Below are 57,671 nucleotides of genomic sequence, written 5' to 3' on the forward strand. Positions count from 1 at the left end.
GAGTGGGAGGACTACTACAACTACCATCGCCCCCACGGCGGCCTCGGCGGCCAGACACCCTACGAACGACTACGCCAGAAAACCCAGACCCGGCCGTAATCGATGACCGTCAGTCGCACACCCATCAGCCGAAGACGAACTGTCGCGCATCAACCGACGTCATACAAACAGTTGGTGCCCCCGGCACGACTCGAACGTGCGACCTAGGGATTAGAAGGCCCTTGCTCTATCCACCTGAGCTACGGAGGCAATGCGCAGGTCAGTCTATCCAACTATGGGCGTCATCCCGACTCGCCGACGCGACACGCGCGAAATGTCTTGCACCGCTATAGAAATCAGTTATCGTATTGAACCTCGACACACGTACAACATCAGCTGGTCAACAGCTGTTAACCGCAACGAGGCGTGTGTATAACGTCGAGGAGTGTCGTTTCAATGGGCGTGGCCACGAGTAGGACTGCGCGGTACGCGAGGGCGGGTTCTCAAGCGTTTCGCCTGGTAGCTGATGCCAAGGGAGCTTCTCGGGCGGCCGCCCTGCTGCTGCGCGGCTCACCGTTTGCCCTGGGCTGGTTCGCCGGCTGGCTTTCCACGGAATTCCCCCCGCACGTGGTGACCGGACACGCGTTGTCCCGGGTCTCGGCACCGTCCATCGGGCGTGTCGGCGCCACCTGGGCCGGTCAGCGTGCCGAGCAAACGCTCACCGCGGCTCTCGAGGAGTCTTTCGGGTCGGGCTACGTCGACGAGGTTTCCCATCCGGCGTGCGAGGAATCCGAGTGTGCACCGCGCAGCGGGCTGCTGAGCCGGCCCGGCCCACACCGCCGGTATGCCGCTGAAACCTCGGACATTTCCTACGGTCCGCGTGGTCGCGACAATCTGCTCGACATTTGGCGACGTCATGACATGGCCCCGGGCCGCCGTGCCCCGGTGCTGATCCAGGTCCCGGGAGGGGCGTGGGCCGTCAACGGCAAGCGCGGCCAGGCCTACACGCTGATGAGCCGGATGGTGGAACTCGGCTGGATCTGCGTGTCGATCGACTACAGCAAGAGCCCGCGCTCCACGTTTCCGGCGCACCTGGTCGACGTGAAGCGGGCGATCGCCTGGGTCCGCGAGAACATCGCCGACTACGGTGGCGACCCCGGCTTCATCGCGATCACCGGCGGCTCGGCGGGCGGGCACCTGGCTTCGCTGGCCGCACTGACCCCCAATGACCCGCGGTTTCAGCCCGGATTCGAAAGCGCCGACACCACGGTCCAGGCGGCCGTGCCCTACTACGGGGTCTACGACTTCACCAACGCCGACGTCATGCACGAACTGATGCTGCCGTTCCTCGAGCAGTTCGTGATGCGGGCTCGGTACGCCGACGCACCCGAGCGGTTCGAGGCGGCGTCACCGATTTCCTATGTGCACGACGAGGCGCCCCCGTTCTTCGTGCTGCACGGTGCGAAAGACGAGTTGGTTCCCTGCACCCAGGCTCGGACGTTCTGCGCGGCGATGCGCGGCGCCGGAGCTGCGACCGTGACGTACGCCGAACTCGCCAACGCCCACCACGCTTTCGACATCCTGTCCACGGCCCGGTCGCGGCTGGCCGCCAACGCCGTCGCCGACTTCCTGGGCATCGTGTATGGACGGCACCAGAGCTCGGCGCTCGATGCGTGGCCGCTCTCGGCGTCGTCGGCCAGCTGAGTTGCGCGGATCAACTGCCTGCGACAACCTTTCGTCCGGCGCGCCGATGTGCTCGCGGTAGCGACCGAATCGTGCCTTTCACCAGCGCGTCAACCCGACTAGCGTTGGTGTGTCTTTCCGGTTGGCGGAGCTGAGGCAGGAGGCTTGATCGGCGGTGACGAGGTTGACGCGTCGGGTGAATGATCATGGCTGACTCTGTTGAGGGCGTTGGGGCGTCCGACGAGCTCGGCCCGGTCGACTATCTGCTGCATCGGGGCGAGGCGAATCCGCGGACCCGCTCGGGCATCATGGCGCTGGAACTGCTCGACACCACCCCGGACTGGGACCGGTTTCGCACCCGATTCGAAAACGCGTCGCGAAAGGTGCTGCGGCTGCGGCAGAAGGTGGTGGTGCCGACGCTGCCGACGGCCAATCCGCGCTGGGTGGTGGACCCCGACTTCAACCTGGACTTCCACGTCCGGCGGATGCGCGTGTCCCAACCCCGCACCCTGCGCGAAGTATTCGATCTCGCTGAGCTGATCCTGCAGTCACCGCTGGACATCTCGCGGCCACTGTGGACGGCCACCCTGGTTGAGGGTCTGCCCGACGGCCAGGCCGCGACACTGCTGCACATCAGCCACGCGGTCACCGACGGCGTCGGCGGGGTGGAGATGTTCGCCGAGATCTACGATCTCGAGCGCGATCCGCCCGCCAGGCCGATACCGCCGCTGCCCATCCCGCAGGATCTGTCACCCAACGATCTGATGCGGCAAGGCCTCAACCGCTTGCCGTTCGCCATCGTCGGCAGCGTGGCGGGCGCGGTGGCCGGGGCGGTGTCCGCGGCCGGGCGAGCGCTACTGGAACCCGTCTCAACGGTGTCGGGGATCGTGGATTACGCCGTCTCGGGTGTGCGGGTCGTCAACCGCGCTGCGGACCCCTCGCCGGTGCTGCGCCGGCGCAGCCTCGCCTCGCGCACCGAGGCGATCGACATCCGGCTCTCGGATCTGCACCGGGCCGCGAAAGCCGGCGGCGGGTCGATCAACGACGCGTGTCTGGCGGGTTTGTCCGGCGCCTTACGCCGCTACCACCAGGCATTGGGAGTGCCGATCAGCACGTTGCCGATGGCGGTGCCGGTCAGCTTGCGGGCCGACGCCGACACCGCCGGCGGCAATCGATTCACGGGAGTCAATTTGGCGGCTCCGCTGGGCACCGCCGATCCGGTGTCGCGGATGAAGAAGATCCGTTCCCAGATGACCCAGCGCCGCGACGAGCCCGCGATGAACATCATCGGTTCGATGGCGCCGGTGCTCAGTGTTTTGCCGTCGGCGGTGCTGGAGGGGATCACCGGGTCGGTGGTCGGCTCCGATGTGCAGGCGAGCAACGTTCCGGTGTACCCGGGCGATACTTACATTGCTGGCGCAAAGGTCTTGCGGCAGTACGGTATTGGTCCACTGCCTGGTGTAGCGATGATGGTGGTCCTGATTTCACGAGGGGGGTGGTGCACCATCACCGTGCGCTATGACCGGGCAGCCGTGCAGAAGGAGGCGTTGTTCGCCCAATGTCTGCTGGAAGGTTTCGACGAGATACTCGCGCTGGCCGGTGATCCGCCGCCGCGTGCGGTGCCGGCTTCGTTCACCGAACAAGCCGATGCGCCATCTCAATCGGTGGCGGGCTCATGAGCCGCGCCGAAGAAGACCAGAAGGCAGCGCCCGCAAAGGATTTGCGCCTGCCCGGTTCGGTCGCCGAGATCCTCGCCAGTCCCGAAGGGCCCAAGATCGGCGCCTTCTTCGACTTGGACGGGACTTTGGTCGCGGGCTTCACCGCGGTGATCCTCACCCAAGAGCGGTTGCGTCGACGCGATATGGGCGTGGGCGAGCTGCTCAGCATGGTGCAGGCCGGGCTCAACCATACGCTCGGACGCATCGAGTTCGAGGACCTGATCGGTAAGGCCTCCGCTGCGCTGGCCGGTCGGCTGCTGACCGATCTCGACGAGATCGGCGAGCGGCTCTTCGCCCAGCGGATCGAGTCGCGGATCTACCCGGAGATGCGGGAGCTGGTGCGCGCACACGTGGCTCGCGGACACACCGTGGTGCTCAGTTCGTCGGCGCTGACCATTCAGGTCAATCCGGTGGCCCGCTTCCTCGGGATCGTCAACACTTTGACCAACAGATTCGAGACCAACGAAGACGGCTTGCTCACCGGCAGTGTGGTGGAGCCGATCTTGTGGGGTCCGGGCAAAGCCGCTGCGGTGCAACGGTTTGCGGCCGAAAACAGCATCGATCTCAAGGACAGCTACTTCTATGCCGACGGCGACGAGGACGTCGCGCTGATGTATTTGGTCGGCAATCCGCGGCCGACCAACCCCGAAGGCAAGATGGCCGCCGTAGCCAAGCGACGTGGCTGGCCGATCCTGCGGTTCAGCAGCCGCGGACCGGTGGGCCTGCGGCGACAGTTGCGGACTCTCGCGGGCTTCGGGTCGATGTTCCCGGTCGGGGCCGGTGCGGTGGCGGTGGGCGTGCTGACGGGCAGCCGGCGGCGTGGCGTGAACTTCTTCACCGCCAACTTTTCCCAGGCCGTCTTGGCGGCTACCGGAGTGCATTTGAATGTCATCGGAAAAGACAATCTGACCGCGCAGCGGCCGGCCGTCTTCATCTTCAACCATCGCAACCAAGTCGACCCGATAATCTCCGGTGCGCTGATACGTGACAACTGGGTTGCCGTGGGTAAAAAGGAACTTGAGCGTGATCCGATCATGGGCACGCTCGGGAAGCTGCTGGACGGTGTATTCATCGACCGCGACGATCATGGCGCCGCTCTGGAGACCATGCAGACGGTCGAAGACCGAGCCAAAAATGGACTCTCCATTCTGATGGCACCGGAAGGCACCCGACTGGACACCACCGAGGTCGGGCCGTTCAAAAAGGGACCCTTCCGTCTCGCGATGGCGGCGGGTATCCCCGTGGTGCCGATCGTGATTCGCAATGCGGAGATCGTCGCGGCCCGAAACTCCACCACGATCAATCCCGGCACGGTTGACGTCGCGGTGTTCCCGCCGATTCCGGTGCAGGACTGGACAGTTGAGACGCTGCCGGATCGCATCGCCGAGGTACGTCAGCTGTATCTGGACACTTTGGCCAACTGGCCCGTCGATGAACTACCCCAGGCCGACCTGTACGCCGAGAAGAAAGCGGCGAAGAAGGCCCGAACCAGGTCCGCTGCCAAAGCCGCCGGGACCAAGGCCCCGGCTAAGAAGGCCAGGCCCAAAAAGGCGACGGCCAAACCTGTAGCCAAATCGCAACCGGCCCAGCCGAATCCGAATGAGTCCGAGGTCGCTCTCAAAGACGGTGAAGCGCCGCAGCTCGACGCGGACCAGCTCGGCGGCGCCGGGTCGACGTCTCGGCCCAGAGGGCGCACGTGACACAGCCGGTCGCAAATACCAGCGCAGTCCTGACCGCGCAAGATTCGCTGGTGTTGGCGTCCATGGATTCGGGCGTCGAAACGCAGCTGGTGATGGATTGGCTGAGCCAGCAGCGCGCCCAGAATCCGGATGTGAAGTTCGACGTGCTCAAACTGCCGCCGGGTGATGCGCCGCAGACAGCGCTGAATCTGCTTGTGGATCAGCTTGAGTCCGGAGAAGACAGATCGATTGTGCCGGTGCGGGTGTTCTGGCTACCGGCACCGGATCGCGGCAGGGCCGCGAAGCTGGCCGGGCTGCTTCCCGGCTGGGATCCCTACCACCCCAACCAACGTCGGCAGCGTTACATCCTGCGCAAGGATCGGCACCGGGCGCGGGTGGTGGCCGGCGAGGCGGCCAAGGTGTCCGAACTCCGCCAGCAATGGCGCGACACTACCGTCGGTCAGGACGAGCGAGATTTCGCTCAGTTCATCGCGCGCCGTGCCCTTTTGGCATTGGAACGTGCCGAGTATCGAATCCTGGGACCGCAGTACAAATCCCCGCGACTGCTGAAGCCAGAGATCTTGGCATCCACCCGATTTCGCGCGGGCTTGAAGAAGATTCCGGACGCAAAGGTCGACGAAGCGGGCAAGATGCTCGACGAATTGGCCACCGGATGGAGCCGGGTGTCCGTCGACCTGGTTTCCGTTCTGGCCAAGCTGATCTGCCGCGGATTCGAACCGGAGATCGACTACGACACATTTCAGATCGCGGCGATGCGCAACGGGCTGGAAGTTCATCCGGCGGTGCTGCTGTTCTCGCACCGGTCCTACATCGACGGTGCGGTGGTGCCGGTCGCGATGCAGGAAAACCGGTTGCCGCCGGTGCATGTGTTCGCCGGTATCAACCTGTCTTTCGGATTGATGGGCCCGTTACTGCGCCGCTCTGGCGTCATCTTCATCCGCCGCGACATCGCCAACAACCCGCTCTACAAGTACGTGCTGCGCGAATACGTCGGCTACATCGTCGAGAAGCGATTCAATCTGAGCTGGTCCATCGAAGGCACTCGGTCGCGCACCGGCAAGATGCTGCCGCCCAAGCTCGGACTGATGTCGTATGTGGCCGATGCCTATCTTGACGGCCGCAGCGAAGACATTCTGCTGCAACCGGTCTCGATCGGTTTCGACCAGTTGCACGAGACGGCCGAATACGCCGCCTACGCGCGCGGCGGAGAAAAGACACCCGAAGGCGTGCTGTGGCTGTACAACTTCATCAAGGCTCAGGGCGAACGCAACTACGGCAAGATCTATGTCCGTTTCCCCGAAGCCGTCTCGATGCGGCAGCACCTCGGCCCGCCGCATGGCGCGCTGGCCCAAGACAACGACGCTAAACGGCTTGCACTGCAGAAGATGTCGTTCGAAGTCGCGTGGCGGATCCTGCGGGCGACGCCGGTGACGGCGACGGGTTTGGTGTGCGGATTGCTGCTCACCACCCGCGGCGCCGCGCTCACGCTGGACCAACTGCACCACACGTTGCAAGATGCACTGGACTATCTCGACCGCAAGAACACCCCGGTGTCGACGAGTGCGTTGCGGCTGCGCACGAGCGAAGGGGTGGGCGCGGCCGTCGACGCACTGTCCAACGGACATCCGATCACCCGCGTCGACAGTGGCCGCGAGCCGGTGTGGCTCATCGAGCCCGACCAGGAGCACGCCGCGGCGTTCTACCGCAACTCGGTCATCCACGCCTTCCTGGAGACCTCGATCGTCGAACTGGCTCTGGCGCACACCAGACACGCCGAAGGCGATCGCATCGGGGCGTTCTGGGCTCAGGCGATGCGGCTGCGCGATCTGCTGAAGTTCGACTTCTACTTCGCCGATTCGGCGGCGTTCCGCGACAACATCGCCGAAGAGATGGCATGGCATGACGATTGGGAGGCACACGTCGCCGCCGGCGGCGAGGAGATCGACGCGATGCTGTTTGCCAAGCGGCCGTTGATGTCCGACGCGATGCTGCGGGTGTTCTTCGAGGCCTACGAGATCGTCGCCGACGTGTTGCGGGATGCGCCCGCGGATATCGGACAAAACGAACTCACGGAGTTGGCGCTCGGGGTCGGTCGGCAATACGTGGCACAGACCCGGGTGCGCAGCAGCGAATCGGTGTCCACGTTGCTCTTCGCCACCGCGCGCCAGGTCGTTGCCGACCAGGATCTGATCGCACCGGCCGCGGATCTGACCGAGCGCCGGGCCGCCTTCCGGCGCGAATTGCGGGCGATTCTGCGGGATTTCGGGTATGTCGAGCAAATCGCGCGCAACCAGTTCGCCGCCCGCGAGTACCAAGCGCGTCAGGAGCGCATCGCCCGCCAGGCCGGGTAGCGCGGTCTTTGCGGGCGCCCGCCCATACCCTGAATGCATGACGGTTGGCCAGTCCGCAGCCAAGGCCCGAGACCTGGTGTGGCCGCTGCTTACCGGCGTTGCGGTGCTGGCAGGCTGCACGGCCGCGGGCATCGGGGCGTTATCGCTGGCCGACGCGCTGACCGCCACCGGTCTGCCCGATCCTGGCTCGGCGACCACGCTGGGTCTGCCGTTCGTTCGGGCGGCGGGCGAGATCGCCGCGGTGCTTGCGGTGGGTTCGTTCCTCTTCGCCGCGTTCCTGGTGCCGCCGCAGAAGTCGGGCGTGCTCGACGCCGGCGGCTACCGCGCCCTGCGGGTGGGGACGGTCGCGTCGGGCGGGTGGGCGGTGTGCGCGTTCCTGCTGATCCCGCTGACCATTTCCGACGTCTCCGGTCATCGACTGTCCGAGCACCTCAATCCGCTGCGGCTGTGGTCTTTGGCCAGCCTGATCGGCACCGCTTCCGCCTGGCGCTGGACGGCGATCCTGGCCGCGGTGGTGACGCTGGCCAGTTTGGCGGTGCTGCGCTGGTCGTGGACCCCACTGCTGGTCGCCGGGTCGGTGGCCACCCTGATCCCGTTGGGGCTGACGGGCCACTCGTCGGCCGGTGGCTCGCATGACCTGGCTACCAACAGCCTCCTGATTCACCTCATCGCCGCCAGTTTGTGGGCCGGTGGCTTGCTGGCTCTGCTCGCCCACGCACTGCGCGGCGCTGACCACCTTGCGCTTGCGGCCCGGCGTTTCTCGGCCATCGCCCTGTGGTGCTGGGTCGCGATGGCGCTCAGCGGTGTGATGAACGCCCTGGTGCGGGTGTTGCCGTCGGACCTGCTGACCACCACGTACGGACGGTTGGTGCTGGCCAAGTTCGTCGCGTTGTGTGCGCTGGGCGTGCTGGGCTGGCGTCAGCGACGCGCCGGAGTTGTTGCGCTGCAAGATGATCCGCAAAAGCGCAGCGTGCTGGTCCGGCTGGCGCTGGTCGAGGCGGCCCTGTTCGGCATGACGTTCGGTATCGCCGTCGGGCTGGGCCGCACCCCACCGCCGCCGCCACCGCTGCGGCTGCCGTCGATTCCGGAGGCCGAGATCGGCTACGACTTCGACGGTCCGCCGACCGTGGCGCGCATCCTGATCGATTGGCGCTTCGATCTGGTCTTCGGCACGGCGGCAATCGTTTTGGCGGCGCTGTACGTAGCGGCCGTGGTGCGGCTGCGCCGCCGCGGCGATCACTGGCCGCCCGGCCGCATCGCGGCCTGGCTGCTGGGCTGCCTGACACTGCTGTTCGTGACGTCCTCGGGAGTCGGCCGCTACATGCCGGCGATGTTCAGCATGCACATGGCCGCTCACATGGGCTTGTCGATGCTGGTGCCGATCCTGCTGGTGCTGGGTGCGCCGGTCAGCCTGGCGTTGCGGGCGCTGCCCGCCGCCGGTCGCGATGATCCGCCGGCCATGCGGGAATGGCTGTTGGCCGCCCTGCACAGCCGGGTGTCACGCATCCTGACCAATCCGATCGTGGCCACGGTGCTGTTCGTCGCGGGTTTCTACGGCCTGTACTTCAGCAGCATCTTCGACGACGCGGTGGCCAGTCATGCCGGGCATCTGGCGATGAACCTGCATTTCCTGGTCAGCGGTTACCTGTTCTATTGGGTGGTGATCGGCGTGGACCCCACACCGCGGCCGATCCCGCCGCTGGCCAAGGTGGGTGTGGTGTTCGCCTCGCTGCCCATGCACGCGTTCTTCGGTGTGGAACTGATGGGCACCCCGACCGTGCTCGGCGAGGCTTACTACCGGTCACTGGGTTTGAGTTGGCATACCGACCTGCTGGGCGATCAGCGCTTGGGTGGCGGAATCGCTTGGGCCGCAGGGGAAGTGCCACTCGTGATCGTGATGCTCGCGTTGCTGGTGCAGTGGGCGCGCAGCGACGCCCGCACCGCGCGGCGTCTTGACCGGGCGGCCGACCGCGACGACGACGCCGACCTCACCGCCTACAACGCGATGCTGGCCGAGCTGGCCCGCGGCGGACCCAAGCCGGCATCGCAGGGGCCTGCGGCCGGGGAGTAATTCGCGTCCCGCGGCTTATCCCCAGTCGCGTCTTTGCACACAAGCTCGCCGCGATACCGCCGAGAACGGACCGGATTGCCGGCGACTCGTCGGTGCCTCGGCGCTCAATGAGCACCAAGCAAGACCGCTACCTGAGAAAAGTGCGAAAGGAAATTGAGCCCATGTTCGAAACCTCGCTGACCGTCGTCGGTCACATCGTCAACGACCTGCAGCGCCGCAAGGTCGGAAATCAGGAACTCATCAAGTTCCGGGTGGCCAGCAATTCACGTCGCCGCACCGGTGACGGCAGTTGGGAGCCGGGAAACTCGCTGTTCATCACCGTTAACTGCTGGGGAAAGCTGGTCACCGGCGTCGGTGCCGCGCTGGGCAAGGGTGCACCCGTGATCGCGGTGGGCCACGTCTACACCAGCGAATACGAGGACCGCGACGGCAATCACCGTTCGTCGCTGGAGATGCGGGCGACCTCGGTCGGCCCGGATCTGTCGCGCACGATCGTGCGCATCGAGAAGCCCGGCTACGCCGGTCCCGACGCCCAACCTCCGGCTGCTGTCGAGGGCACCGGGGACGAGCCGGCCGTCGACGACGACTCGGCGGAATCCAGCGACGGCGCCGAGGAGCCCACCCCGCTATCCCTGTCGGCTTAGCTGATGGTCGGGCGTCCGGTTCCACCTGTTGGGTGATGCCTAGGATGGTCCGCGAGATCAATCTCGAAGACCAGAAAGGCAAAACCGCGGCATGGCTGAGTTCATCTACACGATGAAAAAGGTCCGCAAGGCGCACGGCGACAAAGTGATCCTGGACGACGTCACATTGAGCTTCTTCCCGGGCGCCAAGATCGGTGTCGTCGGCCCTAACGGTGCCGGTAAGTCGAGCGTCTTGCGGATCATGGCCGATCTGGACAAGCCGAACAACGGCGAGGCGTTCCTGGCCAACGACGCCACTGTCGGCATCCTGCAACAGGAGCCGGCGCTCAACGAAGAGAAGACCGTTCGCGGCAACGTGGAGGAGGGCTTGGGCGAGATCAAGGTCAAGCTCGACCGTTTCAACGAGGTTGCCGAGTTGATGGCCACCGACTACTCCGACGAATTGATGGAGGAGATGGGCCGGCTGCAAGAGGACCTGGACCATGCCGACGCGTGGGACCTCGACTCGCAGCTGGAGCAGGCAATGGACGCGCTGCGCTGCCCGCCGCCCGACGAGCCGGTGACCAACCTGTCCGGTGGTGAGCGCCGGCGGGTAGCGCTGTGCAAGCTGCTGCTGTCCAAACCCGACCTGCTACTGCTCGACGAGCCGACCAACCACCTGGACGCCGAAAGCGTGCAGTGGCTCGAACAGCATCTCGCCAGCTACGCAGGTGCGATCCTGGCCGTCACCCACGACCGCTATTTCCTGGACAACGTCGCCGAATGGATCCTGGAACTCGACCGGGGCCGCGCCTATCCCTACGAAGGCAACTACTCGACCTACCTCGAGAAAAAGGCAGAGCGGATCGCGGTTCAGGGCCGCAAGGACGCCAAGCTGCAGAAGCGGCTGCAAGAGGAACTGGCCTGGGTGCGGTCCGGGGCCAAGGCGCGCCAAGCCAAGAGCAAGGCCCGCCTGCAGCGCTACGAAGAGATGGCCACCGAGGCGGAGAAAACCAGGAAGCTCGATTTCGAGGAAATCCAGATCCCGGTCGGGCCGCGGCTGGGCAACGTGGTGGTCGAGGTCGAACACCTGGACAAGGGCTTCGAAGGGCGCACCCTGATCAAGGACCTGTCCTTCACCCTGCCCCGCAACGGCATCGTCGGCGTCATCGGTCCCAACGGCGTCGGCAAGACCACGCTGTTCAAGACCATCGTGGGGCTCGAGGAGCCGGACAGCGGCATCGTCAAGGTCGGCGAGACCGTCAAACTGAGCTACGTCGACCAGAGTCGCGCGGGCATCGACCCGAAGAAGACCGTGTGGCAGGTCGTCTCCGACGGGCTGGATCACATCGTGGTCGGCCAGACCGAGGTGCCGTCGCGGGCTTACGTGTCGGCGTTCGGGTTCAAGGGCCCGGATCAGCAAAAGCCGGCCGGTGTGCTGTCCGGTGGTGAGCGCAACCGGCTGAACCTCGCGCTGACACTCAAGCAGGGCGGCAACCTGATCCTGCTCGACGAGCCCACCAACGACCTCGACGTCGAAACCCTGAGTTCGCTGGAGAACGCGCTCGAACAATTCCCCGGCTGCGCGGTGGTGATTTCGCACGACCGCTGGTTCCTCGACCGCACCTGCACGCACATCCTGGCGTGGGAGGGCGACGACGACAACGAGGCCAAGTGGTACTGGTTCGAAGGCAACTTCGGTGCATATGAGGAAAACAAAGTGGAACGACTTGGAGTCGATGCCGCCAGGCCGCACCGAGTGACCCACCGCAAGCTGACTCGGGACTAGTGTCAGGTTTGCCAGCTGCCCCGCGAGGACGCGCCCGATTCGGTCGCCGAGAAGTGGGGCGACTGCGCGTAGTGCTATCCGACTTGAGTTGGGGGCTAGCGGCATGACGATCGGTTCCGGACCGAAGCAGGCGACTACGCCGTGGACCGCGTTCACCAAGATGTCGGACATCCCCGAGTGGATCTCGAAGGCGTACATCGAGACCTATCGCGGCCCGCACGATAAGGAACCCGGCACCCTCGAAACCGGCATCATCGACCTGACGATCCCCGCCGCCATCGTCAGCCCGGCGTTGCTAAGCGCGCACTACCGGCTCGGCCAGCACCGCGCGCACGGCGAAAACTGCGTCGCCGTCTACCCACCCGAGGATCCGGCGGGCTTCGGGCCCGCGCTACAAGTCGTCACCGACCACGGCGGCATGCTGATGGATTCCATCACGGTGCTGCTGCACCGGCTCGGCGTCTCCTACACAGCTTTGATGACACCGGTGTTCGACGTGCAGCGCAACCCATCGGGGGACCTGCTCAGCATCGAGCCGAAAGCACCCGGCACGCCGCAATACGTCGGCGAGGCCTGGATCCACATCCAGTTTGTGCCGTCCGTCGACACCAAGGCGCTCGCCGAGGTCGAAACTGTGCTGCCCAAAGTCCTCAGCGACGTCCAGCAGGTTGCTGCCGACGCAGCAGCGATCATCGCCGCACTGAGCAACCTGGCCGCAGACGTCGAAACCAACCTCGGCGGCCACTTCTCAGCGCCCGACCGCGAGGATGTCGCGGCGCTGCTGCGCTGGCTGGGCAACGGGAATTTCCTGCTGCTGGGCTACCAGCGTTGCCGGGTACACGACGGTCTGGTCTCCGGCGACGGGTCAAGCGATCTCGGCGTGATGCGCAGCCGCACCGGTTCGCGCCCGCGGCTGACCGACGACGACAAGTTGCTGGTGCTGGCTCAGGCCACCGTCGGCAGCTATCTGCGCTATGGGGCATATCCCTATGCCATCGGGGTTCGCGAATACCTCGACGGCGGCGTGATCGAGCACCGCTTCGTCGGGCTGTTCACCGTCTCCGCTATGAACGCTGACGTTCTAGAGATTCCGTCGATCTCGCGCCGGGTCCGCGAAGCGCTGGCGATGGCCGACAACGACCCCGCCCACCCCGCCCAGCTGATCCTCGACGTGATCCAGACCGTCCCGCGCTCGGAGCTGTTCACCCTCAGCGGTGAACGGCTTTTCACGATGGCCAAAGCCGTGGTGGATCTTGGATCGCAACGGCGAGCGTTATTGTTCGTGCGCGACGACCGGTTGCGCTACTTCGTGTCCTGCCTGGTGTATGTGCCCCGCGATCGCTATACCACGGCGGTGCGGCTGCAGATCGAGGACATCCTGGTTCGCGAATTCGGCGGGACGCGACTGGAATTCACCGCGCGGGTCAGTGAATCACCTTGGGCACTCATGCATTTCATGGTGAGACTGCCCGAAGATGCCGGGCCGGTCGACGTTTCCGAGAACAACCGGATCCGAATCCAGGCGCTGGTCAGCGAGGCCGCTCGTACCTGGTCCGACCGGCTCATCGCCGCCGCGCCCACCGGCACGGTCACCCACGCCGACGCCGAGCACTACGCCGGCGCGTTCTCCGAGGCTTACAAGTCGGCCATCACTCCCGACGATGCCATCGACCAGATCGCCATCATCAAAGAGCTGACCGATGATTCGGTCAAGTTGGTGTTCTCCGACCACGGGGATGGCCTGGCTCACCTGAACTGGTTCCTGGGCGGACGCAGCGCCTCGCTGAGCCAGCTGCTGCCGATGCTGCAGAGCATGGGTGTCGTGGTGCTCGAGGAGCGCCCGTTCACGGTCACCCGGCCGGACGAATTGCCGGTATGGATCTACCAATTCCGGATCTCACCGCATCCGACCATCCGCCTGGCCGAGACGCAAGCCGAGCGCGACGCGATGGCGGAACGATTCGCCGAGGCGGTCACCGCGATTTGGCATGGCCGCGTCGAAATCGACCGCTTCAACGAGCTGGTGATGCGCGCGGGGCTGACCTGGCAGCAGGTCGTGCTGTTGCGTGCCTACGCAAAGTACCTGCGGCAGGCCAACTTCCCCTACAGCCAGTCCTATATCGAATCGGTGCTCAATGAGCACCCCTCGACCTCGCGATCACTCGTCACGCTGTTTGAGGCACTCTTCGATCCCGCGACGTCGGGATCGCCCGGCAATGATGCGCAAACGGCCGCCGCCGCGGTCGCCGCGGACATCGACGCCCTGGTAAGCCTGGACACCGACCGCATCCTGCGTGCCTTCGCGTCACTGGTGCAAGCCACCTTGCGCACCAATTACTTTGTGACACGCGAGGGTTCGGCCCGCGCGCAATGTGCTGGCGATCAAGCTGGACGCCCAGCTGGTCGACGAGCTTCCGCTGCCGCGCCCACAGTACGAGATCTTCGTGTATTCACCTCGCATCGAGGGCGTGCACTTGCGGTTCGGCCCGGTGGCTCGCGGCGGGCTGCGCTGGTCGGACCGGCGGGACGACTTCCGCACCGAGATCCTGGGTCTGGTCAAGGCGCAGGCGGTGAAGAACGCCGTCATCGTGCCGGTCGGGGCCAAGGGTGGGTTCGTCCTCAAGCGGCCGCCACTGCCCACCGGCGACGCCGCGGCCGACCGCGACGCGACCCGCACCGAAGGAGTCGCCTGCTATCAGCTGTTCATCTCCGGGTTGCTCGACGTCACCGACAACGTCGACCACTCCACCGGAAACGTCAGCCCGCCACCCCAGGTGATACGTCGCGACGGCGACGACGCCTACCTGGTGGTGGCCGCGGACAAGGGCACCGCCACCTTCTCCGACATCGCCAACGACGTCGCCAAGTCCTACGGCTTCTGGCTGGGCGATGCCTTCGCGTCCGGCGGGTCGGTCGGCTACGACCACAAGGCCATGGGCATCACCGCAAAGGGAGCCTGGGAAGCCGTCAAACGGCACTTCCGCGAAATGGGCGTCGACACCCAGACCGAGGACTTCACGGTCGTCGGCGTCGGCGACATGAGCGGCGACGTGTTCGGCAACGGCATGCTGCTAAGCAAGCACATCCGCTTGATCGCCGCCTTTGATCACCGGCATATCTTCCTGGACCCCAACCCCGACGCCTCGACGTCGTGGCCGGAACGCCAGCGGATGTTCGACCTGCCGCGCTCCTGCTGGGAGGACTATGACAAGTCGCTGATCAGCGAGGGTGGCGGCGTGTACAGCCGCGAGCAGAAGTCCATCCCGGTCAGCCCGCAGGTTCGCCAGGCCCTCGGCATCGACGACGAAGTCAGCGAGATGGCCCCGCCCAACCTGATGAAGGCGATCCTGCTCGCGCCGGTGGACCTGCTGTTCAACGGCGGCATCGGCACCTACATCAAAGCCGAGTCTGAATCCGACGCCGACGTGGGCGACCGCGCCAACGATGCGCTGCGGGTCGACGGAAACCAGTTGCGCGCCAAGGTGATTGGCGAAGGCGGTAACCTTGGCGTGACGGCCCTGGGCCGCGTCGAATTCGACCTGTCGGGCGGACGGATCAATACCGACGCGATGGACAACTCCGCCGGCGTGGACTGCTCGGACCACGAGGTCAACATCAAGATCCTGATCGATTCGCTGGTCACCGCCGGCAAGGTCAACGCCGACGAGCGCAGCCAGCTGCTGGAATCGATGACCGACGAGGTCGCCCAACTGGTGCTCACCGACAACGAGGACCAAAACGATCTGATCGGCACCAGCCGCGCCAACGCCGCCAGCCTGCTGCCGGTGCACTCGATGCAGATCAAGTACCTGGAAGAACACGGTATCGACCGCGAACTGGAAGCGCTGCCGTCGGAGAAGGAGATCCTGCGGCGCACCGAAGCCGGCATCGGTCTCACCTCACCCGAACTCTGCACGCTGATGGCCCACGTCAAGCTGCTCCTCAAAGAGGAGATGCTGACCACGGAACTGCCCGAGCAGGACGTCTTCAGGTCCCGGTTGCCCCGTTACTTCCCGACGCCGTTGCAGGAACGGTTTACTCCGGAGATCCGCACCCACCAGCTGCGCCGCGAGATCGTCACGACGATGTTGATCAACGACTTGGTGGACACCGCCGGCATCAGCTACGCCTACCGGATCGCCCAGGACGTTGGCGTCGGGCCGATCGACGCGGTACGCACCTGGGTCGCCACCGACGCCATCTTCGGCATTGACCACATCTGGCGGGGCATCCGTGCGGCGGACATCTCCGTCGCGCTGTCGGACCGAATGACCCTGGATACCCGACGGCTGATCGACCGTGCCGGACGCTGGCTGCTCAACTACCGTCCGCAACCCTTGGCCGTGGGCGCCGAGATCAACCGGTTCGCCGCCGAGGTCAAAGCGCTGACGCCGCGGATGTCGGAGTGGCTGCGCGGTGACGACAAGGCCATCGTCGAACAGGAAGCCGCGGCGTTCGCCGCCGAGGGCGCGCCCGTTGACCTGGCTTATCAGGTGGCCGCCGGCCTGTACCGCTTCAGCCTGCTCGACGTTATCGACATCGCCGACATCACCGAGACGGACACCGCAGAGGTCGCCGACACGTATTTCGCGCTGATGGACCGGCTGGGCACCGACGGCCTGCTCACCGCGATATCCGCGCTGCCGCGATACGACCGTTGGCATTCGTTGGCGCGCCTGGCAATTCGTGACGACATCTACGCCTCGCTGCGGTCGCTATGTCTGGACGTGCTGGCCGCGGGGGAGCCGGACGAAAGTGGCCAAGAGAAGATCGCCGAGTGGGAACACATCAGCGCCTCTCGGGTGGAACGGGCGCAGCGCACGCTCACCGAAATTTATGAAAGCGGCGCAAAGGATCTCGCGACGCTGTCGGTGGCCGCGCGTCAGATTCGCCGCATGACCCAAACCAGCGGACGGGGGCCCTCGGGGTGAGCATCGGGTACGTCGCACCAGTGCCGGTGCGCTGGTCGGACATCGACATGTACCAGCACGTCAACCACGCCACCATGGTCACGCTTCTAGAAGAGGCGCGGGTGCCTTTCCTCAAACCGGTTTTCGAGACCGACATCTTGGAGATCGGGCTGCTGATCGCCGATGTGCGCGTGACCTACAAGGATCAGCTGCGGTTAGTGGATTCGCCTCTGCAGGTGACTATTTGGACCAAGCGCCTGCGGGCGGTCGACTTCACGCTGGGCTACGAAGTGCGTTCGGTCAACGCCGATCCGGAGTCCAAACCTGCCGTCATCGCCGAGTCGCAGTTGGCCGCGGTTCATATCGAGGAGCAGCGGCTGGTGCGACTCTCGCCAGATCATCGGGGGTATTTGCAACGGTGGCTGCGTTAGCAGATCGCGGACTATGGCTGGGCCCCGAATCGATGGAGGCCCACCGCACGGATCTGGCTGCGTTCGTCGATCATGCGACGCGCCTCGACGACGCCGCGGTCATCCGTCTGCGCACCCGAACCTCCGAGTTGCTAACGGCTTGGAGCGCAACCGGTTTCGACGTGCTGGCCAGCCGGGTAGTGGTGGGCACTGTGCGCCCCGTTGACATGACGGTCGCTGCGGATGGATTGGCGCGCGGGCTGTCTGCGATGGACGACACGGGTTACGTCGATCCGGGCTTCGCCATGGACTCGTCGTGGCGCAGCGCGTTGCCCCCCGATTCCGGCTTCACCCACCTCGACGACGTGCCGGCCCAGGTGATGCTGGACCTCGCCTCGCGCGGGGCGCAGCTCGCCAAGGAGCACAGCAGCTCGCATGGTCCGCCGGCATCGCTGCTGGATCAGGAGCTGATCCGGGTCAGTTCGGCCGACACCAGCGTGGGGCTGCCGATGCGTTGCGTGTTCGCCTTGACCGCAATGGGTTTCCTGCCGCAGTCAAGGGATGCAATCGACGCGAGCGAAATTATCCGGGTTCGGACACTTCCCGCGTGGTTGCGGCTGGATGCCAGGTTCGGTTCGGTCTATCGCCGTCGCGGCGAGGCGGCAATGGTGCTGCGCTAAGCGCTGCGTCAGGCGCCGTACTGCAACCACAACGGCAACACCGAATTCAGGTAGTCCATGAATTTCTTGAGTCCCACCCGGTATTGGCCGAATCCGTATGGATCTTCGGCATATTCCGGAAACGCGACGCCCAGCCCGAACAGCCCGGGCGCAAGAATTCCGTTCCTTCGGTTGTAGTCCAGCTGGCCCCACTGCGGCGTCTCGGGCAGCTTTCTGCGCTCGAAGCCGACGGTGTAGACCACGCGATCGCACAGCGCGAGTTTGTCGTCGAATTCCGGGCTTGATACCCAGCACCTGTCCAGTCGATCCGGATACTTGCCGTCGATGTTCTCCCGAGCCCACGTCGCCGCCCGCCCTTTGAGGCCCGTATCGTCGAACAGAATCCAATCATCCAGATACACAGCGTATTTCAGCGGGCTTTGATAGAAATTGATCACCCGTTTGACGGGATGGCTCAGCAGATTGGGCAATACGATCATCGATGAGTGTGATGAGCCGAACACGGCCACTGTCGCACCGTCGAGCGACTGCTCGGCGAGCCGGTCCGGGTCCAGCGCGACCTCTACGGGGATCTCGTCCAGGCCGGGGTAAGTAAGCTTCTTGGGCACCGCGCCAACGGCGAGAATCACATTGTCGGAGACGACTTCTTGTTGCCCGGCGTGAATTCGCCATTGCCTGTTTTCCATATGCAGCGATGTTGCCGTCGTTTGAAAGACGTCTACCCGCTCACGCAGGTGCTGGGTAATCCACACCAAAGGATCCGCGACCAGGTCAAGGGCGCACGTGTCGTTCGGGTCGGCTTTGTGCAGCGGCAATGCCGGTGCCTGCGAGAATCGGAACGCCGAGGAGCCATTCAGGAAGCTCAGGAAGGTTTCGGCGATGGTGTTGCTCGACACCGCCCGCCACTTCTGGCCGAGATCGCCTGCCGCAAAAGCCGGATCAATCCAGGCGATTTTGCCTGCCTCGATGCCCTGATCTAAAAGCCTTCCCACCGCAGCAATTCCGGCGGGGCCAGCTCCGACGACTGCCCACGCATACGATGTCATGTAACACATATAGGCCAGCGCGGCCCGCGACGCGAATCGGTCGTCGGTGGGAGGCTAGACCAACCAGGCCACCGTGTCGGTCGGCAGCTGCCCGTCGACCAGCGGCGCACTGGCGAAAATGAGTTCGCCGGCCGGTAGTGCCATCGGGCGCTTTCCGGTGTTCAGCGCGCACACCAGACCGCCGGTGCTGCGCCGGAATACCAGGGTTTCGGGCGTTGCCGCCAGCCACTGAAGCTCGACGCCGTCGAATTCTGCACGGTCCCTGCGTAATTCGAGCGCTGTGCGGAAAAATGACAACGTCGAGTTGGGATCGGCGTCCTGCTTTTCCACCGTCAGCGGCGCCCAATCCGCGGGCATCGGCAACCAGGTGTCGGGAGAGCTGGAGAACCCGAACGGGGGAGCGTCGCCCGACCACGGCAGCGGAACCCGGCATTTGTCGCGGCCCCGTTCGGTGTGGCCCGAGCGTTCCCACGTCGGGTCCTGCAACACCTCCTCGGGCAGGTCCAACACGTCGGGCAGGCCCAGCTCCTCGCCGTTGTAGATGAACACCGTGCCCGGCAGGGCCAGCATCACCATGGCCATGGCACGCGCACGGCGTAACCCGATTTCGCCGCCGCCGTAGCGGGTGACATCGCGGTCCACGTCGTGGTTGGACAGCGTCCAGGTCGGGACGGCGTCGTAGATCGCGATCGCCTTCAGCGAATTCTCGATCGCGTCGTGCATTTCGCCCGCGTCGAAGGCGATCTTGGTCAGCCGGAAATTGAAGCCGAGATGCAGTTCGTCGGGCCGTAGATACTCGGCCCACAACAGGTTGTCCATCACCCACACCTCGCCGATGGTGACCGCGTCGGGATAGTCGTCGACGATCTTGCGGATCCCGCGGTGAATCTCGTGCACGCTCGGGTTGTTGAAGCGCGGGTCGTCGTCGCTGTGCGACAACACCTTGACGCCTTCCTTCGCGTCGGGCAGGCCGGGCGGCTTGGCCATGCCATGTGCCACGTCGATGCGGAAGCCGTCCACCCCGCGGTCCAGCCAGAAGCGCAGCGACGTCGCGAAGTCGTCGAAAACCTCGGGGTTCTCCCAGTTGAGGTCCGGTTGTTCGGTGTCGAAAAGGTGCAGGTAGTACTGGCCGGGATTGCCGTCAGGTTCCACCACCCGAGTCCACGCCGAGCCGCCGAACACCGAAGTCCAATTGTTCGGCGGCAGTACCCCGTCGGGCCCCTTGCCGTCGCGAAACCAGTAGCGCTCCCGCGCATCGGTGCCCGGGCCGGCGGCCAGCGCCGCCTGGAACCACGGGTGCTGCGAGCTGGTGTGGTTGGGGACCACGTCCATCGTGATCTTGATGTCCAGCTCGTGCGCAGCCGCAATCAGCCGTTCGATCGCGGGCATCCCGCCGAACAGCGGATCGATGTCGCGGGGATCGGCCACGTCGTAGCCGTGGTCGGCCATCGGCGAGACAGTGACCGGGCTGAGCCAAATCGCGTCGATTCCCAGCGCTACCAGGTGATCCAGATGAGCTACCAGCCCGTCGATGTCGCCGACGCCGTCGCCGTTGCTGTCGGCGAACGATCGGGGATACACCTGGTAAAAAACCGCGTTCGACCACCATGCTCCGGGGCTCATGCTGCTCCGTTCAGTTCGCTGGGCGTTTAAGGCTAGAGATCAGAAAGGGGAATTGACGAGTGAGTTTGCCGCCATTTCCAAATAGTTGAGCAGCTCGCGACGGTGTTCGTCGTCGAGAGTCTGCGAGTCGACCGAGGCGACCGCGGTGTGCATGCACCGCAGCCACGCGTCGCGCTCGATGGGGGTGATCCGGAACGGCACGTGACGCATCCGCAGCCGGGGGTGACCACGCTGGTCGGAGTAGGTACGTGGGCCGCCCCAGTACTGCTCGAGAAACATGCGCAACCGCTCTTCGGCACCCTCTAGGTCGTCCAAGGGATACAGCTCACGCAGGATCTCGTCTTCGGGGACCTGCGCATAGAAGCGCGCCACGATCGTCTTGAAGGTCTCGGCACCGCCGACAGCGTCGTAGAAGGACTGTTGCACCTGATCCATCACGTCCCATTGTGGTGCATTGGTCGTCTGGCGAAGTAAAACGGGCCGGACTCCCCTTGCTGTTCACCGGCTCGACACGGCGTGCACCTGCAATTAGGCGTGCGATTGGCGCCGAATCATGGTGGACTATCGGCGGAGGATCTATGGCGCAGGGCAAGAGACGCCGCAGTCACCGAAGTTCTGGGGCCGCGGCAGGGTTAACCGGGCCCCCATCCGTGTCATCCCTGCATAGCGTTTCCCACCGCCCCGCCCCCGGCACCGATACCCATCCGCCCACCCGGCACGAAACGGTTTCGATCTGGAGTCGCCGACGGGTGCTGCTGCTGAATTCCACCTACGAACCCCTGACCGCGCTGCCGATGCGGCGAGCGATCGTGATGGTGATCTGCGGCAAGGCTGACGTGGTGCACGCCGATCCCACCGGGCCGATCATCCACTCGGCGAGCGAGTCGATCGTGGTGCCGTCGGTGATCCAACTGCGGACCTACGTCCGGGTTCCGTACCGGGCCCGGGTACCGATGACCCGCGCCGCGCTGATGCACCGCGACCGGTTCTGCTGTGCCTACTGCGGCGCGAAAGCCGACACCGTCGACCACGTCGTGCCACGCAGCCGCGGCGGCGAGCACTCGTGGGAGAACTGCGTCGCCTGCTGCTCAACCTGCAACCATCGCAAGGGCGACAAGCTGCTCGTCGAACTCGGCTGGGCACTTCGCCGGACGCCGCTGCCGCCGACGGGACAGCACTGGCGACTGCTGTCCACGGTCAAGGAGATGGATCCCACCTGGGTCCGGTACCTCGGTGAGGGCGCGGCCTGACCGCCAATCTGGTGTCCAAGCGCGCCGCTGGATCGCCGTGTGGGATACGGTTTGCGTCGTGAGCGCTATGGAGATTCACCTGTACTTGCTTGGAATACCGGCGTTGCTGGTGATCGTGCTGGCGGCGCTGATCTGGTCGCGCAAGGGGCCGCACCCCGCGACCTACAAGATGTCCGAGCCGTGGACGCATCCGCCGGTACTGTGGGCAGCCACCGACGAATTCGTCGGGCACTCACACGGACATCACGCATCGGAGTTCTCAGTCGGAGGTGGCGCCAGTGGCACATGGTGAGGTAGCGACGAAAGCACCCGCGGCACTGCCCATGGGTTTTGCGATGACCACCAGCGGTCGGGTGTCCGGCGTCACCGAGCCCGGTGAGCTGTCGGTGCACTACCCGTTCCCCACCAAGGACCTGGTCGCCATCGACGACGCCCTGAAATACGGTTCGCGGCAGTCGATGACGCGGTTCGCCGTCTACATCGGCGACTTGGGCAGCGACACCGCTGCGCGGGCCCGCGAGATCCTGGCTGATGTGCAGACCCCGAACAACGCGGTGCTGCTTGCCGTCTCGCCCGACCAAGCCATCATCGAGGTGGTCTACGGCGCGGAGGTTCGCGGCCGCGGGGCCGAGACGGCCGCCCCGCTGGGCGTGGCCGCCGCATCGTCGGCGTTCGAGCAGGGTCACCTGGTCGACGGCCTCGTCAGCGCGATCCGCGTGCTCAGCGCGGGGATCTCCCCAGCCTGACGGCGCTAGCTAAGCACCGTCGAACGTGCGGGCCCGCAACGCCCGCTTCACCCCGGCCTGCCCCTCGAGCACCAGGCGGCGCAAGGCCGGTGGTACCTCGGACTCCGGCCCGGTCAGGAATTTTTCGGCGGCGGCGACGCCGTCCTCGCTGATGTCGTAGGACGGGTACAGCCCGATCACCACCGTCTGGGCGACCTCGCTGGAGCGTCGCGCCCAGACGCCCGGGATGGCCTGGAAATAGCGTGCGGCGAACGGTTTGAGCAACTCACCCTGGCCGGGCGCCGCGAAGCCCGCGATGATCGCCCGGGCCGAGGTGTTGGCCACGGTGTCGTCCTCGACCACCGTGATGAACGCCTTCTCCTTGACGTCGAGCTGCGGGCGGGCCGCGGCCGCCGAGGCACCGTGGCGCTTGCCGGTGGCCGTCGGGTCGCGCCGCACCTCGGCATCGATGAACGGAGTCTCGAGCCCGTCGGCATCGACATCGCCGGCGGCGGACAGGGCGGTCACGATGCGCCAGCGCAGGTCGGTGTCGATCTCGAGGCCCGCCAGGCCCAACTCCGCGGGGTCGTTGTCGAGCAGGTCGGCCAGTGTCGCGATGTGCCGGCTGGACAGCACCGACGAGCACAGCGTATTGACGAAGGCGAGTTGGTGATCCGACCCCGGCTGCGCCGCGCGGGCCAGTTGCAGCACCCGGTCGGCGAACTGCGGCCAGCCATGCTCACGGGCCCAGCCGGGTTCGGCGTAGGAGCCCAGCGCCGTCTGCGCCTGCATCAGCAGCCGTTGCGCGACCCCGACTTCCGTCTCGGCCTGTACACCGCCGGACACCAGTGCCACGAAATCGCGGGCTCGCAGTTCGGCCTCGCGGGTCATCTCCCACGCCGCCGACCACACCAGCGAGCGGGGCAGCGGCTCGGCGATGTCGGCGATGCGCTCCAGTGCGGCTCGCAACGACTGGGTGTCCAGGCGCAGTGAGCAATACGTCAGGTCGTCATCGTTGACCAGGATCAGCTTGCCGGACGAAACACCAACCAGCGCAGGTACTTCCGTCTCCGGTCCGTCGACGTCGAGTTCCTCCCGGTGCACCCGCACCAGCTTGCCCGCGTCGTCTTCGTCGTAGATCCCGACGGCCAGCCGGTGCACCCGGGTCTCGCCGGCCCCCGGCGCGGCGCCGCTTTGTGTCACCACGAACCGGGTGAACTTCCCGTCGGCGTCGGTGTCGAATTCCGGGCGCAGTGTGTTCAGGCCGGTGGTCTTCAACCACTGCTGACCCCAGTTCGACAGGTCACGACCCGACGCCTGCTCCAGCGCGGACAGCAGATCGTCGAAGGTGGCGTTGCCGAATGCATGCGTGCGGAAGTAGTCGCGCAGCCCGGCCAGGAAGTGCTCCAGCCCGACGTAGGCGACCAGCTGCTTGAGCACCGAAGCGCCCTTGGCGTAGGTGATGCCGTCGAAGTTCACCTCGACAGCGGCCAGGTCGGGGATGTCGGCGGCGATGGGGTGCGTCGACGGCAACTGGTCCTGGCGGTACGCCCACGACTTCTCGACGGTGGCGAACGTCGTCCAGGCCTCGGTGAATTCCGTTGCCTCGCTTTGGCACAGCACCGACGCGAACGTCGCGAACGACTCGTTCAGCCACAGGTCGTCCCACCAGGTCATGGTCACCAGGTCGCCGAACCACATGTGTGCCATCTCGTGCAGCACCGTCTCGGCGCGCCGCTCGTAGGAGGCGCGGGTGACCTTGCTACGGAAGACATAGTCCTCCAGGAACGTCACCGCCCCGGCGTTTTCCATTGCGCCGGCGTTGAATTCGGGGACGAACAGCTGGTCGTACTTGCCGAACGCGTAGGGCAAGCCAAAGTTGCTGTGGTAGAAGCCAAATCCCTGCTTGGTCTGGGTGAACAGTCGGTCGGCGTCCATGTGCTGCGCCAGTGAGGCCCGGCAGTAGATGCCCAGCGGTATCTCACCGTGCTCGTCGCTGTAGGAGTCCTTCCACTCCGAGTATGGGCCCGCGATCAACGCCACCAGATAGGTGCTCATTCGCGGCGTGATCGCAAAACTGTGCACCCCGTTCTCGATCGAGACGGTTGCGCCGTTGGAGATCACCTTCCAGTGCGCCGGCGCGGCCACCCGCAAATCGAAGGTCGCCTTGAGGTCGGGTTGGTCGAAGCAGGCGAACATGCGCTTGGCGTCGGCGGTTTCGAACTGCGAGTACAGGTAGGTCTCGTCGTCCACCGGGTCGACGAAGCGATGCAGTCCCTCGCCGGTGTTGGAGTACTGGCAGTCGGCGTCGATGACGACGACGTTGCGATCGGCCAGGCCGCGCAACGGGATGCCGGTCGATTCGTCGTATCCCGAGACGTCCAAGTCGCGCCCGTTGAGGGTGGCGCTGCGAACGGTCTCGGCGGCGAGGTCGATAACCGTGTCTGCGCCGGCGAGTGCGTCGAACACCACGGTGGTGGTGGAGCGGAAAGTGCCTTCGCCGGGCCCGCCAGCAACGCCGGAGCCGTCGGTGACGTCAAGGCTGATCTGGTAGCTGTCGACGGTGATCAGTGCCGCGCGCTCGACGGCTTGGTCTCGGGTGAGGTTAGGAAGGGCCACGCGTCCAACTTAGTGGCGCCGCGGGCCGGCAGTGCGGAACGGGAACATGCGCGCGGCGACTACGGTTGAGCAAAGCGGTGCTCTGACCGCCCCCAAACTGTTTCCGAGAGGACTGCACAATGTCCGAGAAAGCCCCTGCTAAGGACGAAGCCGGCTTCTGGTTCGACCCGCTGTGCCCGTGGGCATGGATCACGTCGCGTTGGATCCTCGAAGTCGAAAAGGTTCGCGACATCGACGTGAACTTCCACGTGATGAGTTTGGCGATACTCAACGAGAACCGGGAAGACCTGCCCGAGGAATACCGGGATCGGATGAAGCTGGCCTGGGGCCCGGTCCGGGTGGCCATCGCCGCCGAACAGGCCCACGGCGCTGAGGTTTTGGCCCCGCTGTACACCGCGATGGGCACCCAGATTCACAACAAGGGCAACAAGGAACTCGAAGACGTCGTCAAGCTAGCGCTGGACGAGGTCGGTCTGCCCGCCGAGTTGGCCGCGGCCGCAACCAGCGAGGAATACGACGAGGCGCTGCGCAAGAGCCACCACGCCGGCATGGACGCAGTCGGCGAGGACGTCGGCACACCGACCATCCACGTCAACGGCGTGGCGTTCTTCGGCCCGGTGCTGTCGCGCATTCCGCGCGGTGAAGAGGCCGGCAAGCTCTGGGACGCCTCGGTCACCTTCGCCGCGTATCCGCACTTCTTCGAGCTCAAGCGCTCGCGTCACGAGCGCCCCGAGTTCGACTGACCTCGCCGCGCACCGCGACGCGACACCCCGCGAGTTGCGTCGCGCAGGCGTGCGGGTAAACATTGCGGTCATGCGCGTCTACCTGGGTTCTGACCACGCTGGATTCGAGCTCAAGCAAGCGATCATTGAGCACCTGAAAAAGACCGGGCACGAGCCGATCGATTGCGGCGCGTTCACGTATGACGCCGAAGACGACTACCCCGCGTTCTGCATCGACGCCGCAGCGCGCACGGTGGCCGACCCGGCAAGCCTCGGCATCGTCATCGGGGGATCGGGCAACGGCGAGCAGATCGCGGCCAACAAGGTTCCGGGCGCACGCTGCGCGCTGGCGTGGAGCGTCGAGACCGCGTCGCTGGCGCGCGAACACAACAACGCGCAGCTGATCGGCATCGGCGGCCGGATGCACACCGTGGCCGACGCATTGACCTTCGTCGACGCCTTTCTCAGCACGCCATGGTCGAAAGCGCAGCGCCACCAACGGCGTATCGACATTCTCGACGAGTACGAGCGCACCCACCAGGCGCCGCCGGTGCCCGGCGCGCAGGCTTAAGGACTGCGTTGCCCGAAGGCCATACGCTGCACCGGCTGGCCCGGCTGCACCAACGGCGATTCGGTGGTGCACCGGTCGCGGTGTCCAGCCCGCAGGGTCGCTTCGCCGGTGCGGCGGCCGCGGTCGACGGTCAGGTGCTGCGGAAGTCCAGCGCCTGGGGCAAGCATCTTTTCCACCACTACGCCGGCGGCCCGATCGTGCACGTACATCTCGGCCTCTACGGCACTTTCACCGATTGGGAGCTCCCTCCGCTTCCGGAACCGGTCGGGCAGGTGCGGATGCGGATGGTCGGCGCCGAGTACGGAACCGACTTGCGCGGCCCGACGGTGTGCGAGGTGATCGACGAGGCTCAGGTCAGCGAGGTCGTGGCCAGGCTCGGTCCCGACCCGTTGCGCAGCGACGCCGACCCCGCCTCGGCGTGGGCCCGTATCACGAAGTCCCGCAGGCCTATTGGCGCCTTGCTGATGGACCAGACGATCATCGCCGGGGTGGGCAACGTCTACCGCAGCGAGTTGTTGTTCCGCCATCACATCGACCCGTACCGGCCCGGCCGGGGGGTCGGCGAAGCGGAGTTCGATGCCGCATGGACCGACCTGGTGGCGTTGATGAAGGTCGGCCTGCGGCGCGGCAAGATCGTCGTGGTGCTGCCCGAACACGATCACGGTCCGCCGTCCTACCGGCCGGACCGCCCGCGCACCTATGTGTATCGGCGCGCCGGCGATCCGTGCCGAGTGTGCGGCAGCGCGATCCGCACGGCCGTGCTGGAGGGCCGCAACGTGTTCTGGTGCCCGACCTGCCAGAAGTGAGCGTCGTGACGCGAATCGGACTGGCAGGAAACTGACAGGAAGAAACGCTGGCGTCTATAGTTTTCGATTTCGGCGCGGCGGGTAACAGTGCCGCTTGTGAAAACGATTCCGCGTTTAGCTGCAACGATTTTCGCTGGAGCCGCCATCGCGGGTCTGGCGGGTGTGGGCGTCGCCGCCGACGCTTACGCGCAGCCCGGGCCGTTCCCGCAATGGTGCCCAGGGGAGTTCTGGGATCCGGGCTGGGGCAACAACTGGGACTGGAACAACTGTCATGACTGGCGCGGCGGGCCCGGGGGACCGGGTGGTCCCGGAAATCCTTGGGACCGTGGGCCCGGTTGGGGCCCAGGTGGTCCCGGAGGGCCGGGCGGTCCTGGCGGTCCTTGGGGACCAGGGGGTCCGGGCGGACCGCCGCCCCCACCCGGATGGCACCCCTGACCCAAGCCCAACTCACCGATCGCGTCCTGCCGGCATCGTTCGGCAGGGCGCGATCATGTCGAGTGGGTCAGGAGACGTCGACGCCCAGTACGGCGTAGACCTCGTTGCTCAACGCCAGGCTGCGTGGGTCCGCGTTGGACTTGGTGGCGTCGAAGCGATTCGCCACGTACGCGTAGCCGATGCGGTGTTCCAGGTCGACGAACCCGAACGAGCCGCCCAGCCCGCCGTGGCCGAAGATCCGCGGGTTGGGTCCGTTGACGTGACGCTGGTTGAGCATGTAGCCCAGCCCCCAGCCATGGTCGGCGACGCGCGGGCCGAGCACCAGGTCAGGCTCGAAGCCGCCCTGCGACACCCGAATCAGGTCCATGTGCTCGCGGCTGAGCAGCTTCTCCTGAGCGAGCGCGTTGTAGAACGTGGCCAATCCCAGGGCCGACACCTGACCGTTGGTGCCGGGGAATTCAAGCCGGCGCCACAGTTCGAGGTCATAGGAGCCGACCTCGTCGTCCGGGGCGAAACCCATGGCGATCGCGAGCCCGGCCTTGGGGTGTTCGGACAGGCTGGTCGGGCAGCTGGGCACATGCGCGATCAGGTCGCGCATGTGCGGCTTGTTGACGCGTTCGGCGCAGCGGAGCTGGTCGGCGTCGGACAGGCCGATGTGGACGTCGGCGCCCAACGGTTCGGCGATCTCGGTGCGCAGATACTGGCCGATCGTGCGGCCCGTGACGCGGCGGAAGACCTCACCGAGGATGAAGCCGAACGTCGTCATGTGATAGCCCTGCGCGGTGCCCGGCTCCCACCACGGCTCCGCGGCGGCGATTTCCTCGCAGGCGAAGTCCCAGTCGGTGACCTGCTGCCAGCTCATCGGTGCGCGCGGCCCGATGACCCCGGAGCGGTGGCACATCACCATGGCCAACGTGATGTCCTGCTTGCCCAGTTGCCCGAATTCGGGCCAGTAGCGGGCTACCGGTGCGTGCAGGTCCAGCTCACCGCGGTCGACGAGTTGGTGGACGCAGGTGGCCGACAGGCCCTTGGTGCCGGACAGCACCGTGGTCAGGGTGTCTTGCTGCCAGGGCCGGGTGCCGGCCGCGTCGGCCCAGCCGCCCCAGAGATTGACGACGAGGTCCCCGTCGACCCAGACCGCGACGGCCGCGCCCTGTTCGCTTTCCTCCGCGAAGTTGCGCTCGAACGCGTTGCGCACCCCGACGAAATCGGCCGCGCATGAGCCTTTAATGTCCACGTCTGTTACCAGGTCGCTCATGGCGCCTTTCCTGTGGAGCACTACTTACCCCGAGCGGGCGACGGGAATCGAACCCGCGTAGCTAGTTTGGAAGACTAGGGCTCTACCATTGAGCTACGCCCGCATGCATTAGTCGAGCGAGACTGTATCTGGCGGCGAAGATCAAATCTAATCGAGGCAGATTTGTGACGGCTTTGTGAGGTCCCGAGGTCGCTTCGAAGCCGGTGCGGTCGGGCCGTAGGATCGCGAGGTCAGCGCGGGGTGTAGCGCAGCTTGGTAGCGCATCCGCTTTGGGAGCGGAAGGCCGCAGGTTCAAATCCTGTCACCCCGACCAGCACCGCGCCGCAACCCAAGGCCACCGAGAAACAAAGAACGAGGAGCACACCCGTGAAGAGCAGCGTCGAGCAGTTGACCCCCACCCGGGTGCGCATCAACGTGGAGGTGCCTTTCACCGAACTTGAGCCCGACTTCCAGCGCGCCTACAAGGAGCTCGCCAAGCAGGTCCGGATGCCCGGGTTCCGGCCCGGCAAGGTGCCGATGAAGTTGCTGGAGGCCCGCTTCGGCCGGGAAGAGATGCTCGAGCAGGTCGTCAACGAGGCGCTGCCCACCCGGTATGGACAAGCGGTCACCGAGGTCGAAGTGCACCCGATCGGCCGGCCCGAAATCGAGGTGACCAAGAAGGAGTACGGCGAGGACCTGGCATTCACGGCCGAGGTCGACGTCCGACCCACGATTACCCTGCCCGACCTCAGCGCGCTGAAGGTTTCGGTGGACCCGATCGAGGTTGGCGACGACGACGTCGACGCCGAGCTGGAGTCCTTGCGTGCCCGGTTCGGCACCCTCACCGGAGTGGATCGTCCGGTAGCCGACGGCGACTTCGTGTCGATCGACTTGTCGGCGACCATCGACGGCGAGGAGATCCCGGGCGCCGCCGCGGAGGGTTTGTCGCACGAGGTTGGCTCCGGCCGGCTCATCGAGGGTCTCGACGATGCGCTGGTCGGTCTGTCCGTCGACGAGTCCAAGGAATTCACCGCCAAGCTGGCGACGGGCGAACATGTCGGCCAGGACGCGCAGGTCACCGTCACGGTCAAGACGATCAAACAACGCGAACTGCCGGAGCCCGACGACGAATTTGCGCAATTGGCAAGCGAATTCGACACCATCGACGAACTGCGCAACAGCCTGCGCGACCAGGTCGGCAACGTCAAGCGTGCCGAGCAAGCGGGCAAGATCCAGGAAGCCGCGATGGATGCCCTGCTTGAGCAGGTCGACGTGCCGCTGCCGGAGGGCATCGTCACCGAACAGTTCGACAGGGCTATCCACGGCGCCATCGACAGCGTCAACCACGACGAAGCCAAGTTCGAAGAGGTGCTGGCCCAGCAGGGCAAGACGCGCGAGGAATTCGAAACCGAGACGCGCGGCGCGGTGGAGAAGGACGTGCAACGGCAGCTGCTGTTCGATGCGCTGGCCGACGAACTGGAGGTCCAGGTCGGCCAGGACGACCTGACGGAGCGCCTGGTGGCGACGTCGCGGCAATACGGCATCGAGCCGCAGCAGTTGTTCGCCTACCTGCAGGAAAACAACCAGCTGCCGGCCATGTTCGCCGACGTGCGGCGTGGTCTGGCGATCGCCGCGGTGGTCTCGAAGGCGACGGTCACCGATACCGCCGGCAACACCATCGACACGAGCGAGTTCTTTCCGGACCGCTCGAAGGGTGACGCTGCCGCCGAGGATGCCGACGATTCGGACGAAGGCGACGACGCGGCCGATGAGTCCAGCGAGGAATGACCCAGCCTTGACGCTGTGAGCGAACGCGCCGACTTCAGGGGTGCGTGGCCGCGAAACCGCGGGCTCGGTTGGTTAGTGTCGTGAGTACAGATCTGAAAGAAAGCAGGTAACCCGGTCGTGACTGACATGCGTTCGAATTCGGTGGGTCTCAACCTCACGGACTCGGTCTATGAGCGCTTGCTCTCCGAGCGCATCATCTTCCTGGGTTCGGAGGTGAACGATGAGGTCGCCAACCGGTTGTGCGCGCAGATTCTGCTGCTCGCCGCCGAGGACGGTGACAAGGACATCAACCTCTACATCAACTCCCCAGGCGGATCGATCAGCGCCGGGATGGCGATCTACGACACGATGGTGTTGGCGCCCTGCGACATCGCCACTTACGCGATGGGCATGGCCGCCTCGATGGGTGAGTTCCTGCTGGCGGCGGGGACCAAGGGCAAGCGCTACGCGCTGCCGCACGCCCGCATCCTGATGCACCAGCCGCTGGGCGGGGTGACCGGTAGCGCGGCCGACATCGCCATCCAGGCCGAGCAGTTCGCCGTCATTAAGAAGGAGATGTTCCGGCTCAACGCGGAATTCACCGGCCAGCCGATCGAGCGCATCGAGGCCGACTCGGACCGCGACCGCTGGTTCACCGCTCCGGAGGCTCTGGAGTACGGCTTCGTCGACCACATCATCACCCGCGCCGCCCACATCACCAATGGAGAAGCCCAGTGAACCCCGAAACTCAACCCCAGGCGCGCTATATCCTCCCGTCGTTCATTGAGCACTCCAGCTTCGGTGTCAAGGAGTCGAACCCCTACAACAAGCTGTTCGAGGAACGCATCATCTTCCTCGGCGTTCAGGTCGACGATGCGTCGGCGAACGACATCATGGCGCAGTTGCTGGTGCTCGAGTCGCTGGATCCCGACCGCGACATCACCATGTACATCAACTCGCCCGGTGGCGGGTTCACTTCACTGATGGCGATCTACGACACGATGCAATACGTGCGGGCCGACATTCAGACGGTGTGTCTGGGTCAGGCCGCCTCGGCCGCGGCGGTGCTGCTGGCCGCCGGTACGCCGGGTAAGCGGATGGCGTTGCCGAATGCGCGCGTGTTGATCCACCAGCCGTCGCTGTCCGGCGTGATCCAGGGTCAGTTCTCCGACCTGGAGATCCAGGCCGCCGAGATCGAGCGGATGCGCACGCTGATGGAGACCACGCTGGCCCGGCACACAAACAAGGATGCCGCGGTGATCCGCAAGGACACCGACCGGGACAAGATCCTGACTGCCGAAGACGCGAAGGACTACGGGATCATTGACACCGTTCTCGAGTACCGGAAGCTCTCCGCGCAGAACGCCTAACACCTGTCTTCTGGCGTCGCTCAACGTGCACTCGCGGCGAGAAATCGACCGCCCCGAGAATTCACGCAGCCAATCCCACCTAGTCACTGTAAGGTGGTGGCCTGGCCACCAGCCCGTTTGGCGAAAGCAGCCTCGGTCGGGTAACGACCGCGACACGCCAAAGACACGGAAAGCGCGTCTGCGCCAGCTACGGGGGGTGTCGGGCTATATGTTTTCGGACAGGCATGAATACCACCGACGCGATTCGTCGCTAATGGTCGCGGGGGGCCCGATCCACCGGGTAGCGTCGGAGGGAATGCATGCGGCACGTTAAGGCGTACGGCGAACAGGGAAGTAGGCACTGAGGCACCATGGCGCGCATCGGAGACGGCGGCGATCTGCTGAAGTGCTCGTTCTGCGGGAAGAGCCAGAAGCAGGTTAAGAAACTTATTGCGGGCCCGGGCGTCTACATCTGCGATGAGTGCATTGATCTCTGCAACGAGATCATCGAAGAGGAGCTGGCTGACGCCGACGACGTCAAGCTCGACGAACTGCCCAAGCCTGCCGAGATCCGCGAGTTCCTCGAGGGCTACGTCATCGGGCAGGACACCGCCAAGCGGACGCTGGCGGTCGCGGTCTATAACCACTACAAGCGGATTCAGGCCGGCGAGAAGGGTCGTGACTCCCGCTGTGAGCCGGTTGAGCTGACCAAGTCCAACATTCTGATGCTCGGCCCCACCGGCTGCGGCAAGACCTACCTGGCCCAGACCCTGGCAAAAATGCTCAACGTGCCGTTCGCCATCGCGGACGCCACCGCACTGACCGAAGCCGGCTACGTCGGTGAAGACGTCGAGAACATTCTGCTCAAGCTGATCCAGGCTGCCGACTACGACGTCAAGCGCGCCGAGACCGGCATCATCTACATCGACGAGGTCGACAAGATCGCCCGCAAGAGCGAGAACCCGTCGATCACCCGCGACGTCTCCGGTGAAGGCGTGCAGCAGGCCCTGCTGAAAATTCTGGAGGGCACCCAGGCGTCGGTTCCCCCGCAGGGCGGCCGCAAGCACCCGCACCAGGAATTCATCCAGATCGACACCACCAACGTGCTGTTCATCGTCGCGGGTGCGTTCGCCGGGCTGGAGAAGATCATCTACGAGCGCGTCGGCAAGCGCGGTCTGGGCTTCGGCGCCGAGGTTCGCTCGAAGGCCGAGATCGACACCACCGACCACTTCGCCGACGTGATGCCCGAGGACCTAATCAAGTTCGGTTTGATCCCCGAGTTCATCGGCCGCCTCCCGGTGGTTGCCTCGGTCACCAACCTCGATATGGAGTCGTTGGTCAAGATCCTGTCCGAGCCCAAGAACGCGCTCGTCAAGCAGTACACCCGGCTGTTCGAGATGGACGGCGTGGAGCTGGAGTTCAGCGACGACGCACTTGAGGCGATCGCCGACCAGGCGATCCACCGCGGCACCGGTGCACGTGGTCTGCGCGCCATCATGGAAGAGGTGCTGCTGCCGGTGATGTACGACATCCCGAGCCGCGACGACGTCGCCAAGGTGGTCGTGACCAAGGAGACGGTGCAGGACAACGTGCTGCCGACGATCGTGCCGCGCAAGGCGTCGCGCAGCGAGCGCCGCGACAAGAGCGCGTAGGCAGCACCCTTCACGGTCGGACCTGACGACCGCAGCAGTGCCGTTCCGAAGAGCAGTTTCTCGTGGCCTTTGTGCTTACCGAACAATGCCCGGGTGATCGCCCGATTCCGGGATGCGAAATACGCCCGTCGGCAACGTGACCAATACCACAGTTTTGTGTCGTACTCACCAGTAGGACCGCGTTGATCTCGTGTTTTGCCTAAGATATTGGTAAGTACGCGCCGCCAGAGACGTTCTTAAGAAACGAAAACGAGTGCAATAATTGGTACTACCAGTCTCATACGAACGTACGAGCCCGGGACCCCCTTTGACGGCGCGTAACCTGAAGCTTCGGCAGAGTGCCTGTCCGGTAACAAATGGAAGGCGGAGACGTGGACCCGAACGGCAGCGGAGCCGGGTCAGATTCTCATGGTGGGTCGTCGGACCGTCAGCGCCTGGAACAGGTTGTCATCCGATTCGCCGGGGACTCCGGTGACGGAATGCAGCTGACCGGTGACCGGTTCACCTCGGAGGCCGCGCTCTTCGGCAACGACCTTGCGACTCAGCCGAACTATCCCGCCGAGATCCGTGCCCCCGCAGGCACATTGCCCGGAGTCTCGTCCTTCCAGATTCAAATCGCCGACTACGACATCCTGACCGCCGGCGACCGGCCGGACGTGCTGGTCGCGATGAATCCGGCCGCGTTGAAAGCCAACCTCGGCGATCTGCCGCGCGGCGGAATGGTGATCGCGAATTCCGACGAATTCACCAAGCGCAACCTGACCAAGGTGGGTTATGTAGCAAACCCGCTGGAGACCGACGAGTTGTCCGACTATGTCGTGCATTCCGTCGCGATGACCACGCTGACGCTGGGTGCCGTCGAGACGATCGGCGCGTCCAAGAAGGACGGGCAGCGCGCCAAGAACATGTTCGCGCTGGGCCTGCTGTCGTGGATGTACGGACGACCGATCCAGACCAGCGAGAACTTCATCCGGGAGAAGTTCGCCCGCAAGCCCGACATTGCTGAGGCCAACGTGCTCGCCCTCAAGGCGGGCTGGAACTACGGCGAAACCACCGAGGCTTTCGGCACTACCTACGAGGTCTCCCGGGCGACCCTGCCCACCGGTGAATACCGTCAGATCTCCGGCAACACCGCGCTGGCCTACGGCATCGTGGCCGCCGGTCAGCTGTCCGGTATTCAGGTCATGCTCGGCAGTTACCCGATCACGCCGGCGTCGGACATCCTGCACGAGCTGTCCAAGCACAAGAACTTCAATGTGATCACCTTCCAGGCCGAGGACGAGATCGGCGGCATCTGCGCCGCGATCGGCGCTTCCTACGGCGGTGCGCTGGGCGTCACCAGCACTTCCGGACCGGGTATCTCGCTGAAGTCCGAAGCGCTCGGCCTGGCCGTGATGACCGAACTGCCGCTGCTGGTTGTCGACGTGCAGCGGGGCGGGCCGTCGACCGGTCTGCCCACCAAGACCGAGCAGGCTGACCTGCTGCAGGCGCTGTATGGCCGCAACGGAGAGTCGCCGGTGGCGGTGCTGGCGCCGCGGTCGCCGTCCGATTGCTTTGAAACCGCTCTGGAGGCGGTGCGCATCGCGCTGTCCTACCACACGCCGGTGATCCTGTTGTCCGACGGCGCAATTGCCAACGGCTCGGAGCCGCGGCAAATCCCAGACGTCGGTTCGCTGCAGCCGATCACGCACACCTTCGCCAAGCCGGACGAGCCCTTCCAGCCGTATGCCCGCGACCCGGAGACACTGGCCCGCCAGTTCGCCATTCCGGGCACTCCCGGGCTGGAACACCGGATCGGCGGCCTGGAAGCCGCGAACGGTTCGGGCGCGATCTCTTACGAGCCGGTCAACCACGACCTCATGGTCCGGTTGCGCCAGGCCAAGATTGACGGCATCACGGTGCCCGACCTGGAAGTCGACGACCCGACCGGTGATGCCGAGCTGCTGCTGATCGGCTGGGGCAGCTCCTACGGCCCGATCGGTGAGGCCTGTCGGCGTGCCCGGCGCAAGGGCATCAAGGTCGCCCATGCACACCTGCGTTATCTCAACCCCTTCCCCGCCAACCTCGGCGACGTGCTTCGGCGCTACCCGATGGTGGTGGCACCCGAGATGAACCTGGGTCAGCTGGCGATGCTGCTGCGCGCCAAGTACCTGATCGACGTGCAATCCGTCACCAAGGTGCACGGTCTTGCGTTCCTCGCCGACGAGATCGGACGGGTCATCCGCGCCGCGCTGGCCGGGACGCTGGCCGAAATCGAACAGGACAAAGCGATGGTCGCCAGAATGGCGGCAGCAACGGTTGGAGCTAACGCATGACAAGCGGGATCGCTGGCGACCTGGCAGGCACAGACCTCGGCTTGACTCCGAGGTTGAAGAAGAACGACGGCGTGCCCACCACGGATCAGCCGCAGAAGGGCAAGGACTTCACCAGTGACCAAGAGGTCCGCTGGTGCCCGGGCTGCGGCGATTACGTCATCCTCAACACGATCCGCAACTTCCTGCCCGACCTCGGGCTGCGCCGCGAGAACATCGTGTTCATCAGTGGCATCGGCTGCTCCAGCCGCTTCCCGTATTACTTGGAGACCTACGGCTTCCACTCGATCCACGGCCGCGCGCCGGCGATCGCGACCGGCCTGGCGCTGTCCCGCGAGGACCTGTCGGTCTGGGTGGTCACCGGCGACGGCGACGCCTTGTCGATCGGCGGCAACCACTTGATCCACGCGCTGCGCCGCAACGTCAACATCACGATCCTGCTGTTCAACAACCGGATCTACGGGCTGACCAAGGGCCAGTACTCGCCGACGTCAGAGATCGGCAAGGTCACCAAGTCGACGCCGATGGGTTCGCTGGATCACCCGTTCAACCCGGTGTCGCTGGCGCTGGGAGCCGAGGCGACCTTCGTCGGTCGCGCGCTGGACTCCGACCGCGCCGGCCTGACCGAGGTGTTGCGTGGTGCGGCGGAGCACCGTGGCGCCTCGGTGGTCGAAATCCTGCAGGACTGCCCGATTTTCAACGACGGCTCGTTCGACGCACTACGCAAAGAGGGCGCCGAGGACCGGGTGATCAACGTCCGTGACGGCGAGCCGATTGTGTTCGGCGCCAACGGCGAATACTGCGTGGTGAAGTCCGGCTTCAGCCTCGAAGTCGCCAAGACCGCCGACGTTGCAGTCCAGGAGATCGTCAAGCACGACGCGCACGCCGACGACCCGGCCTACGCATTTGCGCTGTCGCGGCTGTCGGATCAAAACCTGGATCACACCGTGCTGGGCATCTTCCGGGATATCTCCCGGCCCACCTACGACGACGCTGCCCGTGCTCAGGTCGCCGCGGCCCGGGCCGCAACACCGTTCGACGCGGCCGCGCTGCAGTCACTCTTGCGCGGGCGTGACACCTGGACAGTCGACTAGGGGGCTGGCGCTCGTGTCCGATGCAGTGTCATTGGCCGCAGTGGTACTCGCCGGAGGCGAATCGCGGCGCATGGGCCGCGACAAGGCCACCCTGCCGGGCCCTGGGGGAGCCGGCACCCTGGCCGAGTATGTCGTCGGCGTCGTCGCACAGCGCTGCGATCCGGTATTCGTCGTCGCCGCCCCGGGACAACCGCTGCCCCTGCTGGACGCGCGCGTTATCCGTGACGAGATACAGGGGCTGGGACCGCTGCCCGCAGCTGGGCGAGGACTGCGCGCGGCCGCGGAAGCGGGCGCACGGTACGCGTTTGTCTGCGCGGTCGACATGCCGTTGCTGGCAGCCGAATTGATCGACGAACTCACGGCGCTCGCCACCAAGACAGACGCCGAAGTGGTGTTGCCGTGGGACGGCCGCAGCCACTACCTGGCCGCGGTGTACCGCACCGACCTGGCCGACCGGATCGACGCGCTGGCGGCCGCTGGTGAGCGCAAGATGAGCGCCCTGATCGATGCGTCGGACGCCCAGCAGATCGTGCTGCCGGATTCGCGCGCGCTGACCAACGTCAATACCGACTCCGAGTTCCGCGCCCTGGTGCAGCCCGGAGCCTGAAAGGGTGCCGGCTACTTTCGGCGCAATTGGCATTAAAAGTTTCCGTCTTTTGCATTTACCGGTATACACACTTCGCTTAAATGCGTGACGAGTTAGCCGTCTTTTATCTCATTCCGTTATTGGCGTGTTGAGGATAGCCCCTCCATTATGTAATCATCTAGGAATAATTTCGGACACAGGCGGCTGCTGTGGAACGGATCATGTTGGGACAGAATGGATTTCGAGCACCTGACCGGCTAGCGCGGGCTACTCCGGCGGTCGAAACCAAGTCGCCGCTCAGGACAACAGCTACGGTAATTTCCTCAGCAAATTGTTTTGCGCAAATGCTGGTGATGCAGCGTGCGCGGTTGCGTCGGCGGCGGTGGGCTGCGCCGCATCGGCGGCCCCGGCGGGGTAGTTCGATGCATGAGTCCGGCTAAAGCCTTTGAAGCACTGCGCAACTCGCCCGAAACGGCGGCGGGGACATGTTTACCAGATGCCAATGAGGCTTGGTCCGGATGTCTCTCGTCGACATGAGTGAATGGCGTTGCTGCGAGGCATGTTTGGACTGGTAGGCGCAGGCTTCTACGAGTTGATCCGGCTCCAGGTGAACCGATCAAGAAGCCGACGCTATCGGGCGCTGGATCGCCGCTGATCGGGCTTCAACGGCAGCGAACTGAGTCGGTGCTTGACCGCATGGCAAATGCGTGGCCCAGCTCACAAAATGGACGTGATTCGAGTCACGATTGCACTCTGATCTTGACCCGGGAGTTTTCACGGAAACGGCGCAGTTGACCTGCAAAAATATTTCTCAGTTGGCACCATAATCTACTCGTTATTGTTCCGAGATATCGGCGTGTCGGATATGACGAATGCTGCCCGGTCCCCTACGGTCCCATTTAGCCCGAAAGGGGTTAAAGAAAATTTAATCCACGGACCCGTGTGTGAGCGGGGCTGCGGACGGCGATGGCCGCCCGACAGCCAGCGGATTTTGACCCGCTGGGCAGATCATGCCCTCGCTGCCGTGCCGAATCGAGACGGCACGTCCCAGAGCACCCATTTCCACATCACGAAGTACCTAAACCCGCCTCGGTGGGTTTGCTTTGGCGCGCGCGCACCGCGAAAGGAACACTTTGAATAACGTCCGTAAGACGCTCGTCCTCGCTGTGATCACAGGATCGCTGGTGACGCTTTCGTCGGCCACCGCCAGCGCGGATGTGCCCCCGCCGCCTCCGGCTCCTGACGCGCCCGCGCCCGCAGGCTTTGACGCGCCGCCGCCTGCACCGGTGGGCTTTGACGCACCGCCGCCGCCTCCGGCACCGGATGCACCGCCGCCGCCTCCGGGCCCGGACGCTCCGCCCCCGCCGATCAAGGCGTACAGCGTGAACTGGGATGCCATCGCCCAGTGTGAGTCGGGTGGCAACTGGGGGATCAGCACCGGCAACGGCTTCTCCGGCGGCCTGCAGTTCACCCCGAGCACCTGGCGCGCCAACGGTGGGTCGGGTTCTGCGAACGGCGCGAGCCGTGAGGAGCAGATCCGGGTGGCCGAGAACGTGCTGCACTCGCAGGGGATCGGCGCTTGGCCGGTCTGCGGTCGGCGCGGCTAACCGTCAGGCGGCGTCGCTGCCTTAGTCAACACAGAAAGATGCCGGGCCTAGTGCCCGGCATCTTTCTGTTATCCCCGGACCGTGGCACCCGCCCTGACCGAAGGGTGGCTTGCGGGTACCGTCGCGACGATGACCGAAACGGGGCGTGAATTCGACATCGTGCTGTACGGGGCGACCGGCTTCGTCGGCAAGCTCACCGCCGAATACCTGGCCCGCGCCGGTGCCGGTGCGCGGATCGCCCTGGCCGGCCGTTCAACAGACCGGTTGCGCGCCGTTCGTGACAGCCTGGGCGAGCCCGCGCAGTCCTGGCCGGTTCTGCGCGCCGACGCGGCGTCGCCGTCGACGCTGAACGAGATGGCTGCTCGCACCCAGGTCGTCGTCACCACCGTCGGGCCCTACGCCCAATATGGGATGCCGTTGGTAGCGGCGTGCGCCGCGGCCGGCACCGACTACGCGGACTTGACCGGTGAGGCGATGTTCATCCGCGCGGCGATCGACCTTTATCACAAGCAAGCCGCCGACTCCGGAGCCCGCATTGTGCACTGCTGCGGATTCGACTCCGTTCCTTCCGACATGACGGTGTACGCGCTGTACCGGGCGGCACAAAACGACGGCGCCGGCGAACTCGGCGCTACCAGCTTCGTGATGCGCAAGTTGGTGGGCGGGCTCTCCGGCGGTACGGTCGCGTCGATCATGGGCGTGCTGCGAGCCGCGTCCAATGACCCCGAAATACGCCGTCAGCTTGCCGACCCGTACACGTTGAGCACCGATCGCGTCGCCGAACCCGAACTCGGCCGGCAGCCCGATCTGCCCTGGGGGCGGGCTCGCTACATTGCGCCGGAGCTGTCCGGTGTCTGGACGGCAGGATTCTTGATGTCGTCGATCAATACCCGAATCGTGCGACGCAGCAACGGATTACTGGATTGGTCATACGGTCGGCGATTCCGCTACAGCGAACACATGAGCCTGGGTTCGTCCCCCGTGGCGCCGGTGGCGTCCGCCATCATGGCCGGTATCGGCAACGCGTCGTTTGAGCTAGGCAGCCGCTACTTCCGGCTGCTGCCGCGCCCGCTGGTGGACCGCATCACACCCAAATCCGGCACCGGCCCGAGCGAGCGTACCCGGGACCGCGGTTACTACCGGCTGGAGACCTACACCACCACGACCAGCGGCGCGCGCTACGTCGCGAGGCTCGAGCAGCGGGGAGACCCCGGCTACAAGGCGACCTCGGTGTTGCTGGGGGAGTGCGGCCTTGCGCTCGCTCTGGATCGTGCCAAGCTCTCGGGTCTGCGTGGTGTGCTCACTCCGGCGGCCGCAATGGGCGACGTTTTGCTGGCCCGACTGCCTGCCGCCGGCGCGACTCTGCGCACCGAACGGCTGGATTAGCTCGCTGCCACAACGGTTTTCACCTCGATTCCCGAGGGTTTCGATCGCGCCCAGCGAGGTATGCCAAAGCGGACGAAATGCAGAGGGACGACGAGAGGGGAATGCCATGTCGGACACGCTTACCGAAGGACAGCAGCTGCAGAAGGGACAATCGCTGGCCTCCGCCAACGGGGCCTATACCCTCGCGCTGCAAGACGACGGCAACCTCGTGCTGGCAGCCCGGGGCGAGGCGGTCTGGGCGACGGCGACCAACGGCCAGGACGTGGTGCGCGCCGAAGTGCAGCGCGACGGCAACTTCGTCCTGTACGCGTCGGACAAACCGGTGTGGCACACCGATACCCAAGGCAAGAAGGACGTCCGGCTCGTTCTTCAGGATGACTGCAATCTGGTGCTGTATGCCGCCGACGGCCCGGCGTGGTCCACCCACACCGAGACCGACGGACCCCCGCCCCCCGCGCCGGCCCCCGAGCCCGGCGCCGCGGATGTGACGATCGCCACGATCGAGCCGATCGCCGAGCCCGCACAAGAGCCCGTGGCGGACGCTGCCGCCGGACCCGTGCGCCGCAAGTACACCGTCGTCTCCGGCGACACGATGTGGGCCATCGCGGAGCGCTTCTACGGGGACGGCAGTAAGTATCGGGTGATCGCCGACGCCAGTGGCGTCACCGATCCCGACCTGGTCCACCCAGGCCAGGTGCTCACCATTCCCTGATCGGGACGGCCAAACCGAGAGTGACCGAGCACACGCGTGTTCGGGCGCTTACACGCGGCCCTATCGCGGTTCCTAGAATTGACCGAGTGACCGCCAGCCCCAGCTCTGCCGCCGACCTGCCCAAGTCGTGGGATCCAGGTGCGGTGGAGACCGCGATCTACCAGAAGTGGGTGGACGCCGGCTACTTCAAGGCGGACTCGACGAGCGGCAAGCCCGGCTACTCGATTGTGCTGCCGCCGCCGAACGTCACGGGCAGCCTGCACATGGGCCACGCGCTGGAACACACGATGATGGATGCCCTGACCCGCCGCAAGCGGATGCAGGGATACGAGGTGCTGTGGCAGCCGGGGATGGACCACGCCGGTATTGCTACTCAGAGCGTGGTGGAAAAGCAGCTCGCGATCGACGGCAAGACCAAAGAGGACTTCGGTCGCGAACTCTTCGTCGATAAGGTCTGGGACTGGAAGCGTGAGTCCGGCGGCGCCATCGGGGGCCAAATGAGGCGCCTCGGCGACGGAGTCGACTGGGACCGCGACCGGTTCACGATGGACGAGGGCCTATCGCGTGCGGTGCGCACAATCTTCAAACGGCTCTACGACGCAGGGCTGATCTATCAAGCCGAGCGGCTGGTCAACTGGTCGCCGGTGCTGCAGACGGCGATCTCTGACCTCGAGGTCAACTATGTCGACGTCGAAGGCGAACTGGTGTCGTTCCGGTACGGCTCGCTGGACGACTCGCAACCGCACATTGTGGTCGCCACCACCCGGGTCGAGACGATGCTGGGCGACACCGCGGTGGCGGTGCATCCGGACGACGAGCGTTACCGCCACCTGGTCGGCACCACGTTGCCGCACCCGTTCATCGATCGACAGCTCATCATCGTCGCCGACGAGCACGTGGACCCCGAATTCGGTACCGGCGCAGTCAAAGTAACGCCCGCTCACGATCCGAACGACTTCGAGATCGGGCTGCGCCACGAGTTGCCGATGATCTCGATCCTCGACACCAAGGGCCGGATCGTGGACACCGGAACGCAATTCGACGGCATGGACCGCTTCGAGGCCCGCGTCGCGGTTCGTGAGGCGCTGGCGGCCCAGAGCCGGGTGGTCGAGGAAAAGCGGCCCTACCTGCACAGCGTCGGGCACTCGGAACGCAGCGGCGAGGCGATCGAACCCCGGCTGTCGCTGCAGTGGTGGGTCCGGGTGGAATCGCTGGCCAAAGCCGCCGGCGACGCAGTGCGTAACGGGGACACCGTGATTCACCCCGCCAGCCTGGAGCCTCGTTGGTTCGCCTGGGTGGACGACATGCACGACTGGTGCATTTCGAGACAGCTGTGGTGGGGCCACCGCATCCCGATCTGGTACGGACCCGACGGCGAACAGGTGTGTATCGGCCCGGATGAGACCCCGCCGGAGGGCTGGGAGCAAGACCCCGACGTGCTGGACACTTGGTTCTCGTCGGCGCTGTGGCCGTTTTCGACTCTGGGCTGGCCGTCGCAAACTCCGGAGCTGGAAAAATTTTACCCGACAAGCGTTTTGGTGACCGGATACGACATCCTGTTCTTCTGGGTGGCGCGGATGATGATGTTCGGCACGTTCGTCGGCGCCGACGAAGCGATCACGCTCGGCGGCGCCCGCGGCCCGCAGGTGCCGTTTACCGATGTCTTCCTGCACGGGCTGATCCGCGACGAATTCGGTCGCAAGATGAGTAAGTCCAAGGGCAACGTGATCGACCCGCTGGACTGGCTGGAGTTGTTCGGGGCCGACGCGTTGCGGTTCACGCTTGCCCGCGGCGCCAGTCCCGGCGGCGACCTGTCGGTCGGTGAGGATGCCGTCCGAGCCTCGCGCAACTTCGTCACCAAGCTGTTCAATGCCACCCGGTTCGCGTTGCTGAACGGGGCGCGGCTGGCTCCGGTGCCGCCGGTCGCCGAGCTGACCGACGCCGATCGGTGGATCTTGGGGCGGCTGGAAGAGGTTCGCGCCGAGGTTGATTCGGCTTTCGACAGCTACGAGTTCAGCCGGGCCTGCGAAGCGCTCTATCACTTCGCGTGGGACGAATTCTGCGACTGGTACCTCGAAGTGGCGAAGGTGCAACTTGCCGACGGGCTCACCCAGACCACCGCGGTGCTGGCCGCGGTCCTCGACACGCTGCTGCGGTTGCTGCAGCCGGTCATCCCGTTCGTCACCGAGGAACTGTGGCAAGCGTTGACTGGCGAGGAGTCCCTGGTGATCGCCGAGTGGCCGCGGCCGTCCGGCATCAGCCTGGATGCTGTTGCCGTGCAGCGTGTCAGCGATATGCAACGACTGGTGACCGAAGTTCGTAGGTTCCGCAGTGACCAGGGTCTGGCCGACCGGCAGAAAGTGCCGGCCCGGCTGGCTGGTGTCCAGGACAGCGATCTGAGCACTCAGGTGGCTGCCGTCACGTCGCTGGCGTGGCTCACCGCGCCGGGCCCGGATTTCCGCGCGTCGGTGTCCCTGGAAGTGCGCCTGCGCGGCGGCACCGTCGTCGTCGAGCTCGACACGTCGGGCACCATCGACGTCGCGGCCGAACGTCGTCGCCTCGAAAAGGATCTGGCAGCGGCGCAGAAGGAATTGGCTTCCACCGCAGCAAAATTGGCCAACGCTGACTTCCTGGCCAAAGCGCCAGATCAGGTCGTCACCAAGATCCGCGATCGTCAGCGATTGGCTCAAGAGGAGACCGGCCGCATCAACATCAGGCTGGCCGGGCTGCAATGACCGACCAACCCGACTGGAGCCCGGCCACCAGCGTGGCTTCGACGCCGGATGAGATCGCCTCCCTGTTGCAGGTCGAGCATCTGCTGGATCAGCGCTGGCCCGAGACGAAGATCGAACCGAGCCTGACCCGGATCAGCGCCCTGATGGACCTGCTCGGTTCGCCGCAGCTCGGCTATCCGTCGATCCACGTCGCGGGCACCAACGGCAAAACCTCGGTGGTGCGAATGATCGACGCGCTGCTGACCGCGCTGCACCGGCGCACCGGCCGAACCGCCAGCCCACATTTGCAGTCGGCGGTCGAACGCATCGCGATCGACGGAAAGCCAATCAGCCCAGCAGAATACGTCGCGACCTACCGCGAGATCGAGCCGTTCGTGCAGATGGTCGACGCGCAGTCGCAGGCCGCCGGTGGTCCGGCGATGAGCAAGTTCGAGGTGCTGGTCGCGATGGCGTTCGCGGCCTTCGCCGATGCGCCCGTCGAGGTCGCGGTCGTCGAGGTGGGTTTGGGTGGTCGTTGGGACGCCACGAACGTCATCAACGCACCCGTCGCAGTGATCACCCCGATCGGCATCGATCACGTGGAATACCTCGGCGCGGACATCGCCGGGATCGCCGGTGAGAAGGCGGGCATCATCACGAAAGCCCCGGACGGCGCTCCCGACACCGTCGCGGTCATCGCGCGACAGGTGCCCGAGGCGATGGAAGTACTTCTGGCGCAATCTGTTCCGGCCGACGCAGCAGTAGCTCGTGAGGATTCCGAGTTCGCGGTGATGGGCCGTCAGGTCGCGATCGGCGGGCAGGTGCTGCAGCTGCAGGGTCTTGGCGGGGTGTACTCCGATGTGTACTTGCCGCTGCATGGCGAGCACCAGGCGCACAACGCGGCGGTGGCTCTCGCGGCGGTCGAGGCCTTTTTCGGCGCCGGCGCGCAGCGGCAACTCGACATCGACTCGGTCCGGGCCGGCTTTGCCGCCGTCACCAGCCCCGGCCGGCTGGAGCGCATGCGCAGCGCACCCACGGTTTTCATCGACGCCGCGCACAATCCGGCTGGAGCGGCCGCGCTGGCGCAGACTCTGGACAGTGAATTCGACTTCCGCTATCTGGTCGGGGTCCTCAGCGTCATGGCTGACAAGGACGTTGACGGCATCCTTGCCGCGCTGGAGCCGGCGTTCGATTCCGTGGTCGTGACCCACAACGGGTCGCCGCGGGCACTCGATGTCGAGTCACTGGCGCTGGTAGCCCAGCAGCGCTTTGGGCCCGACCGGGTGCTGACCGCCGAGAACCTGCACGACGCGATCGATGTTGCGACCGCGCTGGTCGACGAGGCCGCCGCAGACGGAGAGGGCGGGGAGTTTTCCGGTACCGGGATGGTGATCACCGGTTCGGTTGTCACCGCCGGGGCCGCGCGGAGCTTGTTTGGGCGTGACCCGGAATGACCGATAGTGACCAGCAACCGCCGCCCGCGGACCCTTGGAAGAGCTTCCGGGGCGTGATGGCCGCGACGCTGATCTTGGAGGCGGTCGTGGTACTGCTGGCAATACCGGTAGTCGGCGCGGTGGGCGGCGGCCTGAACGGGGCCTCGCTGGGCTACCTGGTCGGGCTCGCCGCGTTGCTGATCCTGCTGTGCGGGGTGCAGGGCAGACCGTGGGCGATCTGGGTGAATCTGGCTGTTCAACTGCTGGTTCTCGCCGGATTCGCCGTCTACCCGGGGGTGGGATTCATCGGTCTGCTGTTTAGCGGGCTGTGGCTGCTGATCGCATACTTCCGCGCCGAGGTCCGCCGGCGCCAGGAGCACGGGCAAATACCGCCGGGCTGAGCGCCGATTGATTCTGTACGCTGTGCGCCGTGACCGAACGGACCCTGGTACTGATCAAGCCCGACGGCGTCGAGCGCCAGCTGATCGGCGAGATCATCGACCGCATCGAGCGCAAGGGCCTCAACATCGTGGCGCTCGAGCTGCGCGGCGTGAGCAAGGAGCTGGCCACCCAGCATTACGCCGAGCATGAGGGCAAGCCGTTCTTCGGGTCGTTGCTCGACTTCATTACCTCGGGCCGTGTCGTGGCGGCAATCGTGGAGGGCCCGCGGGCGATTGCGGCGTTTCGCCAGATCGCGGGGGGTACCGACCCGGTGGACAAGGCCACGCCCGGCACCATCCGCGGCGATTTCGGGCTGGAAACGCAGTTCAATCTGGTGCACGGATCCGATTCGATCGATTCGGCCAAGCGCGAAATCGCGCTATGGTTTCCCGGCGCTTAGGCCCTTAGACCTCCGACCGCATTGCCGGGTTCCAGGTCAGGCTCGTTTGGGCCTGCGGCGTGATGTGGGATACTGACAAAGGGTGAACGTCGCCGGACCGGCGGCAGACACCCGAATGAAGACTTAGACAAGCGCGACCATTGCCAGCTCGCAATGTAGCGCCGCATGTCAGGCCGACATTCAGCACGGCGCCGGGTTGGTTCTAGCCGAGCCGCTCGGGGCGAGACCATCACAAGTCCGGGAGAAGTGACCCGGGTACATAGCGAAGCCCTCGCGTGGCCGCGTCGACATGACGCGCCCGGGGGCTTGAGGAGAATACGTGATAGACGGTGACCAAACTTCAGACCCTTCAGCAACGCCTGCCCAGGAAGACCTCCCAGACAAACTGAGAGTCCATTCGCTGGCACGAGCGCTGGGAACCACCAGTAAGCGTGTGCTGGACGCGCTGAGCGCACTGGATGGACGAGTCCGCAGCGCGCATTCCGGTGTGGACTACGAGGACGCCGTCCGGGTGCGTGATCTGCTGTCGCCCCGGCCGCCGGAGAACCTGGTGGCCTTCAGTAACGCCGAAGCACCCACGTCCGGCGAACCCGAGTCCCGGCTGATGCTCGAGACCGCGATCGAGCGCCCCGCGTACATGCCGCTGTTCGTCGCGCCGCAGCCTGTTGAGCCCAAGAACGACACCAGGGCTGACACGAGCGCCGACACCGACGACACCGACGATTCCGACGGTGATGACGACGATGACGATGACCAGGGCGATCGGCCGGCCAACCGGCGGCGACGCCGGGGCCGGCGCGGACGTGGCCGTGGCCGCGGTGAACAGGGCGGATCTGACCAGGACGACGACGGTGACGGCGAACCGCGCGGTTCGAAATCCGCCGATTCGGATGACTCTGACGATGCCGACGACCAGGACTCGGATGACTCCGACGACGGTGACGGCCCCGATGACGGTTCCTCGGACGGCGGCAATCGGCGTCGTCGCAGGCGCCGTCGGCGCAAGTCGGGTTCCGGTGACGACAACGAGGAAGGCTCGTCAACCGACGATCCGCCGAACACCGTGGTGCACGAGCGGGCGCCGCGCGGCAAGGGCGGCTCCTCCGACAGCGGCGGCAGGGGCAACAACGGTTCGAGTAATGCCGAGATCAAGGGCATCGACGGGTCGACACGGCTGGAGGCCAAGCGGCAACGGCGCCGCGACGGGCGCGACGCCGGACGGCGTCGCCCGCCGGTATTGACCGAGGCCGAATTCCTGGCGCGTCGTGAGGCCGTCGAACGGGTCATGGTGGTGCGCGACCGGGTTCGCACCGAGCCGCCGCACCCGGGTGCGCGCTACACCCAGATCGCGGTGCTCGAGGACGGCATCGTCGTCGAGCATTTCGTGACGTCGGCGGCGTCTGCGTCGCTGGTCGGCAACATCTACCTCGGCATCGTGCAGAACGTGCTGCCCTCGATGGAGGCGGCCTTCGTCGATATCGGTCGGGGTCGCAACGGCGTGCTGTACGCCGGCGAAGTCAACTGGGAAGCCGCGGGTCTGGGCGGGGCCGAACGCAAGATCGAAAAGGCCCTCAAGCCAGGCGACTACGTCCTCGTCCAGGTAAGCAAGGATCCGGTTGGACACAAGGGCGCGCGGCTGACCACGCAGGTGTCGTTGGCCGGCCGCTACCTGGTCTACGTGCCGGGTGCGTCGTCGACCGGGATCAGCCGCAAGCTGCCCGACACCGAACGCCAGCGTCTCAAGGAGATCCTGCGCGAGGTGGTGCCGTCGAACGCCGGGGTGATCATCCGGACCGCGTCCGAGGGCGTCAAAGAGGACGACATCCGCGGGGACGTCACTCGCCTGCAGGAACGCTGGGGAGAGATCGAGGCCAAGGCGGGCGAGATCAAGAAGAAGGCGGCCGGTGCGGCGGTAGCGCTCTACGAAGAGCCCGACGTGTTGGTCAAGGTCATCCGCGACTTGTTCAACGAGGACTTCGCCGGTCTGATCGTCTCCGGCGACGAGGCGTGGACCACCATCAATGAGTACGTGAATTCTGTTGCGCCCGATCTGGTTTCGAAGCTGACGAAGTACGACCCCCCCGCCGGAGCGGAAGGCCAGCCCGGGCCGGACGTGTTCGCCGTGCATCGCATCGACGAGCAGCTGGCCAAGGCGATGGACCGCAAGGTCTGGTTGCCGTCCGGTGGCACCCTGGTGATCGACCGCACCGAGGCGATGACGATCGTCGACGTCAACACCGGCAAGTTCACCGGGTCCGGTGGCAACCTCGAGCAGACGGTCACCAAGAACAACCTCGAGGCGGCCGAGGAGACCGTGCGCCAATTGCGGCTGCGGGATATCGGCGGCATCGTGGTCATCGACTTCATCGACATGGTGCTGGAATCCAACCGCGATCTGGTGCTGCGCCGGCTGACTGAGGCGCTGGCCCGTGATCGCACCCGTCATCAGGTCTCCGAAGTAACGTCGCTGGGCCTGGTGCAGTTGACTCGCAAGCGGCTGGGAACCGGTCTGATCGAGGCATTTTCGACATCGTGCCCCAACTGCGGCGGCCGCGGCCTGCTGCTGCACGGCGACCCGGTCGATTCGAGTTCGGCGCCCGCGCGCAAGTCGGAACCCGGCGGCCGGCGAGGTAAGCGGTCGAAGAAGAACCGATCCGAAGAGCCCGCCGACCAGCCCGCCGTGGCGAAGGTGCCCGTGCACGCGCCGGGCGAGCATCCGATGTTCAAGGCGATGGCCACTCGCGAAAACGGCGACTCCGACGAGACCGACGAGACCGGCGAGGAAATCGCCACCGAGGTCGACGAGCAGACCACGACGCAGCGTCCCACTGGCCTCGACGACACCGACCAGGATGACTTCGAGGACACCGAGGACGACGCCGACGAAGAGGACACCGACGACGTCGACGAAGAGGAGTCGGTAGACGAGGATCTCGACGAAGACGACGAGGATCTCGTCGACGATGACGAGGACCTTGACGACGATGACGAGGACCTCGACGACGACGATGACGACGAGGACCTTGACGACGACGATGACGAGGACCTTGACGAAGACGAGAACGGCGACGCGGACGGGGCCGACGGCGGACCAGGCTTCGGACGTCATCGCCGCCGCCGCGCTGCGGGTCGGCCGGCTGGCCCGCCCGTCCACGCCGACTGACCGGATCTGTTGCTAACAGACGGTAAATGCCAGGACAGGGCGTTTCTTTCCGTTGCCATAAGCGCCCGCGCGGGCGGGCTGGCCAGGCCTTGGGGCGCGTCATTGTTCGCCGAGGCGGGTCGGCGGCTCGCCAGGGTGCTGGTTTGACCCTGTAGCCGCTGGTCACGTACCCTTGGACAGTTGTCGTCACGCCGGGCAGCTGACTTCGGCCGACGACAGCGGGACTCCCGAGCAATCGGCGCAGATCCGCAACCCAGACCCGCCACGCGCATTGCAGCTTGCACGCGCGCGGAAGACGCGAGGAAGAGGCAGGAGCAACGATGGCGACCTACGCAATCGTCAAGACCGGTGGCAAGCAGTACAAGGTCGCCGTCGGTGATGTGGTCAAGGTCGAGAAGCTCGAATCCGAGCCCGGCGCCAAGGTGTCGCTGCCGGTCGCGCTGGTTGTCGACGGTGCCACCGTCACTTCCGACGCCGCCGCGCTGGCGAAGGTCGCGGTGACCGGCGAGGTGCTCGAGCACACCAAGGGCCCGAAGATCCGTATCCACAAGTTCAAGAACAAGACCGGCTACCACAAGCGTCAGGGCCACCGTCAGCAGCTGACGGTCCTGAAGGTCATCGGAATCAAGTAGCGGAGGCGACAGACATGGCACACAAGAAGGGCGCTTCCAGCTCGCGCAACGGTCGCGACTCCGCCGCCCAGCGGCTCGGCGTCAAGCGGTTCGGCGGCCAGATCGTCAAGGCCGGCGAGATCATCGTCCGCCAGCGTGGCACCCACTTCCACCCCGGCGTGAACGTCGGCCGTGGCGGCGATGACACGTTGTTCGCCAAGGAAGCCGGCGCCGTCGAGTTCGGCGTCAAGCGCGGGCGTAAGACCATCAGCATCGTCGCGGCGCAGAGCGCCGACTAAGCATCGTGAGTGTGTGCCTGGCTCGCTAGGCACACACTGAGAGGACCCCCGATGCCTAGGTTTGTCGATCGAGTCGTCATCCACGCGCGGGCAGGTTCCGGCGGTAACGGCTGCGCCTCTGTTCATCGCGAGAAGTTCAAGCCGCTCGGCGGTCCCGATGGTGGCAACGGCGGCCGCGGCGGCAGCATCGTCTTTGTTGTGGACCCCGCGGTGCACACCTTGCTGGACTTCCATTTCCGTCCGCATGTCACCGCCCCTGCGGGCAAGCAGGGAATGGGCAGCAATCGCGACGGAGCCACCGGTGCGGATTTGGAAGTCAAGGTTCCCGACGGCACCGTCGTGCTGGACGAAAACGGCCGTCTGCTGGCCGATTTGGTCGGTGCGGGCACGCGCTTCGATGCCGCCGCCGGCGGCCGCGGTGGGTTGGGTAACGCGGCGCTCGCGTCGCGCGCCCGCAAGGCGCCCGGCTTCGCGCTGCTGGGTGAGCCGGGCCAGGCCCGCGATCTCACCCTGGAACTCAAGACTGTTGCCGATGCCGGGCTGGTCGGTTTTCCCTCGGCGGGCAAGTCGTCGCTGGTATCGGTGATATCGGCGGCCAAACCCAAGGTCGCCGATTACCCGTTCACCACACTGGTTCCCAATCTCGGTGTCGTCTCGGCCGGCGAGCAGTCTTTCACCGTCGCCGACGTGCCCGGCTTGATCCCGGGCGCGTCCGAGGGCCGCGGGCTGGGCCTGGATTTCCTGCGGCACATCGAGCGGTGCGCGGTGCTGGTGCATGTCGTCGACTGCGCCACCGCGGATCCGGGTCGCGACCCGATCTCCGACATCGATGCGCTGGAAGCCGAACTCGCTGCGTACACGCCCACACTGCAAGGTGATGTGGCATTGGTCGACCTGGCCGAGCGGCCGCGGGCGGTGGTGCTCAACAAGATTGACGTGCCCGAGGCGCGCGAGCTCGCCGAGTTCGTCCACGACGAGATCGCCGAGCGCGGCTGGCCAGTATTCTTAGTGTCGACGGCAACCCGGGAAGGGCTGCAGCCGTTTATTTTTGTGCTCTGGAAGATGATTTCGGAGTACAACGCATCGCGCCCGGCGCCGGTGGCGCGTCGCCCGGTGATCCGCCCGGTGCCCGTCGACGAAAGCGGTTTCACCGTCAAGCCCGATGGCGAAGGCGGCTTCGTGGTCACCGGTGCACGTCCCCAGCGCTGGATCGGCCAGACCAATTTCGACAACGACGAAGCGGTGGGCTATCTCGCCGACCGCTTGGCGCGCCTGGGCGTCGAGGAGGAACTGCTGCGGTTGGGCGCACAACCCGGCTGCGCAGTGACCATCGGCGACATGACATTCGACTGGGAGCCGCAGACCCCTGCGGGACAACAGGTTCCGCTGACGGGCCGCGGCACCGATGCGAGGCTGGAACGTACCGAGCGCGTCGGCGCCGACGAGCGTAAGGCCGCGCGGCGTCGGCGTCGCGAACGCGGTGAAGAATTGTGAGCGCCCACCGCGAAGCGGTCCGCACCGCTCGCAGCCTGGTCGTCAAGATCGGGACCAACGCGCTGACCACCCCGTCCGGGGTGTTCGACGGGGGCCGGCTGGCCGGGCTGGCAGATGCGATCGAGGCGCGGATGAAAGCCGGCACCGATGTCGTCATCGTTTCCTCGGGTGCCATCGCCGCCGGCATCGAGCCACTCGGATTATCGCGTCGTCCAAAGGATCTGGCGACCAAGCAGGCCGCGGCCAGCGTGGGTCAGGTCGCGCTGGTCAACGCGTGGAGTGCCGCGTTCGCCCGGTATGGCCGCACGGTCGGACAAGTGCTGCTGAGCGCCCACGACATTTCGATGCGGGCCCAGCACACCAATGCCCAACGCACCCTGGACCGGCTGCGCGCGCTGCATGCTGTGGCGATCGTCAACGAAAACGACACCGTGGCAACCAACGAGATCCGGTTCGGCGACAACGACCGGCTGTCGGCGCTGGTGGCCCATCTGGTCGGAGCCGAGGCCCTGGTGCTGCTCTCCGACATTGACGGGCTCTATGACACCGATCCGCGAAAGACCAAGGGGGCGCGCTTCATTCCTGAAGTCGCCGCGTCCTCGGATCTTGACGGTGTGGTGGCAGGCCCGGGTAGCGCATTGGGCACCGGGGGAATGGCGTCGAAGATGTCCTCGGCACTGCTCGCCGCCGACGCCGGGGTGCCGGTACTGCTGGCCGCGGCGTCGGATGCCGCGACGGCGCTCACTGACGCCTCGTCGGGCACGGTGTTTGCGGCTCGGCCACAACGGATGTCGGCCCGCCGTTTCTGGCTGCGTTATGCCGCGGATTCGGCTGGGTCACTGACTCTCGATGAGGGTGCCGTGCGGGCCGTGGTGGGGCAACGGCGCTCGCTGCTCGCCGCGGGCGTCACCGCGGTGTCCGGGCGATTCCACGGCGGCGACGTCGTCGAATTGCACGGACCGGACGCGACCGTGGTGGCCCGTGGTGTGGTTGCCTACGATGCGGCCGAGCTCACCGCCATCATGGGCAAGTCCACCTCCGAGCTGCCCGAAGAACTACGCCGGCCCGCGGTGCATGCCGACGACCTCGTTGCGGTCTGAGGTTAGTACGCGGTTTTGAGATACAAAGTGGCCCAGATTATTTCGGCCAAAGTGGTGGCTAGCTCTGCGTCGTAGGAGTCCGGCGCGCTCGGAAGATTCTGCTGGCATGCTCGCTCCACCATCCAGGTCAGTGCGCTGGCCGTGCTGCCTGCCGGTAACTCCGGGCGGATCGAGCCGTCGGCCTGGCCGTCTTCGATGACCCGAGACAGGCGCCCGGTAATCGCGGTCAACAGATTGCGATAGGTCGCGCCCACGACCGCGTCGTAGGCGGCCATCTCGTTCAGCGCGACGAGTACCGGCTGATGCCGCCGATAGCTGGCGACGAGGCCCGCCATCGCCGCGCGGACGTCGGCGGGATCGCGCCGCCCGGCCACGCTCCACCACCGATTCGCGCTCTCGGCCAGATCGGCGAACACCTGGCCGGCGAGCCGGCGCAGCAGGTGTCCCTTGTCCTCGAAGTAGATGTAGAAGCTGGCCCGTGAGATACCGGCCTCGGTCGACAGCCGGTCCACGCTGAGTTCGGTGAAGCTGGCTCCGCCGCGCATCAGCCGCTCCGTGGCGTCGAGCAGCCGGCGCTCCATCTCTTCGCGCCGCTGCTGGCGCGTGTGCTCACGCTTGGGCTGCGCCTTGCGGGTGACCGACGGCATTTGCCGAGCATAACCGATTATTCAACATATTGACTAGACATAGTGTCTAGGCATATTGTTCGACGAAGTTCACGACGGGCGGAGGATCAACGATGGCAGTGCTGACCGGACGGTCCAGCCGTCCCCGTGCCTACGACGCGATTGATCTGTCGTCGCGGGAGTTCTGGTCGACGACGGCCGCCGACCGAGAGCGCTCGTTTGCGGTGCTGCGGGCCGAGCGGCCGGTGAGCTGGCATCCGCCGGTCGAGGACGCCCTGATGCCGGACCCCGATGATCCCGGTTATTGGGCGGTCACCCGGCGCGCGGACATCGTCACGGTCAGCCGCGACAGCGAGGTGTTCCTGTCCGGCAAGGGGGTGATGTTCGAGAGCATTCCGGTGGAGCTGCTCGAGGCATCGCAATCCTTCCTGGCGATGGACCCGCCCCGGCACACCAAGTTGCGCAAGCTCGCCCACGCCGCATTCACGCCACGGCAGGTGCGCCGCATCGAGGAATCGATTCAGGCGAACGCCAAGACCATCGTCGAGGAGCTTCGCGACGCGGGAAGCGGTGCGGATTTCGTCGATCTCTGCGCCAAGGAGCTGCCCATCCGCACGCTCTCGGACATGGTGGGCATTCCGGATTCCGAGCGCGAGCGCATGGCATATGCCACCGACGCGCTGGTGTCCTGGGCCGACCCCGAGTTCCTGAACGGCCGCCCCGCACTGGAAGTCATCTTCGAGCAGCAGATGTACCTGCATCAGGTTGTCGGCACACTCGCCGCCGAGCGGCGCGAGAACCCGGGCGAAGACCTGATCAGCAGTCTGGTGCAGGCCGAGGTGGACGGCGACCGGCTGACCGACGCCGAGGTGGCGGCTTTTTTCGTGCTGCTCTCGGTGGCGGGCAACGACACCACGCGCCAGACCATGAGTCACAGCATCAAGGCGCTCACCGATTTCCCGGACCAAAGGACTTGGTTGCTAGCCGATTACGAGAACAGGATCGGCGTGGCGGTCGAGGAGTTCGTTCGCTGGGCGACGCCGGTCATGACGTTCCGCCGCACGGCGGCAACCGATTTCGAGCTCGCAGGCCAGAAGATCGCCGCGGGAGACAAGGTGGTGATGTTCTACTCGTCTGGCAACTGGGACACCGAGGCATTCACCCGCCCGGACCACTTCGACCTCAGCCGCAGTCCCAACCCACATGTCGGTTTCGGCGGTGGCGGACTGCATTTCTGCCTCGGCGCCCACGTGGCACGCGCGCAGCTGCGCGCGATCTTCGGTGAGCTGCTGCGCCAGTTGCCCGACATTCAGGCAAGCGATGCGACGTACGTGGCGGGCAATTTTGTACACGCCGTGCGCAGCCTGCCGTGTGAGTTCTAGCGCAACGCCAGCTCATCGGCAAGCAGCACCAGCAGTTCTGAGCACCACCCATCGAGCTTGAGGGTAGCCAGCTCATCTCCACGGGTAGGGCCGCGGTTGACGATGGCGACCGGGATGGCGAGTGCGGCGGCGTGCCGCACAAATCGGTAGCCGGAGAAAACGGTCAGCGAGGAGCCCGCGACCAGCAGCGCCTCGGCATCGACGACCAGTGAAAAGGCCTGTGCAACAGTATCTTTAGGCACACTTTCGCCGAAGTAGACGATATCTGGCTTGAGCATGCCGGCGCAGCGTGAACAGTCGAGATACTGGAACGACGTGGTATCGGCGACGACGGCGTCGGCATCGGGCGCCACGGCCAGCCCGCCGATCGCCTCGGCGCGCTCGATGAATCCGGGGTTGAGCGCCTCGAGCTCCTCGGCGAGCGCGGCCCGGCTCATGGTGTGGCCGCAACTCAGGCAGATCACCTGCGCGTAGCTGCCGTGCAGGTTGATCACGTTTTCGCTGCCGGCCTTGGTGTGCAGCAGGTCGACGTTCTGGGTGATCACGCCGGTCACCACCCCGGCCTGCTCCAGCGCGGCCAGCGCACGATGCCCCGCGTTGGGTTGGGTGTCGTCCATGTGCCGCCAGCCGACATGGTTGCGCGCCCAGTACCGCTGTCGGAACACCGGATCCGAGGTGAACTGCTGGATGGTCATCGGATTACTCGGCGGCGAATCAGGCCCGCGATAGTCGGGAATGCCCGAGTCGGTGGAAATCCCCGCGCCGGTCAGCACCGCGATCCGGCGTCCGGCCAACAGCGCGACCAGTTCCGGAGCTTCGGGGCGGCTAGGCACGTATTCGAGAGTACGGACTCGGCTTTGTGCAGACCGTTGATCGCCTCGCCGAGCGCACTATGGAACGAATCTGCAATGTTGGCAACCGAGTTGCCAACCGAAGCCGAGATTCCAGCGCCGACGAGATGCTCGGAGAAGCGCAGCGCGGTGTAGTGGCCGAAACAACGCCGGCGATTCAGCTATCGGTGTTGCTATTTCGAGCCCGTAATTTCTTTTATGAATACTAGCAACTTCAAGAGATTCCCGCGCCGTTTCGCTATCGGGATATTGGGGGTACGGACAGGGGGCGGGACAAAGGGCTTCGGCGTGGGTTCGGATTTTGGCTCATCGCGCGTGCCGTCTGGTCCGTTTTTACCCTTCGTCCCGGCAGTGCCCGAGTCGCCGGCGGTTCCACCGGTGTTGGCCTCTCCGCCCGCTCCGGCTTTACCCCCAGCGCCGCCGGTTCCGCCCTTTCCGCCGGCGCGGCCGGTGCCTGTGCCGCCGGCACCGCCGTCGTCGCCGTCGCCGCCGTCGCCGCCTGTGGCGCTGGCCGTGCTGCTCTCCTGGTCGGAGTTGAGCCCGCCGACGCCGCCGACACCGCCGGCCCCGCCTTTGCCGCCGTTGCCGCCGGGGGTGTTGGCAGGTCCGCTGCCGCCGTTACCGCCTTTGCCGCCTTTGCCGCCGACACCGGCTTGGCCACCGGCAGCGGCCTCGCCGTCGCCGTCGCCTGCGCTCCCGCCGGCCCCGCCGCTGCCTCCGGCCCCGCCGCTGCCGCCAGCTAGGCCCTTACCGTTAGCGCCGTCGGTGCCGGTCCCGCCGGCGCCACCTGCACCGCCAGCCCCTCCGGCGCCGTTGGTGCCGCCATCACCCGCAGCGCCGCCGGCCCCGCCGACTCCGCCGGCCCCGCCCGCGTTGCCGGGCTGACCTGCCCCGGCTGCACCGCCAGAACCCTTGCCGCCAGCGCCGCCGCTCCCGCCGGCGGCACCGGCACCACCAGCACCGGCAGCACCGACCTCACCACCCGTACCGCCGGTGCCCGCCGCGCCACCCGCGCCGGCCGCACCACCCGCACCGCCAGCACCACCGGTATCGGTCAGGTTGCGTGCACCGTTGCCGCCGGCACCACCGTCTCCACCGGCGCCGCCTTTACCGCCGGATCCGTTCACACCGCCCGGACTGTCACCACCAGCCCCGCCTGCGCCACCGGCACCACCAGGGATTCCCGCTCCGCCGGCACGCCCGGAGTCTGCTGCGGCATGGATACCGGCGGTACCTCTGCCGCCGTTGCCCCCATCTGCGCCCGCACCGCCGGCGCCGGGGGCGCCGGCTTGGCCACCAGAACCCCCAGTACCCGCAGCGCCACCGACACCACCAGCACCCGCGGCGCCACCAGCACCGGCCGTGCCAGCCAAACCACCGCCGTTGCCGCCGCGGCCCGAGGCGCCGCCGGCCCCACCGTCACCACCATTGCCGTTGACGCCCCCCACGCCACTATCGCCACCAGCACCCCGGCGCCTCCCGCACCGCCGCGATACCCCGGACCACCCGAGTTGCTGGTGCACGCAGGACCGACCGCGCCCGCACCGGCGGCACCCCCGGCGCCGCCGGTGCCGCCGGCGCCGGCAGCACCGGCCACCCCACCAGAACCCCCGGTGCCCGCCGCACCACCGGCACCCGCTTTTCCGCCGACACCGCCAGCACTGCCCGCGCCACCATCCCCGACGGGATTGTTGAAGCCCGCCGCACCCGCGCCCCCTTTACCACCAGCCCCACCAACGCCGCC

Annotated in this window: 43 protein-coding genes, 3 tRNA genes and 2 pseudogenes (1 of these 48 running past the window's edge); 38 read left to right on the forward strand and 10 right to left on the reverse strand. The window is 65.8% G+C overall.

The genetic code is table 11. From position 1 onward, the window contains the following. Positions 1–99 (forward strand): integrase core domain-containing protein (locus tag H7K34_RS26835; protein WP_372510652.1); only part of this gene is annotated, 99 nt, incomplete at its 5' end. 73 nt (positions 100–172) lie between these two features. Here H7K34_RS26835 and H7K34_RS00010 read toward each other — a convergent pair. Next, a tRNA-Arg gene (locus H7K34_RS00010) sits at positions 173–249 on the reverse strand. 186 nt (positions 250–435) lie between these two features. Between H7K34_RS00010 and lipQ the strand changes: the two genes are divergently transcribed. The 10 genes and pseudogenes from lipQ (at position 436) to H7K34_RS00060 (ending at position 17,914) form a co-directional block, all read left to right on the forward strand. Next, positions 436–1,683, forward strand: a complete 1,248-nt coding sequence (lipQ, locus tag H7K34_RS00015) for an esterase LipQ (protein WP_264058447.1) — start codon at positions 436–438, stop codon at positions 1,681–1,683. A 185-nt stretch (positions 1,684–1,868) separates the two neighbouring features. Continuing rightward, the gene (locus H7K34_RS00020) at positions 1,869–3,341 is read left to right on the forward strand and encodes a wax ester/triacylglycerol synthase family O-acyltransferase (protein ID WP_264058456.1); all 1,473 of its coding nucleotides are present in this window, start codon (positions 1,869–1,871) and stop codon (positions 3,339–3,341) included. Then, positions 3,338–5,080 carry an HAD-IB family hydrolase/lysophospholipid acyltransferase family protein gene (locus H7K34_RS00025; RefSeq protein WP_264058458.1) on the forward strand — a complete coding sequence of 581 codons (1,743 nt, stop codon included), beginning with the start codon at positions 3,338–3,340 and terminating at the stop codon, positions 5,078–5,080. Before H7K34_RS00020 ends, H7K34_RS00025 begins: the two co-directional genes overlap by 4 nt. Beyond that, positions 5,077–7,431 (forward strand): glycerol-3-phosphate 1-O-acyltransferase, encoded by a 2,355-nt coding sequence (locus H7K34_RS00030; protein ID WP_264058461.1) that lies wholly within the window; start codon positions 5,077–5,079, stop codon positions 7,429–7,431. The genes H7K34_RS00025 and H7K34_RS00030 overlap by 4 nt, the downstream gene beginning before the upstream one ends. Before the next feature lie 37 nt (positions 7,432–7,468). Next, positions 7,469–9,502 (forward strand): cytochrome c oxidase assembly protein, encoded by a 2,034-nt coding sequence (locus H7K34_RS00035; RefSeq protein ID WP_264058463.1) that lies wholly within the window; start codon positions 7,469–7,471, stop codon positions 9,500–9,502. Positions 9,503–9,663: 161 nt separating this feature from the next. Beyond that, positions 9,664–10,146 carry a single-stranded DNA-binding protein gene (locus tag H7K34_RS00040; RefSeq protein WP_372510644.1) on the forward strand — a complete coding sequence of 161 codons (483 nt, stop codon included), beginning with the start codon at positions 9,664–9,666 and terminating at the stop codon, positions 10,144–10,146. A gap of 91 nt (positions 10,147–10,237) precedes the next feature. Beyond that, positions 10,238–11,914, forward strand: coding sequence for an energy-dependent translational throttle protein EttA (gene ettA / locus H7K34_RS00045; RefSeq protein WP_108921654.1), 1,677 nt, complete (start codon positions 10,238–10,240; stop codon positions 11,912–11,914). 103 nt (positions 11,915–12,017) lie between these two features. Next, a pseudogene (locus H7K34_RS00050) lies at positions 12,018–16,845 on the forward strand (NAD-glutamate dehydrogenase). Next, positions 16,842–17,255: an acyl-CoA thioesterase gene (locus tag H7K34_RS00055; RefSeq protein WP_108921656.1), complete on the forward strand. Its 414-nt coding sequence runs from the start codon at positions 16,842–16,844 to the stop codon at positions 17,253–17,255. The pseudogene H7K34_RS00050 and the gene H7K34_RS00055 overlap by 4 nt, the downstream one beginning before the upstream one ends. Positions 17,256–17,287: 32 nt before the next feature. Beyond that, positions 17,288–17,914 (forward strand): hypothetical protein, encoded by a 627-nt coding sequence (locus H7K34_RS00060; RefSeq protein WP_276059122.1) that lies wholly within the window; start codon positions 17,288–17,290, stop codon positions 17,912–17,914. Positions 17,915–17,922: 8 nt separating this feature from the next. Here the strand turns inward: H7K34_RS00060 and H7K34_RS00065 are convergent, their stop codons facing one another. Genes H7K34_RS00065 through H7K34_RS00075 form a run of 3 tightly spaced genes read right to left on the reverse strand, consistent with a single transcriptional unit; the run spans position 17,923 to position 21,009 of the window. Then, on the reverse strand, positions 17,923–18,960 hold the full coding sequence (locus tag H7K34_RS00065) for an FAD-dependent oxidoreductase (protein WP_264058471.1): 1,038 nt from the start codon (positions 18,958–18,960) through the stop codon (positions 17,923–17,925). Between the two features lie 54 nt (positions 18,961–19,014). Next, positions 19,015–20,583, reverse strand: coding sequence for a glycoside hydrolase family 13 protein (locus tag H7K34_RS00070; RefSeq protein ID WP_264058473.1), 1,569 nt, complete (start codon positions 20,581–20,583; stop codon positions 19,015–19,017). A gap of 39 nt (positions 20,584–20,622) precedes the next feature. Next, positions 20,623–21,009: a globin gene (locus H7K34_RS00075; RefSeq protein ID WP_264058766.1), complete on the reverse strand. Its 387-nt coding sequence runs from the start codon at positions 21,007–21,009 to the stop codon at positions 20,623–20,625. Positions 21,010–21,161: 152 nt separating this feature from the next. On the opposite strand from H7K34_RS00075, the gene H7K34_RS00080 reads away from it, so the two are divergent. The 3 genes from H7K34_RS00080 to H7K34_RS00090 all read left to right on the forward strand — a co-directional run bounded on the left by H7K34_RS00080 (position 21,162) and on the right by H7K34_RS00090 (position 22,579). After that, positions 21,162–21,833 (forward strand): HNH endonuclease, encoded by a 672-nt coding sequence (locus tag H7K34_RS00080; RefSeq protein WP_264058481.1) that lies wholly within the window; start codon positions 21,162–21,164, stop codon positions 21,831–21,833. A gap of 67 nt (positions 21,834–21,900) precedes the next feature. Then, the gene (gene ctaJ / locus H7K34_RS00085; RefSeq protein ID WP_108921689.1) at positions 21,901–22,125 is read left to right on the forward strand and encodes an aa3-type cytochrome oxidase subunit CtaJ; all 225 of its coding nucleotides are present in this window, start codon (positions 21,901–21,903) and stop codon (positions 22,123–22,125) included. Beyond that, a complete protein-coding gene (locus tag H7K34_RS00090; protein WP_165839787.1) occupies positions 22,112–22,579 on the forward strand; it encodes a DUF5130 domain-containing protein in 468 nt (155 codons plus the stop codon). The genes ctaJ and H7K34_RS00090 overlap by 14 nt, the downstream gene beginning before the upstream one ends. Positions 22,580–22,588: 9 nt before the next feature. On the opposite strand, the gene pepN is transcribed toward H7K34_RS00090, so the two are convergent. Further along, positions 22,589–25,177 carry an aminopeptidase N gene (pepN, locus tag H7K34_RS00095; RefSeq protein ID WP_264058493.1) on the reverse strand — a complete coding sequence of 863 codons (2,589 nt, stop codon included), beginning with the start codon at positions 25,175–25,177 and terminating at the stop codon, positions 22,589–22,591. Between the two features lie 119 nt (positions 25,178–25,296). Here pepN and H7K34_RS00100 point away from each other — a divergent pair, with 119 nt between their 5' ends. The 3 genes from H7K34_RS00100 to H7K34_RS00110 all read left to right on the forward strand — a co-directional run bounded on the left by H7K34_RS00100 (position 25,297) and on the right by H7K34_RS00110 (position 27,276). Further along, entirely contained in the window at positions 25,297–25,920 is a 624-nt protein-coding gene (locus tag H7K34_RS00100) for a mycothiol-dependent nitroreductase Rv2466c family protein (RefSeq protein WP_264058495.1), read from the forward strand. Positions 25,921–25,990: 70 nt separating this feature from the next. Further along, complete coding sequence (locus H7K34_RS00105) at positions 25,991–26,470, forward strand: ribose-5-phosphate isomerase (RefSeq protein WP_264058497.1); 480 nt, start codon at positions 25,991–25,993, stop codon at positions 26,468–26,470. A gap of 8 nt (positions 26,471–26,478) precedes the next feature. Continuing rightward, positions 26,479–27,276, forward strand: coding sequence for an Fpg/Nei family DNA glycosylase (locus H7K34_RS00110; RefSeq protein WP_264058499.1), 798 nt, complete (start codon positions 26,479–26,481; stop codon positions 27,274–27,276). Positions 27,277–27,778: 502 nt separating this feature from the next. Here the strand turns inward: H7K34_RS00110 and H7K34_RS00120 are convergent. Together H7K34_RS00120 and H7K34_RS00125 are read right to left on the reverse strand one after the other, a co-directional pair. Next, positions 27,779–28,969 (reverse strand): serine hydrolase domain-containing protein, encoded by a 1,191-nt coding sequence (locus H7K34_RS00120; RefSeq protein WP_264058501.1) that lies wholly within the window; start codon positions 28,967–28,969, stop codon positions 27,779–27,781. Between the two features lie 32 nt (positions 28,970–29,001). Then, positions 29,002–29,072: transfer RNA gene (locus tag H7K34_RS00125), tRNA-Gly, on the reverse strand. Between the two features lie 133 nt (positions 29,073–29,205). On the opposite strand from H7K34_RS00125, the gene H7K34_RS00130 reads away from it, so the two are divergent. The 20 genes from H7K34_RS00130 (at position 29,206) to proB (ending at position 53,068) form a co-directional block, all read left to right on the forward strand. Beyond that, positions 29,206–29,282: transfer RNA gene (locus tag H7K34_RS00130), tRNA-Pro, on the forward strand. A 53-nt stretch (positions 29,283–29,335) separates the two neighbouring features. After that, on the forward strand, positions 29,336–30,736 hold the full coding sequence (gene tig, locus H7K34_RS00135; protein ID WP_264058504.1) for a trigger factor: 1,401 nt from the start codon (positions 29,336–29,338) through the stop codon (positions 30,734–30,736). 126 nt (positions 30,737–30,862) lie between these two features. Further along, a complete protein-coding gene (clpP1, locus tag H7K34_RS00140) occupies positions 30,863–31,453 on the forward strand; it encodes an ATP-dependent CLP protease proteolytic subunit ClpP1 (RefSeq protein ID WP_108921683.1) in 591 nt (196 codons plus the stop codon). Then, a complete protein-coding gene (gene clpP2, locus H7K34_RS00145) occupies positions 31,450–32,085 on the forward strand; it encodes an ATP-dependent CLP protease proteolytic subunit ClpP2 (RefSeq protein WP_108921682.1) in 636 nt (211 codons plus the stop codon). The genes clpP1 and clpP2 overlap by 4 nt, the downstream gene beginning before the upstream one ends. A 350-nt stretch (positions 32,086–32,435) precedes the next feature. After that, positions 32,436–33,716 (forward strand): ATP-dependent Clp protease ATP-binding subunit ClpX, encoded by a 1,281-nt coding sequence (gene clpX / locus H7K34_RS00150; RefSeq protein ID WP_264058508.1) that lies wholly within the window; start codon positions 32,436–32,438, stop codon positions 33,714–33,716. 371 nt (positions 33,717–34,087) lie between these two features. Continuing rightward, positions 34,088–36,031 carry a 2-oxoacid:acceptor oxidoreductase subunit alpha gene (locus tag H7K34_RS00155; protein WP_264058510.1) on the forward strand — a complete coding sequence of 648 codons (1,944 nt, stop codon included), beginning with the start codon at positions 34,088–34,090 and terminating at the stop codon, positions 36,029–36,031. Continuing rightward, positions 36,028–37,122: a 2-oxoacid:ferredoxin oxidoreductase subunit beta gene (locus H7K34_RS00160; protein WP_264058512.1), complete on the forward strand. Its 1,095-nt coding sequence runs from the start codon at positions 36,028–36,030 to the stop codon at positions 37,120–37,122. Before H7K34_RS00155 ends, H7K34_RS00160 begins: the two co-directional genes overlap by 4 nt. Positions 37,123–37,126: 4 nt before the next feature. Next, on the forward strand, positions 37,127–37,729 hold the full coding sequence (mobA, locus tag H7K34_RS00165; protein ID WP_276059124.1) for a molybdenum cofactor guanylyltransferase: 603 nt from the start codon (positions 37,127–37,129) through the stop codon (positions 37,727–37,729). Between the two features lie 1,112 nt (positions 37,730–38,841). Continuing rightward, on the forward strand, positions 38,842–39,315 hold the full coding sequence (locus H7K34_RS00170) for a transglycosylase family protein (RefSeq protein WP_264058522.1): 474 nt from the start codon (positions 38,842–38,844) through the stop codon (positions 39,313–39,315). Positions 39,316–39,444: 129 nt separating this feature from the next. Further along, complete coding sequence (locus H7K34_RS00175; protein ID WP_264058524.1) at positions 39,445–40,701, forward strand: saccharopine dehydrogenase family protein; 1,257 nt, start codon at positions 39,445–39,447, stop codon at positions 40,699–40,701. A gap of 106 nt (positions 40,702–40,807) precedes the next feature. After that, positions 40,808–41,413 carry a LysM peptidoglycan-binding domain-containing protein gene (locus H7K34_RS00180; protein WP_264058532.1) on the forward strand — a complete coding sequence of 202 codons (606 nt, stop codon included), beginning with the start codon at positions 40,808–40,810 and terminating at the stop codon, positions 41,411–41,413. 86 nt (positions 41,414–41,499) lie between these two features. Further along, entirely contained in the window at positions 41,500–44,148 is a 2,649-nt protein-coding gene (locus H7K34_RS00185) for a valine--tRNA ligase (RefSeq protein WP_264058538.1), read from the forward strand. Further along, a complete protein-coding gene (gene folC / locus H7K34_RS00190) occupies positions 44,145–45,581 on the forward strand; it encodes a bifunctional tetrahydrofolate synthase/dihydrofolate synthase (protein WP_264058542.1) in 1,437 nt (478 codons plus the stop codon). Before H7K34_RS00185 ends, folC begins: the two co-directional genes overlap by 4 nt. Then, positions 45,578–45,961, forward strand: coding sequence for a DUF4233 domain-containing protein (locus tag H7K34_RS00195; protein WP_264058544.1), 384 nt, complete (start codon positions 45,578–45,580; stop codon positions 45,959–45,961). The genes folC and H7K34_RS00195 overlap by 4 nt, the downstream gene beginning before the upstream one ends. Positions 45,962–45,990: 29 nt before the next feature. After that, on the forward strand, positions 45,991–46,401 hold the full coding sequence (gene ndk / locus H7K34_RS00200) for a nucleoside-diphosphate kinase (RefSeq protein WP_264058547.1): 411 nt from the start codon (positions 45,991–45,993) through the stop codon (positions 46,399–46,401). A gap of 319 nt (positions 46,402–46,720) precedes the next feature. Further along, positions 46,721–49,564 carry an Rne/Rng family ribonuclease gene (locus H7K34_RS00205; RefSeq protein ID WP_264058549.1) on the forward strand — a complete coding sequence of 948 codons (2,844 nt, stop codon included), beginning with the start codon at positions 46,721–46,723 and terminating at the stop codon, positions 49,562–49,564. Positions 49,565–49,884: 320 nt separating this feature from the next. Next, positions 49,885–50,196 carry a 50S ribosomal protein L21 gene (rplU, locus tag H7K34_RS00210; protein ID WP_264058551.1) on the forward strand — a complete coding sequence of 104 codons (312 nt, stop codon included), beginning with the start codon at positions 49,885–49,887 and terminating at the stop codon, positions 50,194–50,196. A 14-nt stretch (positions 50,197–50,210) separates the two neighbouring features. Continuing rightward, positions 50,211–50,474 (forward strand): 50S ribosomal protein L27, encoded by a 264-nt coding sequence (rpmA, locus tag H7K34_RS00215; protein ID WP_264058553.1) that lies wholly within the window; start codon positions 50,211–50,213, stop codon positions 50,472–50,474. A 51-nt stretch (positions 50,475–50,525) separates the two neighbouring features. Next, positions 50,526–51,968 carry a GTPase ObgE gene (obgE, locus tag H7K34_RS00220; RefSeq protein ID WP_264058555.1) on the forward strand — a complete coding sequence of 481 codons (1,443 nt, stop codon included), beginning with the start codon at positions 50,526–50,528 and terminating at the stop codon, positions 51,966–51,968. Further along, the gene (gene proB, locus H7K34_RS00225) at positions 51,962–53,068 is read left to right on the forward strand and encodes a glutamate 5-kinase (protein WP_165839788.1); all 1,107 of its coding nucleotides are present in this window, start codon (positions 51,962–51,964) and stop codon (positions 53,066–53,068) included. The genes obgE and proB overlap by 7 nt, the downstream gene beginning before the upstream one ends. 2 nt (positions 53,069–53,070) lie before the next feature. On the opposite strand, the gene H7K34_RS00230 is transcribed toward proB, so the two are convergent. Next, the gene (locus H7K34_RS00230; RefSeq protein WP_264058557.1) at positions 53,071–53,715 is read right to left on the reverse strand and encodes a TetR/AcrR family transcriptional regulator; all 645 of its coding nucleotides are present in this window, start codon (positions 53,713–53,715) and stop codon (positions 53,071–53,073) included. A 92-nt stretch (positions 53,716–53,807) separates the two neighbouring features. Here H7K34_RS00230 and H7K34_RS00235 point away from each other — a divergent pair, with 92 nt between their 5' ends. Then, on the forward strand, positions 53,808–55,076 hold the full coding sequence (locus H7K34_RS00235) for a cytochrome P450 (RefSeq protein ID WP_264058559.1): 1,269 nt from the start codon (positions 53,808–53,810) through the stop codon (positions 55,074–55,076). On the opposite strand, the gene H7K34_RS00240 is transcribed toward H7K34_RS00235, so the two are convergent. Together H7K34_RS00240 and H7K34_RS26840 are read right to left on the reverse strand one after the other, a co-directional pair. Next, positions 55,073–55,909: an SIR2 family NAD-dependent protein deacylase gene (locus H7K34_RS00240; RefSeq protein ID WP_264058561.1), complete on the reverse strand. Its 837-nt coding sequence runs from the start codon at positions 55,907–55,909 to the stop codon at positions 55,073–55,075. The genes H7K34_RS00235 and H7K34_RS00240 overlap by 4 nt on opposite strands. Before the next feature lie 191 nt (positions 55,910–56,100). Then, positions 56,101–57,671 (reverse strand): annotated as a pseudogene (locus H7K34_RS26840) (PE family protein) (it continues 750 nt past the right edge of the window).

Origin of the sequence: Mycobacterium montefiorense (assembly GCF_025823255.1) — a bacterium.
GTDB lineage: Bacteria > Actinomycetota > Actinomycetes > Mycobacteriales > Mycobacteriaceae > Mycobacterium > Mycobacterium montefiorense.

What these genes read in the sequence shown, in the direction of transcription:
- lipQ (WP_264058447.1), top strand. Translation starts at nt 436, where the DNA reads ATGGGCGTGGCCACGAGTAGGACTGCGCGGTACGCGAGGGCGGGTTCT.
- H7K34_RS00020 (WP_264058456.1), top strand. Translation starts at nt 1,869, where the DNA reads ATGGCTGACTCTGTTGAGGGCGTTGGGGCGTCCGACGAGCTCGGCCCG.
- H7K34_RS00025 (WP_264058458.1), top strand. Translation starts at nt 3,338, where the DNA reads ATGAGCCGCGCCGAAGAAGACCAGAAGGCAGCGCCCGCAAAGGATTTG.
- H7K34_RS00035 (WP_264058463.1), top strand. Translation starts at nt 7,469, where the DNA reads ATGACGGTTGGCCAGTCCGCAGCCAAGGCCCGAGACCTGGTGTGGCCG.
- H7K34_RS00040 (WP_372510644.1), top strand. Translation starts at nt 9,664, where the DNA reads ATGTTCGAAACCTCGCTGACCGTCGTCGGTCACATCGTCAACGACCTG.
- ettA (WP_108921654.1), top strand. Translation starts at nt 10,238, where the DNA reads ATGGCTGAGTTCATCTACACGATGAAAAAGGTCCGCAAGGCGCACGGC.
- H7K34_RS00060 (WP_276059122.1), top strand. Translation starts at nt 17,288, where the DNA reads ATGGAGGCCCACCGCACGGATCTGGCTGCGTTCGTCGATCATGCGACG.
- H7K34_RS00065 (WP_264058471.1), bottom strand. Translation starts at nt 18,960, where the DNA reads ATGACATCGTATGCGTGGGCAGTCGTCGGAGCTGGCCCCGCCGGAATT.
- H7K34_RS00070 (WP_264058473.1), bottom strand. Translation starts at nt 20,583, where the DNA reads ATGAGCCCCGGAGCATGGTGGTCGAACGCGGTTTTTTACCAGGTGTAT.
- H7K34_RS00080 (WP_264058481.1), top strand. Translation starts at nt 21,162, where the DNA reads ATGGCGCAGGGCAAGAGACGCCGCAGTCACCGAAGTTCTGGGGCCGCG.
- ctaJ (WP_108921689.1), top strand. Translation starts at nt 21,901, where the DNA reads ATGGAGATTCACCTGTACTTGCTTGGAATACCGGCGTTGCTGGTGATC.
- H7K34_RS00100 (WP_264058495.1), top strand. Translation starts at nt 25,297, where the DNA reads ATGTCCGAGAAAGCCCCTGCTAAGGACGAAGCCGGCTTCTGGTTCGAC.
- H7K34_RS00105 (WP_264058497.1), top strand. Translation starts at nt 25,991, where the DNA reads ATGCGCGTCTACCTGGGTTCTGACCACGCTGGATTCGAGCTCAAGCAA.
- H7K34_RS00120 (WP_264058501.1), bottom strand. Translation starts at nt 28,969, where the DNA reads ATGAGCGACCTGGTAACAGACGTGGACATTAAAGGCTCATGCGCGGCC.
- clpP1 (WP_108921683.1), top strand. Translation starts at nt 30,863, where the DNA reads ATGCGTTCGAATTCGGTGGGTCTCAACCTCACGGACTCGGTCTATGAG.
- clpX (WP_264058508.1), top strand. Translation starts at nt 32,436, where the DNA reads ATGGCGCGCATCGGAGACGGCGGCGATCTGCTGAAGTGCTCGTTCTGC.
- H7K34_RS00160 (WP_264058512.1), top strand. Translation starts at nt 36,028, where the DNA reads ATGACAAGCGGGATCGCTGGCGACCTGGCAGGCACAGACCTCGGCTTG.
- H7K34_RS00175 (WP_264058524.1), top strand. Translation starts at nt 39,445, where the DNA reads ATGACCGAAACGGGGCGTGAATTCGACATCGTGCTGTACGGGGCGACC.
- H7K34_RS00180 (WP_264058532.1), top strand. Translation starts at nt 40,808, where the DNA reads ATGTCGGACACGCTTACCGAAGGACAGCAGCTGCAGAAGGGACAATCG.
- folC (WP_264058542.1), top strand. Translation starts at nt 44,145, where the DNA reads ATGACCGACCAACCCGACTGGAGCCCGGCCACCAGCGTGGCTTCGACG.
- H7K34_RS00195 (WP_264058544.1), top strand. Translation starts at nt 45,578, where the DNA reads ATGACCGATAGTGACCAGCAACCGCCGCCCGCGGACCCTTGGAAGAGC.
- rplU (WP_264058551.1), top strand. Translation starts at nt 49,885, where the DNA reads ATGGCGACCTACGCAATCGTCAAGACCGGTGGCAAGCAGTACAAGGTC.
- rpmA (WP_264058553.1), top strand. Translation starts at nt 50,211, where the DNA reads ATGGCACACAAGAAGGGCGCTTCCAGCTCGCGCAACGGTCGCGACTCC.
- obgE (WP_264058555.1), top strand. Translation starts at nt 50,526, where the DNA reads ATGCCTAGGTTTGTCGATCGAGTCGTCATCCACGCGCGGGCAGGTTCC.
- H7K34_RS00230 (WP_264058557.1), bottom strand. Translation starts at nt 53,715, where the DNA reads ATGCCGTCGGTCACCCGCAAGGCGCAGCCCAAGCGTGAGCACACGCGC.
- H7K34_RS00235 (WP_264058559.1), top strand. Translation starts at nt 53,808, where the DNA reads ATGGCAGTGCTGACCGGACGGTCCAGCCGTCCCCGTGCCTACGACGCG.